General features: G+C 39.4%; 52 protein-coding genes, 5 tRNA genes and 1 riboswitch. Of the genes, 41 read left to right on the top strand and 16 right to left on the bottom strand.

From position 1 onward, the window contains the following. Positions 1–181: 181 nt before the first annotated feature. Positions 182–1,075, bottom strand: a complete 894-nt coding sequence (locus tag DC53_RS03860) for a DUF350 domain-containing protein (protein ID WP_007376516.1) — start codon at positions 1,073–1,075, stop codon at positions 182–184. A gap of 78 nt (positions 1,076–1,153) precedes the next feature. On the opposite strand from DC53_RS03860, the gene glnE reads away from it, so the two are divergent. After that, positions 1,154–3,949: a bifunctional [glutamate--ammonia ligase]-adenylyl-L-tyrosine phosphorylase/[glutamate--ammonia-ligase] adenylyltransferase gene (gene glnE / locus DC53_RS03865; protein WP_033031398.1), complete on the top strand. Its 2,796-nt coding sequence runs from the start codon at positions 1,154–1,156 to the stop codon at positions 3,947–3,949. Positions 3,950–3,992: 43 nt separating this feature from the next. Here the strand turns inward: glnE and DC53_RS03870 are convergent, their stop codons facing one another. The 3 genes from DC53_RS03870 to tolC form a co-directional block, all read right to left on the bottom strand. Next, positions 3,993–4,565, bottom strand: a complete 573-nt coding sequence (locus DC53_RS03870) for a toxin co-regulated pilus biosynthesis Q family protein (RefSeq protein WP_007376514.1) — start codon at positions 4,563–4,565, stop codon at positions 3,993–3,995. A 39-nt stretch (positions 4,566–4,604) separates the two neighbouring features. Further along, entirely contained in the window at positions 4,605–5,534 is a 930-nt protein-coding gene (gene lpxL / locus DC53_RS03875; RefSeq protein WP_033031397.1) for an LpxL/LpxP family Kdo(2)-lipid IV(A) lauroyl/palmitoleoyl acyltransferase, read from the bottom strand. A 108-nt stretch (positions 5,535–5,642) separates the two neighbouring features. Beyond that, the gene (gene tolC, locus DC53_RS03880; protein ID WP_033031395.1) at positions 5,643–6,998 is read right to left on the bottom strand and encodes an outer membrane channel protein TolC; all 1,356 of its coding nucleotides are present in this window, start codon (positions 6,996–6,998) and stop codon (positions 5,643–5,645) included. Between the two features lie 150 nt (positions 6,999–7,148). On the opposite strand from tolC, the gene DC53_RS03885 reads away from it, so the two are divergent. From DC53_RS03885 to DC53_RS03930, 10 genes are all read left to right on the top strand, one after another. Beyond that, positions 7,149–7,775 (top strand): NUDIX domain-containing protein, encoded by a 627-nt coding sequence (locus DC53_RS03885; protein WP_033031393.1) that lies wholly within the window; start codon positions 7,149–7,151, stop codon positions 7,773–7,775. A gap of 26 nt (positions 7,776–7,801) precedes the next feature. Further along, positions 7,802–8,260 carry a DUF1249 domain-containing protein gene (locus DC53_RS03890; RefSeq protein ID WP_033031390.1) on the top strand — a complete coding sequence of 153 codons (459 nt, stop codon included), beginning with the start codon at positions 7,802–7,804 and terminating at the stop codon, positions 8,258–8,260. Next, positions 8,247–9,032, top strand: a complete 786-nt coding sequence (locus DC53_RS03895; RefSeq protein ID WP_008136370.1) for a metallophosphoesterase — start codon at positions 8,247–8,249, stop codon at positions 9,030–9,032. Before DC53_RS03890 ends, DC53_RS03895 begins: the two co-directional genes overlap by 14 nt. Further along, positions 9,017–9,577 carry a YqiA/YcfP family alpha/beta fold hydrolase gene (locus DC53_RS03900; RefSeq protein WP_008136371.1) on the top strand — a complete coding sequence of 187 codons (561 nt, stop codon included), beginning with the start codon at positions 9,017–9,019 and terminating at the stop codon, positions 9,575–9,577. Before DC53_RS03895 ends, DC53_RS03900 begins: the two co-directional genes overlap by 16 nt. Before the next feature lie 42 nt (positions 9,578–9,619). Then, positions 9,620–11,509, top strand: coding sequence for a DNA topoisomerase IV subunit B (gene parE, locus DC53_RS03905; RefSeq protein ID WP_008136372.1), 1,890 nt, complete (start codon positions 9,620–9,622; stop codon positions 11,507–11,509). 29 nt (positions 11,510–11,538) lie between these two features. Then, the gene (locus tag DC53_RS03910; RefSeq protein WP_033031388.1) at positions 11,539–12,633 is read left to right on the top strand and encodes a PQQ-dependent sugar dehydrogenase; all 1,095 of its coding nucleotides are present in this window, start codon (positions 11,539–11,541) and stop codon (positions 12,631–12,633) included. Between the two features lie 10 nt (positions 12,634–12,643). After that, entirely contained in the window at positions 12,644–14,938 is a 2,295-nt protein-coding gene (parC, locus tag DC53_RS03915; protein ID WP_033031387.1) for a DNA topoisomerase IV subunit A, read from the top strand. Between the two features lie 162 nt (positions 14,939–15,100). Next, entirely contained in the window at positions 15,101–15,814 is a 714-nt protein-coding gene (locus tag DC53_RS03920) for a 1-acylglycerol-3-phosphate O-acyltransferase (protein WP_007376504.1), read from the top strand. After that, complete coding sequence (gene rraB / locus DC53_RS03925) at positions 15,814–16,149, top strand: ribonuclease E inhibitor RraB (RefSeq protein ID WP_007376503.1); 336 nt, start codon at positions 15,814–15,816, stop codon at positions 16,147–16,149. The genes DC53_RS03920 and rraB overlap by 1 nt, the downstream gene beginning before the upstream one ends. 1,436 nt (positions 16,150–17,585) lie before the next feature. After that, a complete protein-coding gene (locus DC53_RS03930) occupies positions 17,586–18,770 on the top strand; it encodes a polysaccharide lyase family 7 protein (RefSeq protein WP_033031384.1) in 1,185 nt (394 codons plus the stop codon). A gap of 76 nt (positions 18,771–18,846) precedes the next feature. Here DC53_RS03930 and DC53_RS03935 read toward each other — a convergent pair whose 3' ends face one another. Further along, complete coding sequence (locus tag DC53_RS03935) at positions 18,847–19,818, bottom strand: zinc transporter ZntB (RefSeq protein ID WP_033031382.1); 972 nt, start codon at positions 19,816–19,818, stop codon at positions 18,847–18,849. Between the two features lie 291 nt (positions 19,819–20,109). Here DC53_RS03935 and DC53_RS03940 point away from each other — a divergent pair, with 291 nt between their 5' ends. The 3 genes from DC53_RS03940 to DC53_RS03950 all read left to right on the top strand — a co-directional run bounded on the left by DC53_RS03940 (position 20,110) and on the right by DC53_RS03950 (position 22,554). After that, positions 20,110–20,532 (top strand): ATP-dependent zinc protease family protein, encoded by a 423-nt coding sequence (locus tag DC53_RS03940; RefSeq protein ID WP_007376500.1) that lies wholly within the window; start codon positions 20,110–20,112, stop codon positions 20,530–20,532. Between the two features lie 71 nt (positions 20,533–20,603). Beyond that, positions 20,604–21,509, top strand: coding sequence for a 30S ribosomal protein S6--L-glutamate ligase (gene rimK, locus DC53_RS03945; protein ID WP_007376499.1), 906 nt, complete (start codon positions 20,604–20,606; stop codon positions 21,507–21,509). Next, positions 21,496–22,554: a succinylglutamate desuccinylase/aspartoacylase family protein gene (locus DC53_RS03950; protein WP_007376498.1), complete on the top strand. Its 1,059-nt coding sequence runs from the start codon at positions 21,496–21,498 to the stop codon at positions 22,552–22,554. Before rimK ends, DC53_RS03950 begins: the two co-directional genes overlap by 14 nt. Before the next feature lie 89 nt (positions 22,555–22,643). Here DC53_RS03950 and DC53_RS03955 read toward each other — a convergent pair whose 3' ends face one another. From DC53_RS03955 to recQ, 4 genes are all read right to left on the bottom strand, one after another. Beyond that, positions 22,644–23,216, bottom strand: coding sequence for a mechanosensitive ion channel domain-containing protein (locus DC53_RS03955; protein ID WP_033031380.1), 573 nt, complete (start codon positions 23,214–23,216; stop codon positions 22,644–22,646). 75 nt (positions 23,217–23,291) lie between these two features. Then, on the bottom strand, positions 23,292–24,995 hold the full coding sequence (locus DC53_RS03960; protein ID WP_033031378.1) for a BamA/TamA family outer membrane protein: 1,704 nt from the start codon (positions 24,993–24,995) through the stop codon (positions 23,292–23,294). A 123-nt stretch (positions 24,996–25,118) separates the two neighbouring features. Then, positions 25,119–25,403 carry a DUF3630 family protein gene (locus DC53_RS03965; protein ID WP_033031376.1) on the bottom strand — a complete coding sequence of 95 codons (285 nt, stop codon included), beginning with the start codon at positions 25,401–25,403 and terminating at the stop codon, positions 25,119–25,121. A gap of 7 nt (positions 25,404–25,410) precedes the next feature. Next, positions 25,411–27,234, bottom strand: coding sequence for a DNA helicase RecQ (gene recQ, locus DC53_RS03970; protein ID WP_033031374.1), 1,824 nt, complete (start codon positions 27,232–27,234; stop codon positions 25,411–25,413). A gap of 133 nt (positions 27,235–27,367) precedes the next feature. On the opposite strand from recQ, the gene DC53_RS03975 reads away from it, so the two are divergent. Continuing rightward, positions 27,368–27,823: a thioesterase family protein gene (locus tag DC53_RS03975; RefSeq protein ID WP_007376493.1), complete on the top strand. Its 456-nt coding sequence runs from the start codon at positions 27,368–27,370 to the stop codon at positions 27,821–27,823. Between the two features lie 54 nt (positions 27,824–27,877). After that, positions 27,878–28,801: an EamA family transporter RarD gene (gene rarD, locus DC53_RS03980; protein WP_033031372.1), complete on the top strand. Its 924-nt coding sequence runs from the start codon at positions 27,878–27,880 to the stop codon at positions 28,799–28,801. 5 nt (positions 28,802–28,806) lie between these two features. Here the strand turns inward: rarD and DC53_RS03985 are convergent, their stop codons facing one another. Together DC53_RS03985 and DC53_RS03990 are read right to left on the bottom strand one after the other, a co-directional pair. Beyond that, on the bottom strand, positions 28,807–30,042 hold the full coding sequence (locus DC53_RS03985) for a response regulator (protein WP_033031400.1): 1,236 nt from the start codon (positions 30,040–30,042) through the stop codon (positions 28,807–28,809). A gap of 87 nt (positions 30,043–30,129) precedes the next feature. Continuing rightward, positions 30,130–30,504 (bottom strand): MaoP family protein, encoded by a 375-nt coding sequence (locus tag DC53_RS03990; RefSeq protein ID WP_007376490.1) that lies wholly within the window; start codon positions 30,502–30,504, stop codon positions 30,130–30,132. 91 nt (positions 30,505–30,595) lie between these two features. Between DC53_RS03990 and DC53_RS03995 the strand changes: the two genes are divergently transcribed. The 8 genes from DC53_RS03995 to ung all read left to right on the top strand — a co-directional run bounded on the left by DC53_RS03995 (position 30,596) and on the right by ung (position 38,693). Beyond that, positions 30,596–31,468, top strand: a complete 873-nt coding sequence (locus DC53_RS03995; protein ID WP_033031370.1) for a LysR family transcriptional regulator — start codon at positions 30,596–30,598, stop codon at positions 31,466–31,468. A 166-nt stretch (positions 31,469–31,634) separates the two neighbouring features. Continuing rightward, positions 31,635–32,567 (top strand): porin, encoded by a 933-nt coding sequence (locus tag DC53_RS04000; protein ID WP_033031368.1) that lies wholly within the window; start codon positions 31,635–31,637, stop codon positions 32,565–32,567. A gap of 43 nt (positions 32,568–32,610) precedes the next feature. Continuing rightward, positions 32,611–32,762, top strand: a riboswitch (cobalamin riboswitch). 512 nt (positions 32,763–33,274) lie between these two features. Then, positions 33,275–34,087 carry an ABC transporter ATP-binding protein gene (locus tag DC53_RS04005; protein ID WP_033031366.1) on the top strand — a complete coding sequence of 271 codons (813 nt, stop codon included), beginning with the start codon at positions 33,275–33,277 and terminating at the stop codon, positions 34,085–34,087. A gap of 1 nt (position 34,088) precedes the next feature. Next, on the top strand, positions 34,089–35,093 hold the full coding sequence (locus DC53_RS04010; protein ID WP_033031364.1) for a FecCD family ABC transporter permease: 1,005 nt from the start codon (positions 34,089–34,091) through the stop codon (positions 35,091–35,093). Positions 35,094–35,097: 4 nt separating this feature from the next. Further along, positions 35,098–36,582 (top strand): cobyric acid synthase, encoded by a 1,485-nt coding sequence (locus tag DC53_RS04015; RefSeq protein ID WP_033031362.1) that lies wholly within the window; start codon positions 35,098–35,100, stop codon positions 36,580–36,582. Beyond that, positions 36,575–37,174, top strand: a complete 600-nt coding sequence (cobO, locus tag DC53_RS04020; RefSeq protein WP_007376484.1) for a cob(I)yrinic acid a,c-diamide adenosyltransferase — start codon at positions 36,575–36,577, stop codon at positions 37,172–37,174. Before DC53_RS04015 ends, cobO begins: the two co-directional genes overlap by 8 nt. Next, complete coding sequence (locus tag DC53_RS04025; RefSeq protein WP_007376483.1) at positions 37,174–38,034, top strand: cobalamin-binding protein; 861 nt, start codon at positions 37,174–37,176, stop codon at positions 38,032–38,034. Before cobO ends, DC53_RS04025 begins: the two co-directional genes overlap by 1 nt. Next, on the top strand, positions 38,031–38,693 hold the full coding sequence (gene ung, locus DC53_RS04030; protein WP_007376482.1) for a uracil-DNA glycosylase: 663 nt from the start codon (positions 38,031–38,033) through the stop codon (positions 38,691–38,693). The genes DC53_RS04025 and ung overlap by 4 nt, the downstream gene beginning before the upstream one ends. Before the next feature lie 87 nt (positions 38,694–38,780). On the opposite strand, the gene DC53_RS04035 is transcribed toward ung, so the two are convergent. Beyond that, on the bottom strand, positions 38,781–38,969 hold the full coding sequence (locus tag DC53_RS04035) for a DUF3545 family protein (RefSeq protein WP_002961395.1): 189 nt from the start codon (positions 38,967–38,969) through the stop codon (positions 38,781–38,783). 221 nt (positions 38,970–39,190) lie between these two features. Then, positions 39,191–40,141 carry a transaldolase gene (gene tal, locus DC53_RS04040; RefSeq protein ID WP_007376481.1) on the bottom strand — a complete coding sequence of 317 codons (951 nt, stop codon included), beginning with the start codon at positions 40,139–40,141 and terminating at the stop codon, positions 39,191–39,193. A gap of 225 nt (positions 40,142–40,366) precedes the next feature. Between tal and yaaA the strand changes: the two genes are divergently transcribed. The 3 genes from yaaA to DC53_RS04055 all read left to right on the top strand — a co-directional run bounded on the left by yaaA (position 40,367) and on the right by DC53_RS04055 (position 43,154). Further along, positions 40,367–41,146 carry a peroxide stress protein YaaA gene (yaaA, locus tag DC53_RS04045; RefSeq protein WP_007376480.1) on the top strand — a complete coding sequence of 260 codons (780 nt, stop codon included), beginning with the start codon at positions 40,367–40,369 and terminating at the stop codon, positions 41,144–41,146. A 124-nt stretch (positions 41,147–41,270) separates the two neighbouring features. Then, positions 41,271–42,227: a mechanosensitive ion channel family protein gene (locus DC53_RS04050; protein WP_007376479.1), complete on the top strand. Its 957-nt coding sequence runs from the start codon at positions 41,271–41,273 to the stop codon at positions 42,225–42,227. Positions 42,228–42,422: 195 nt separating this feature from the next. After that, positions 42,423–43,154, top strand: coding sequence for a hypothetical protein (locus DC53_RS04055; protein ID WP_033031360.1), 732 nt, complete (start codon positions 42,423–42,425; stop codon positions 43,152–43,154). A 74-nt stretch (positions 43,155–43,228) separates the two neighbouring features. Here the strand turns inward: DC53_RS04055 and DC53_RS04060 are convergent, their stop codons facing one another. Both DC53_RS04060 and srmB read right to left on the bottom strand, forming a co-directional pair. Further along, positions 43,229–43,549 carry a BON domain-containing protein gene (locus DC53_RS04060; protein ID WP_033031358.1) on the bottom strand — a complete coding sequence of 107 codons (321 nt, stop codon included), beginning with the start codon at positions 43,547–43,549 and terminating at the stop codon, positions 43,229–43,231. A 272-nt stretch (positions 43,550–43,821) separates the two neighbouring features. Further along, positions 43,822–45,048: an ATP-dependent RNA helicase SrmB gene (srmB, locus tag DC53_RS04065; protein WP_007376476.1), complete on the bottom strand. Its 1,227-nt coding sequence runs from the start codon at positions 45,046–45,048 to the stop codon at positions 43,822–43,824. Positions 45,049–45,123: 75 nt separating this feature from the next. Here srmB and DC53_RS04070 point away from each other — a divergent pair, with 75 nt between their 5' ends. The 3 genes from DC53_RS04070 to DC53_RS04080 all read left to right on the top strand — a co-directional run bounded on the left by DC53_RS04070 (position 45,124) and on the right by DC53_RS04080 (position 48,579). Next, entirely contained in the window at positions 45,124–45,822 is a 699-nt protein-coding gene (locus DC53_RS04070; RefSeq protein WP_008136393.1) for a tRNA1(Val) (adenine(37)-N6)-methyltransferase, read from the top strand. Positions 45,823–45,978: 156 nt separating this feature from the next. Further along, complete coding sequence (locus DC53_RS04075; RefSeq protein WP_033031355.1) at positions 45,979–47,988, top strand: alpha-amylase; 2,010 nt, start codon at positions 45,979–45,981, stop codon at positions 47,986–47,988. A 144-nt stretch (positions 47,989–48,132) separates the two neighbouring features. Then, positions 48,133–48,579: a DUF2147 domain-containing protein gene (locus tag DC53_RS04080; protein WP_033031353.1), complete on the top strand. Its 447-nt coding sequence runs from the start codon at positions 48,133–48,135 to the stop codon at positions 48,577–48,579. A gap of 39 nt (positions 48,580–48,618) precedes the next feature. Here DC53_RS04080 and fldB read toward each other — a convergent pair whose 3' ends face one another. After that, positions 48,619–49,140 (bottom strand): flavodoxin FldB, encoded by a 522-nt coding sequence (gene fldB, locus DC53_RS04085; protein WP_008136395.1) that lies wholly within the window; start codon positions 49,138–49,140, stop codon positions 48,619–48,621. Between the two features lie 94 nt (positions 49,141–49,234). Here fldB and xerD point away from each other — a divergent pair, with 94 nt between their 5' ends. The 11 genes from xerD to DC53_RS04140 all read left to right on the top strand — a co-directional run bounded on the left by xerD (position 49,235) and on the right by DC53_RS04140 (position 56,926). Beyond that, positions 49,235–50,161, top strand: a complete 927-nt coding sequence (xerD, locus tag DC53_RS04090) for a site-specific tyrosine recombinase XerD (protein ID WP_008136396.1) — start codon at positions 49,235–49,237, stop codon at positions 50,159–50,161. Positions 50,162–50,221: 60 nt separating this feature from the next. After that, positions 50,222–50,950: a bifunctional protein-disulfide isomerase/oxidoreductase DsbC gene (gene dsbC / locus DC53_RS04095; RefSeq protein ID WP_033031351.1), complete on the top strand. Its 729-nt coding sequence runs from the start codon at positions 50,222–50,224 to the stop codon at positions 50,948–50,950. Between the two features lie 78 nt (positions 50,951–51,028). Beyond that, a complete protein-coding gene (gene recJ / locus DC53_RS04100) occupies positions 51,029–52,750 on the top strand; it encodes a single-stranded-DNA-specific exonuclease RecJ (RefSeq protein ID WP_033031350.1) in 1,722 nt (573 codons plus the stop codon). A gap of 144 nt (positions 52,751–52,894) precedes the next feature. Beyond that, positions 52,895–53,993 (top strand): peptide chain release factor 2 gene (gene prfB / locus DC53_RS04105; RefSeq protein ID WP_096793749.1). Its coding sequence is split into 2 segments (ribosomal slippage): positions 52,895–52,969 and positions 52,971–53,993, totalling 1,098 coding nucleotides; the frame shifts between segments, so codons are not numbered across the junction. 26 nt (positions 53,994–54,019) lie between these two features. Then, positions 54,020–55,555: a lysine--tRNA ligase gene (gene lysS, locus DC53_RS04110; RefSeq protein ID WP_007376466.1), complete on the top strand. Its 1,536-nt coding sequence runs from the start codon at positions 54,020–54,022 to the stop codon at positions 55,553–55,555. Between the two features lie 354 nt (positions 55,556–55,909). Continuing rightward, a complete protein-coding gene (locus DC53_RS04115; RefSeq protein ID WP_007376465.1) occupies positions 55,910–56,092 on the top strand; it encodes a hypothetical protein in 183 nt (60 codons plus the stop codon). A 128-nt stretch (positions 56,093–56,220) separates the two neighbouring features. Next, positions 56,221–56,313: transfer RNA gene (locus DC53_RS04120), tRNA-Ser, on the top strand. A 38-nt stretch (positions 56,314–56,351) separates the two neighbouring features. Continuing rightward, positions 56,352–56,428, top strand: a tRNA-Arg gene (locus DC53_RS04125). 74 nt (positions 56,429–56,502) lie between these two features. Next, positions 56,503–56,579 (top strand) — tRNA-Arg (locus DC53_RS04130). 78 nt (positions 56,580–56,657) lie between these two features. Further along, positions 56,658–56,734 (top strand) — tRNA-Arg (locus tag DC53_RS04135). Between the two features lie 115 nt (positions 56,735–56,849). Beyond that, positions 56,850–56,926, top strand: a tRNA-Arg gene (locus DC53_RS04140). Positions 56,927–57,222: the final 296 nt, after the last annotated feature.

Genomic DNA, 57,222 nt, shown 5'->3' with positions numbered 1-57,222 from the left:
AAAACAGAAAAAAGCTATGCGCAGTACAGCCTACCTTGAAAAGGTACTGAACGCATAGACTTTTTTCATGCTCTTGCCCTGACTATTGATGTGTAAATTCACCTTATTTTTCCAAGCGCTAAATAAATTTTAATATCATAGCAATCTAGTACGCTGGCCAACCTTTTCAGTCAAAGGGAGGCTAAATAGAAAACATGCTAATTAGCAAGTAGCCAATAGCACAAAAAACAGCAAATTCAATACAAGCAATCCCTATGTTATCTTGATGATCAACCTCAAGCGCTGTATCAATATTAGGTAAGGATATAACTTTTATTACAAAAGTAAGCGCATACAGTAATATCCACATTACACCGCAGTGCATGACGAGAGTGAATAAATTTTCTACCATTTTACCATTTTGAAATTCAGCACTGGATAAACCAGCATACACAGCGAGTGCTAAACCAATCGACTTACCAGCATAGCGTATCCCTATCGAGGTGTTCTCTAAATTAAAGTTGCTCTGTAATGAAGCTCCTTGATTCGCTTTTGCAAAGCGGTACTCGCGGATTTTACTATCAAAAGCGAACATACCTTGCAGGACAAAAAAACTAACAAAAGCAATTAGCAAGTTACTTAGACCTTGTGTATGGGTCCATGTATAAAGCCCTAAAGTCATAATGCAGTTAGCGATTAACATACCTGAATCGACTAATGCAGCACATACGTTTTGTTTTAATATAGCGGCTTCTTCATTAAAACGATGGAGAATCCATTTTCGATGAATTAAGTGTCCCGCTTTGATAAAAATAAACAGTAGAATAATTAGTACAATCACTTTTAAAGGGTTGGATTGCGCAGTACTTACGCTAATTTCATCAAACAAAAAAGCCATAGTTGCAATAACAACTGATATTTCAGAGGCAAAACTAATCCCCATTGCAAAGTTATCGTGCTGCGCAAGTTCATCTTTAAGCGCTTGTTTTGCTTTAATTTGAGTTACGACTCGTAGGCAAAATATAGTTATGCAAATAACCGCAAAACTAATAGCAATCGCAACAAAACTAGTGTTAGATAATGACAAATAAGACATGGTATTCCTAAGTAGAGTTAACCTTTCTAGGTTTTAATCATTCTAGTACGGTTACTGATGATATAAAAGAGAGTATTGATGAGTAACGTAAAGCAACTTCCTATTCAATTACAAAAACTTGGCTTAATGCGCTTTGAGCAGTTGTACCCAGAGCAAAATAAAGAGCCCGTTATTGTAAAGTTACTCGGATTAAGTGACTTTGCGTGGCGTAGTTTAAGATCCCAGCCAGACTTAAAAGAGTGGCTAACATGCAAAGACGAAATACAAAGCCGAATTATTAACTCTCCTTTTGAAAATAGAAATTTAGCTGAGATAGATGAAAATGAATGCCATAAGATACTTCGTCAGTTTCGAGAGAAGTACTGGCTTAAGGTCGCATTTTTAGATCTATGCTGTAATCCCCCAATTGCTGATAGCATAAAATACATTAGTCAGCTTGCTGATATATTGATAGAAAGTGCGAATCAATGGGCGCATACGCACGTTGCTAAAATTAATGGCGAACCTTTAGATGAGGGTAACCGAGCAATGCCATTAATGGTACTTGGTATGGGTAAGCTAGGGGGGCAAGAACTTAATTACTCATCAGACATAGATCTTATTTTTGCTTATCCCCGCAGTGTTAAAACACAAGGTGGACGTCGAAACTTAGAGGCGCAAATATTTTATACAAAGGTGGCACAAAAGCTAATTGCAGCGCTAAATCAAACGACCGGTGACGGGCAAGTATTTAGGGTTGACATGCGACTTCGCCCGTTTGGTGAAAGTGGCCCACTTGTTATGAGCTTTAACGCAATTGAAGACTATTACCAAGAGCAAGGACGAGATTGGGAACGTTATGCCATGTTAAAAGGGCGTTTAATTGGTACACCTAATCAGTATTGGGATGAATTTAATCAGCTTTTAAAGCCATTTGTATATCGTCGCTATATTGATTTCTCAGTGATTGAATCACTACGAAAAATGAAGTTAATGATTGCCCAAGAAGTGCGGCGAAAAGGTTTAACTAATAATATCAAACTAGGTGGTGGTGGTATTCGAGAGGTTGAGTTTATTGTTCAAGCGTTGCAAATGGTAAGAGGTGGACGAGAAGCTAACTTACAAACGCAATCATTACTTAAAGCGTTAAAGGAGTTAACGGTTAACCAAGTTATTAATGAGCTTGAAGCGCAAGGTCTTGAGAATAATTATCTTTATTTACGTAAAGTTGAACAGTACTTGCAAATATTCGACGATCAGCAAACACAAACATTGCCGGATGATGAGTTAAACCAGCAACGCCTAAATACTTTATTAGAACAGGATGATTTTGGCGCAACATTGGTTGAAATAGATCACGTCATGCAGCAAATACATAACGAATTTACACAGGTGATTGGTGAAGAAACTGAGCCTTTAGATACAAGTGAAGGGGCATTTGTGAGTGCATGGGATCATGGTGATATTAGTTTTTTAAATGAGCCAAAAGATGATTGGCAATTACCATTAAAAGATTTTAAACAACGTATATCAAAGGCAAAAATAGGTAATCGGGGGCGCGATATTCTCGATAAATTAATGCCAGCTTTACTAAAACAGTTAAATAATTTTAACGCCAGTGGTGCAGCATTTTCTATGGTTTGCCAAATACTAAATAAAATTATTTCGCGTACTGCGTACTTGGAATTATTATACGAAAACCCAGGAACATTAAAGCAGCTGGTACTATTGTGTTGCCATAGCAAATGGATAGGAGAACATATATCTCGCTATCCTATCTTACTTGACGAGCTTATTGATCCTGCAGTTTTGTATAAGCCGACACCTTTAACTGCTTATAAATATGAAATAAGGCAATATTTCTTACGCATTGAACATGATGATTTAGAACTACAAATGGAATCTCTAAGGCAGTTCAAACAAACACATCAATTACGTATCGCAGCAGCTGATGCTACTGGAGTAATTGATGTTATGAAAGTAAGCGATCACTTAACAGCACTGGCCGAAGCGATTGTTGATCAAGCTGTTAATATTGCATGGCATAATACGGTTAAGCGTTTTGGCATGCCGCCGGGCACTGACGATGAAAATAAAGGGTTTGCCGTAATTGCTTACGGTAAAACAGGGGGATTTGAAGTGGGTTACGATTCAGATCTTGATTTAGTTTTTGTACATAACCACGACGGTTCTAGTCAAACTGATGGCGATAAGCCAATTGATTCAAGGCAGTTTTATCTAAAACTCGCACAACGCCTAATGCATTTATTTAATACACGTACCGCATCGGGGATTTTATATGAGCTTGATACACGCTTACGACCTGAAGGTGCATCAGGGTTGCTAGCGATCAACCTTGAAAGCTTTAATCATTATCAGCAAACTCAAGCATGGACGTGGGAACATCAAGCACTTGTTCGTGCTCGCTTAATTTTAGGTCAAGATGAGCTAGTTGAACGCTTTCTAGAAATTAGAAAAAATATACTGAGTCAACAACGCGATGCTACAACACTAAAAGATGATGTTATAAAAATGCGTGAAAAAATGCGTGATCATCTAGCAAAAGGAAATACTGATCAATTTGACTTAAAGCAAGATATTGGTGGTATGGCTGATATTGAATTTATTACGCAATATATAGTGCTCAAATATGCCTATAAATTTGAAAAGCTAATAGTTTATTCTGACAACGTAAGAATTTTAACTGAGGCTGCTAAAATTGGTTGTATTACTGAAGAGCAAAAGCAACAGTTGGTCAAAGCGTATATTGATTATCGTTCTTGCTACCATGTACTGAGCTTAGATCAGCAAGGTAAATTAGTATCACGAGAAGCATTCCAGAATGATATTACTCATGTAACACATATTTGGAATAGCATTTTTGCGTTAAGTTAAATTTAAAAACCCAAGCTAAAGCTTGGGTTTTTATTTTAAGTGGTTAAATGTTTAATTTTAAGCAGTTAGCACGTACAAATTCAGACGGTTTTTCAGTAATTATTGCGGCACGTTGCTTGTGGCAAAAATAAGTGTAGACCTCATATTCAAAGTCATCATTAATAGCTCTGCCTACTTGATATAATGCAGAGGTGAAATTACTGTCGACCCTAAAATGATCTTTTACTACGTAGTCTTTACTTAAATACCAATAAAGCGCAAGACCCTCATTATCAGCATATTGAGAAAGTGCTTTTTTTAACGTTGTTCCACTTTCAAAACGTCTGGGCTCAATTCCGCCCGTCCAGCTAGTTGGCATAGGATCAACCGTTCGGCCTCGCTCCGCTAACACGCGATCAAGAGTCTGATCTGGCTTTTTGAGTTGGAGTACAAATTGATCTCGCTCTTTATTGCTTTGAACTTGATTACGGATGGATGAATAAAAGCGAGATAGCCCTTCAGCTGCCGCATTTTTAGAATCTCTAATATCAAATGTTGGCCCATCACTGAATAAAAAATAGATAGCCAGTATAATTAATACTGCAGCAAATGATAAATGTTTAACCCAAAACCACATAATCTCTACTCACTTTTTGTATTTAGTGTTATTCCACTGCTACTTCTTATAAAAAGAAGGGGTATTTTTGTCTGGTCTCGTTTTAAAACGGCGATGGAGCCACATATATTGCTCAGGCGCCGCGTTAATTGAACGCTCCATACGTTGATTTACACGTATTACATCCGCTTTATCGTCACCACTTGGGAAATTTTCAAGCTCAGGTAATATTTCTAAGTGATACTTACCACTGTCGTCACGACGCGTGATTAAGCTCATTGTCTCGCAGTTTTTACTACCAGCAAACATCAGTGTGCCTGTTGTGGTTGCTGTATCGGGTACTGCGTAAAAAGGAACAAACTCACAACGGTTACGACCGTAATCTTGATCAGGCAAGTAATAACAAACTTTTTTATTTTTTAATGCTTTTAATAGACCTTTTACGTCCTTACGACCAATTAAATATTCGTTAGAGCGGAGGCGTCCATTGGTTGTAAAGTATTCCATCAATGGGTTGTTATGAGGACGATAAAACCCAACTCCTTGGCACGCTAATCCCATTATGCGACTAGCCATTTCAAGATGTAAAACATGAGGAATAAGTAATAATACGCCTTTGCCAGAAGCTTGCACCCGCTCAAAGTGTTCAAGCCCTTTAAAAGACCCTAATGCTTTTTGAGCACGCCATTGCGGCCACCACCAAGCCATACCGGTCTCGACCATCGCAATTCCTGTATTTTCCATATTTTTGAGTACTAGGTCTTTTTGATCTGCTTCGCTCATATCAGGAAAGCATAGTTTAATGTTTACTTGTGCAATATGGCGACGGCGTTTCATGAATTTATAAACTAAACGCCCCAGCTGTTTACCCATGGCTAATTGTAGTTTTTGTGGCAACCAAGAGAGTAAATATAAGAATAAAACGCCAATCCACGTTAGCCAGTATCGAGGACCTAAAAAAGATGCTTTAAAAGGAGATGAGGTGACCACAAAAAACTCTCTATAAATAAAAATGCTAGTTTAACGCTAAGCGCTATAAAATACAAAAAGCCAGCAATGTCGCTGGCTTTTCTAGTTTTACATTACAAAAAGTGTAATTTAAGCGGCTTTTAACCCTTGGTTTATTGCCACTAAATCTTCACTTGTTAATGTTCCTGCTGCTTGTTTTAAGCGAAGGGTAGAGAGTACATACCTATAACGCACATCAGCAAGGTTACGCTTTGCATTGTATAAGTTTTGTGTACTAACCAGTACGTCAACAATAGTTCGTGTGCCTACTTCAAAACCTGCTTCAGTTGCTTTAAGCGCACTTTGGGCCGAAACAACCGCTTGCTCTAGTGCTTTGTAAGTTGCAATGTCCGAAACAACTTGGTTGTAAGATGTAATAACAGTGCGTGTTATAGCACGGTAATTTGTTTCATAATCTTGACTTGCAGCTACGTAAAATGCACGGGCTTGATTAGTTGCAGCAACCGTTGCACCACCCGAGTAGAGTGGGACGCTGAAGTTAATACCGACCGAGGATAAATCTTCACGCGGGCGGTTATTGAAACTCAAATTGTTTGTTGTTGTATCAGTTAGAGTATCACCATAGCTGGCGTTTAGAGTTAGTTTTGGGTAATGCCCCGCTTTAGCTAGCTCAATTTGATCTCTTGCAATATCAACGGTTACTTTGGATACTTGTAAACTAATATTTTTATTTTCAGCGACTTTAACAAAATCTGAAGAAAGTTTAGCTGGCTTAGTTGTAGAGAAAGTATCGGTATTTAAAAAATCTAATTTTGCATGGTACTTACCCGTGATTTCACGAAGTTGCTCACGGGCTGTTTCTACTGCATTGCTTGCAATAATCTCTTGAGCTACTGAATTATCAAACTGTGCTTGTGCTTCGTGTACGTCTGTAATAGCTGTTAAGCCTACCGCATAGCGTTGTTTTGTTTGTTCAAGTTGGCGTTCAATAGCACGTTTTTCGGCTTCTATAAACTCAAGATTGTCAACCGCACTTAATACGTTAAAATAACCTTCAGCAACGCGTACAATTAAGTTTTGCTTAGCTGCATCGTATTGCGCGCTTGCTTGCAGAGCTTGTTTATCTGCAATATCTAATGAGTTCCAAGCGCCTAAATCAAATAAAGTTTGACTTAAACTTAAGCCTCGAGAAAACTCATCGTTATCAGTATTAAACTGATTAATAGCCGACAAATCTTCAGATTGTCTATAAGTGGTTGAATCAGTTTTTTTGTAACCCATGCTTAAACCAATTTGAGGTAATAATGCACTCATAGCACGATCACTTTCGTAAGATTGTGCATCTGCTTGGGCTTTTGCCTTTAAAACGGTAGGATCATTAGCTGTCGCTATTTCAAAAACGTTTAGTAAATCTTCAGCATTAGCTGCTGTTGAGCCTAGTGCACATGATAAACTAATCAGTGCCGCAAGAATGTTCTTTTTCATATGGGTTCAGTCCTTAGACAATTTTTATACTAAAAGCATGTTAACCTGTTTTACTTAATAAAAAAAAAAAAAATTTGTAAAACCGCATGTTCAAATGTAACAGAATATATTAACGCATTTTAATCGTTTAGATATACAGGAAGTCGATGCATGGTAAATAAAAGTTTGGTTAAATTTACACATAAAGATGTGAAAATAAAACCTGTAATAAATCTCTATAAAGGTTTTTTTCAGGTGAACTTATATCAGTTCGAACACGCATTATTTGCAGGTGGAAAATCAAAAACTATTCGTCGCGAAATATTAGAGCGCGGTGATGCTATTGCTGTATTGCCGTACGACCCAGTATCAGACACCATCCTTTTAATTGAGCAAATACGTATTGGCGCTATTAAAAGCAAGGACTCGCCATGGCTGCTAGAATGTATTGCTGGCATGACCGATGGTAGTGATGATTATGAAGCTGTCGTTAAAAAAGAAGCATTTGAAGAGGCTGGACTTGAATTAGATGAGTTGGAGTTTATGCTTTCATACTTATCAAGCCCCGGTGGCACAACTGAACGCCTACATTTGTATTTAGCACGCGCTGATTTAAGCCAAATAGAGTCGGGTGTTTATGGGCTGGAAACGGAAGGTGAAGACATAAAAACCCATATATTAACGGTTGATGATGCCTTAATTCGCCTCAATAACGGTGAAATGGATAATGCAGCAACGGTTATCTGTATGCAATGGCTTGCACTTAATCGCGAAAAGATGGCAAGTAAATGGGCATAAATTCTTACTAATATTATGGTGGTACTTTGACAGCACGATTAGCAACAAAACGATATATTCAAAGCCTCCCAAAGTATTTAACGCTTTGCGAGCATAATTATGTGCGACTATTAAAATTACTGCCTAGCGAGCGCAATATAGGAAGCATTCGTGAAGTAAAACTTGGCAACAGTGAGTTTGCTACAAAAGTTGATGGTAGTGCAAAATACACTATGGATATTTCAATTAAGCAGTTAACAGGAATGGTTAAAGGCATAGCACCGCTTTACTTAACGGTTAGATTGTATCATGACGCTAAAGTAGCTGAGATTATTCATCACGATTATCATCAAAGGATAAAGCCATCTTATGGGTATCCTAACCCTAAAATGCATCAAAAAGATGAAAAATACCAACTTAACGCTTTTTTATATGATTGGCTTGTTGCCTGTGTTGAACACGGACAAGCGACCCTTAATTGGGATGTAAATAATGGCTTGGTTTGATGATAAACATACATTTAATAAATCGGTGCTGCGCATAGCGCATGTAACCGATTGCCATTTATTTGCCGATAAAGACGGTGAGTACTTTGGAGTAAACACTGCATCGCATTTTGAACAAGCACTAGCTCACATGGCTCAAAAACCACTTGATTGTGTGATATTTGGTGGTGATTTAACACAAGATCACAGCTTTGAGTCTTATCTATTGTTTAGTGAACTGATACATAAAAGTGCATTAACATGTCCCGTATTCTGGTTGCCAGGTAATCACGATGAGATAACAATGCTTAACCGTATAAGTGGTGGGCAAATAAATAGTGCCAAACACATAGCGGCAAGCGGCATTGAGTTACTACTTATTAATTCGAAAGGTCCTACACCTGCTGGGTGGGTGACTGGCGCGCATTTAGATGAAACAACGGAGTGTTTGGTTCAATCAAGCAGTAAAAAGATCATATTTTGTCATCATAATCCGTTACCAATAAATGGCTACCTTGATAAGCACATGCTCGAAAATGGGCCTCAATTATTAAATGTACTGGTAAATAGTGGTAATATTATTGGGGTTTTCCATGGTCACGTTCATAATGAATATGAGCAAAGTTATAGAGAGTTAAGCGTGTTTGCAACACCGGCGAGTTCTACGCAGTTTAAAAAATACAGTGCGCAGTGGCAACAGCAAAACTGCGGCCCAGCTTATAGAATGCTTTATATAGATACAGAAAAAGATAAAATAGGCATGAAAACGGAAGTAGTATGGCTAAACGGGTAATTTATATTCATGGTTTTAATAGCTCACATAAGTCATATAAAGCTGTGCGCTTTGGCGAGCTTATGGCACACTATGACGTTGATTATTGTGTACCGTGCCTAAACCATGAGCCTATACAAGCTATCATTAAGCTTGAGCAATTACTAACACCTAATACAGTATTATTAGGGAGCTCGTTAGGTGGTTTTTTTGCCACATATTTATCGCAGCGTTATCAAATTCCTGCAGTGGTTATTAATCCAGCGGTAGCACCATACAATTTATTACAAGCGTTACTTGGGCCAAACTATAATCCTTACCAAGATTATCATTATGATTTAAATAGCAGTCATATAAATGCCTTAAAAATACTGTCTGTAGATAAGCTAAAATACCCTGAGTTGCTGTATTTATTACAGCAAACCGGCGATGAAGTGCTTAATTTTCAACATGCAGTAAACTATTATTCACAATGCAAACAACGGGTAGAGTTTGGTGGCGATCATAGCTATACAGGTTTTGATAACACCTTTACCAGTATTGTAGATTTTCTTAAAATCACGTAAAACTAGCTAAGCATAGCCTTAGCGCATATAAAGATAAAAACTATGAGTGATCAAAATTATAACGCCGAAGCCATTGAAGTACTTAATGGATTAGATCCGGTAAAAAGACGCCCAGGGATGTACACCGATACCGTACGCCCAAATCATTTAGGCCAAGAGGTTATCGATAACAGTGTCGATGAAGCTATGGCTGGTCATGCCACACGTATCGACGTAATACTCCACGAAGATAACTCACTTGAAGTGAGCGATGACGGTCGTGGTATGCCTATTGATATCCACCCTGAGGAAGGTATTCCTGGGGTTGAGTTAATTTTCACTAAATTACACGCAGGTGGTAAGTTTTCTAATAAAAACTACCAATTTTCGGGTGGTTTACATGGTGTGGGTATTTCTGTAGTGAATGCGCTATCTACGCGCGTAGAAGTAACCGTAAGGCGTGACGCCCAGCAATACAGAATGGCATTTGAAAATGGCGATAAAGTAGAAGACTTGAGTGTAATAGGCACCGTCGGTAAACGCAATACGGGTACTACAGTGCGTTTTTGGGCTGATGTTAGCTACTTTGATTCACCAAACTATTCAATTACCAAGCTTAATCATTTATTAAAAGCCAAAGCGGTTTTATGCCCAGGTCTGCGTATTAAGTTTGTTAATAAGCAAACGAAAGAAACTCAAGAGTGGTTTTACGAAACGGGTTTAAAAGATTACCTAATTGAAGCCGTTAAAGGTTTTGAAACATTACCACAAGACCCGTTTGTAGGTGAGTTTAAAAGCTCTATTGAAGGCGCTGATTGGGCTGTTGTATGGCTACCTGAGGGTGGAGAATCAATAGCTGAAAGTTACGTAAATCTTATTCCTACCGCGCAAGGTGGTACACATGTAAATGGTCTGCGCCAAGGTTTACTTGAAGCAATGCGTGAATTTTGTGAGTTTAGAAACTTACTCCCGCGTGGTGTAAAGTTAACGCCTGACGACATTTGGGAACGTTGTAGTTATGTATTGTCAGTTAAAATGCAAGATCCACAATTTGCAGGGCAAACTAAAGAAAAACTTTCATCACGTTCATGTGCCGCATTTGTATCGGGTGTTGTAAAAGATTCGTTTAGTTTATGGCTAAATGAACATACCGATACCGCAGAATTATTAGCTGAACTATGTATTTCAAACGCACAAAGCCGTTTGCGTGCAGCTAAAAAAGTAGTACGTAAACGAGTTACTGCAGGCCCTGCATTACCAGGTAAACTAACCGATTGTAGTGCTGCCGATAACGATCGTACCGAATTGTTTTTAGTGGAAGGTGACTCTGCTGGTGGTTCTGCTAAACAAGCGCGAGACCGTGAGTTTCAGGCAATTATGCCGCTACGTGGTAAAATTTTGAATACGTGGGAAGTCGAATCAGGCCAAATATTAGCATCACAAGAAGTACACGATATTTCAGTGGCACTGGGAATTGATCCAGAATCAACCGATATGTCGGGACTGCGCTACAATAAAATTTGTATATTGGCCGATGCAGACTCGGATGGACTACACATTGCAACATTATTGTGTGCATTGTTTGTTCGCCATTTTCCAGAGTTAGTAAAAACAGGGCATGTGTATGTTGCAATGCCGCCATTATTTAGAATAGATATTGGTAAAGAAGTTTATTACGCACTAGATGAAGGCGAAAAAACCGCTATTTTAGCGCGTATAGAAGCAGAGAAGAAACGCGGAAAAGTAAACGTGCAACGATTCAAAGGTCTGGGTGAAATGAACCCACTGCAATTGCGCGAAACAACCATGGATCCAAATACACGACGTTTAGTACAGCTTACGCTTGATGAAGAAATAGAAACCATGGAAATGATGGATATGCTGCTTGCTAAAAAACGATCGCCGGATCGTCGTCAATGGTTAGAAGATCATGGTAACAAGGCGCAAGTTTGATCGCCTGTGTTTAATACTGGGAGATATGAATGAATAAACTACTAGGAAGTTTGCTATTACTTGGGCTAACTACTGCTCCTGCAATGGCTAAAAATATACTCGATAAGCTCACCGTAGCACCGGGATTTGAAATAAGTTTATTTGCAAATGATGTAGAAAATGCGCGTCAAATAGCTGTTTCAAAAAAAGGTATTGTGTATGTTGGCTCTCGTAAAGCGGGCAATGTATACGCGCTTATTGATCATAATAGCGATGGCGTAGCAGATAAAAAAATTGTTGTTGCTAAAGGCTTAAACATGCCCTCTGGCATAGCGATTAAAGATGGCGATTTATATGTAGGCGAAGTGCATCGTATTATTCGCTTTAAAAATATTGATACCCAATTAAAAGAGCCAAAGTTTGATGTGGTTTATGGCGCATTACCGAGTGAGCGTCATCATGGTTGGAAATTTTTACGTTTTGCACCAACGGGAGAATTAATCATTCCAGTGGGTGTGCCGTGTAATATTTGTGCTGAAGATGAGCGTTTTGGCCGTATTTTTGCGCTTAATGTAGAAACAAAACAAATAAAAACAATAGCCAAGGGCGTTAGAAACACAGTGGGTTTTGATTTTCATCCAGCGACTCAAGCCCTATGGTTTAGTGATAACGGTCGCGACATGATGGGCGATGATATTCCACCTGATGAATTAAACCGCGCAACGCAAGAAGGTGAGCATTTTGGTTTTCCGTATGTTCATGCCGGTGCGATTATTGACCCTGAGTTTGGTGAAGGTAAAAACATTGCCGATTACACGTCGCCAGCACTTGCGCTTCCTGCGCATGTAGCGCCACTAGGTATTCATTTTTATAACGCTAAGCAATTTCCAGCAAGTTATAAGCACCAATTATTTGTTGCTGAACATGGCTCATGGAACCGTTCTAAAAAGGTAGGTTATAAAGTAGGGCTAGCAACAATTGAAGTAGGTCGCGTAACTAAATATACGCCATTTATTACTGGCTTTATGAAAGACGAAACAACATTTGGACGCCCTGTTGCATTTGCAGAATTAGGTGACGGCAGTCTGTTAGTAAGCGATGATTACGCCAATGTAATCTACCGTGTAAGCTATAAGAAAAACTAGGTAAGCTTTAATGAGTGATACAGATACCTTGCTAATGCAAGGAATTGAGCAACAAACAATGGGGCGTTTTACCGAAGACGCCTATTTAAATTATTCCATGTACGTGATCATGGACCGCGCCTTACCGCATGTAGGTGATGGTTTAAAACCAGTACAGCGTCGTATTATTTATGCGATGAGCGAACTGGGTTTGTCGGCTAATGCCAAGTACAAAAAATCAGCTCGTACTGTGGGTGACGTACTCGGTAAGTACCATCCACACGGCGACAGTGCATGTTACGAAGCGATGGTATTAATGGCGCAGCCGTTTTCTTACCGCTACCCTTTGGTAGATGGACAAGGAAACTGGGGCGCGGCAGATGACCCTAAATCGTTTGCAGCAATGCGTTATACCGAAGCGCGTTTATCTAAGTTTTCAGAAGTACTATTAAAAGAGCTTGGCCAAGGCACCGTCGATTGGACACCAAACTTTGATGGCACAATGGATGAACCAGTAGTACTGCCTTCTCGCTTACCGCATATTTTACTCAACGGTATAACGGGTATTGCCGTAGGTATGGCAACCGATATTCCGCCACATAACGTACGTGAAGTGGCTAGTGCATGTTGTTTATTACTTGATAAACCAAAAACAGAGCTTGAAGAATTACTTGAGCTTGTCCATGCACCAGATTACCCAACAGATGCTGAAATAATTACCCCAAAAGCCGATATTCATAAAATATATAAAACCGGTCGTGGGTCTATCAAAATGCGTGCGGTTTACACCGAAGAGCATGGCGATATCGTTATTACAGCGCTGCCGCATCAATGTTCTGGTGGTAAAGTACTTGAGCAAATTGCAGCGCAAATGAACGCTAAAAAATTACCAATGATTGCTGATTTACGTGACGAGTCAGATCACGAAAATCCAACACGCATTGTAATTATTCCACGCTCAAACCGCATTAAAGCTGAGCCATTGATGGCGCATTTATTTGCAACCACCGATCTTGAAAAAAATTACCGCGTAAACTTAAACATGCTAGGCCTAGATGGTCGCCCGCAAGTTAAAGACTTGCGCTGTATTTTAAGTGAGTGGCTAACATTTAGACGCGAAACAGTGCGCCGTCGTTTGCAGTATCGCTTAGATAAAGTATTAGCGCGTTTGCATATTTTAGAAGGTTTATTAGCCGCCTTTTTAAATATTGATGAAGTGATTGAAATCATCCGCAGTGAAGATAAACCAAAGCCTGTACTAATGGAGCGCTTTGATTTAACTGATACACAAGCAGAAGCTATTTTAGAATTAAAACTTCGTCATTTAGCAAAACTTGAAGAGTTTAAAATTCGCGGTGAGCAAGATGAACTAGCCAAAGAGCGTGATAAATTAGCGCAAATACTTGGCTCAGAACGTCGTATGTCGACACTGCTTAAAAAAGAAATTCAAGAAGCCGCTGAAATGTACGGTGACGATCGTCGCTCGCCAGTGATTGAGCGCTCAGAAGCGAAAGCACTTAACGAAAAAGATTTAATTCCATCAGAGTCAGTTACCGTCGTGCTATCAGATAAAGGCTGGGCACGCGTTGGTAAAGGCCATGATTTAGATGTACAAGGCTTAAATTATCGTTCAGGTGATGGCTTTAGAGCCTCGGCTCGGGGTAAGAGCAATCAACCGGCTGTATTTTTAGATTCAGCAGGGCGGGCATTTGCAACCGATGCGCACAGTCTGCCTTCGGCGCGTAGCCAAGGCGAACCAATGACAGGTCGTTTTAACTTAACACCAGGTGCTAATTTTGAGCACGTGGTAATGAGTGAAGACGAGCAAGTCTTACTTATGGCGTCAGATGCAGGTTACGGCTTTATTACCGACTTTAAAGATTTAGTGAGTAAAAATAAAAATGGTAAAGCGCTGGTAAGTGTTCCTAAAGGTGGCATATTACTTTCTCCTATTAGGGTGAACGATGTTGCTAGCGATTACTGTATGGCTATTTCTAACGAAGGTCGAATGCTTTTATTCCCACTGCGAGACTTACCAAAATTAGGTAAGGGTAAAGGTAATAAAATCATTTCTATACCAGGTGCAAAAGTACAAGCCCGTGAAGAGTTTGTAAAAGTGCTAGCTGTTGTGCCATTAGGAAGCAGTGTTACGCTTCATGCTGGTAAGCGTAAACTAACACTTAAACCAAGTGATTTAGAGCATTATTATGGTGAGCGAGGTCGTCGTGGTAATAAGTTACCACGTGGCTTACAGCGTGTTGACGAAGCCGTTGTTGAGCTAACTCCTCAAGATGATGAGCCAATAGAAGCTATTAACGAAGAGTAATCAATTACTTTTTGTATAATTAGAAACGGTCTGCATTTGCAGGCCGTTTTTGTTTTAAAATAAAGCACTTAAAGTTTTTCAGCGTACACTTGTGCGCTATTGTCTCGTTTGTGTCATAAAATAACGCTATAATAGTTGTAACTGATTTTTGGAGAAGCCGATTTGCTCGCTGTTATACGTATTTTTATTATGCTGCTATTTATACTATTGAGTTGTTTTTTTGGCTTACTATTATCATTAGTAAGGCCATTTCATCCCAATAACGTACACATTATAGCGGGCTGGTTTGGCTCAATGGCTAAAATGATTGGTGTTAAATTAGTTTTAACACGTCATAAAGATGCTGTTGATATTGGTCCTGCCGTTTATGTTGCTAATCATCAAAATAGCTACGATTTATTTACAGTGCCAGCAATGGTGCCCAAAAACTGCGTAAGTTTAGGCAAAAAGAGCTTAAAGTGGATTCCATTTTTTGGTCAGCTTTATTGGCTTTCGGGTAATATTTTAATTGATCGGGCAAATCGTTCAAAAGCAGCAGGTACAATCTCGAAAGCTGCTGAAAAAATAAAGAAAGATGGGTTGTCTGTTTGGGTATTTGCCGAAGGCACACGCAGTTATGGACGTGGATTATTACCTTTTAAAACAGGGGCTTTTCATACTGCTATGAGTGCTGAAGTACCAATAGTCCCGGTGTGTATGAATACAACACATAAAACCATTAAGCTAAATCGTTGGGATAATGGTACAATCTATATTGAAATGTTAGCGCCTATATCACTTGATGAAAGTATTAGCGCGCGCGAGCACGCCCAGAATGTACACAATATTATGGCTGCTAAAATAACTGAATTAGATGCTCAAGTGAGAGATAAATAATGGAAAACTGGCGTGAAATAAGTGAAGACATTGTATCTTCATTACTCGAAGACGGATCTGATCCTGAAATACTTTATGAAGTAGAGCACCACTTTGTGTGTGAAGATTTCCCTAAATTGGAACAAGCAGCCCTTGCTGCGTTCAAATTGGGTTACGATGTTGAAGAGCCTGCAGAGCTTGAGCTTGAAGATGGCAGTAAAATTTGGAGTTTTGACATCGTTGTTGAAGCTGAACTTGATGTAGACGTGATAATGGAAGACGTTGATAAATTAGCGCAATTAGCCGTCGAATGTGAAGTAGAATATGACGGTTGGGGCACTTACTTTCAAGAGTAATTAGCTGCATAACCATAAATAAAAGGCGAGCATTATAGATGCTTGCCTTTTTTAATGTCTTTTGAAAGTGAGTATTATCGAGGTGTATGATACCAATCCGCAATAGTGCTTAATCAATTTGAGGGATTAAATCTGAAGCTAATTGTGTTAAAAATATCTGATATACGACTACATGGTTACAGAAGATAGAGTCATGTAAGAACAATTAGTTATAACAACTAAATAACTAATTTTTTGTTTGTTATCGACATGGTTTTTACCTAAAAAACAGGTCACTTAATTAAGTGAATTGGTATAAATTCAATGCAGTTAGCGCTGAAAATAACTGCTTGAGATAGATTTATTATCCAGAGTTCAAGGTGATTTAGTAAAAGCTCCAGCATTACCCTACTGTCTTACATCTACACAAAATGAGTAGAAGCCGAGCAAAGCTTCTGTGTCCAGAACATACACCTTAACTATAGTCATATAGACAAAAAACAAAGAGTCAATCGGCCTAGGGCGAACTCAAAGGGCTGATAATGTGTGGTATTTATGTTGTGTTATCGCCTATTTAGGGGAAATAATCACACACCATAGGCTCTGCCTAAAAAATACATTGCTGTATATTTAACCTCGAAAGATAAATAAGTTTTAATACCTCACTAAAATAGGTGAAATGTATGAAAGTGATAACTGAATTTTTTATTTTCTTAATAAACTTCATGTACAGGTTAAGGCTTGCTTAAGTGTATTAGTATCTATTTTTTAAAGCATTGACCGTTCGAGCCACATGAATAATTCACTTGCTGCGTTAACCCCCCCATTTGAACCTGTATTTTTTACCTTGTTATTAAACCATTTACCCATTGCTTAATTTATTAATGCAACGGGTACGAAGTTTCATGTTTAGAGCATTCTCTATGTTGCCATTGTTAAGTGACTTTTTATCTTATATTTACTTTAAGTAAGTTTAATTGGTCAACCAATATTGGCGTGGTATTTATAAAAAAGACTAGACCAGTATTTTTGTTTATGCAAATTTTTAAATTGTATTTTATTGGTATACCAATTTTTTGTGTTTTTGATACTTATTCATTATTTTAAAAAATTTAAATTCTATCATTTCTATATTTTAATTAATGTTAGTTATTGTTTTAAATCATTTTTAGTATGTGTTTAATCAAAAATAGAAATGGTATTAATACTTATTACCTATTGAATTAATTATTGCAAATTTATTTCAAGAGATATAACTTGTGTCTCGCCACACTGGCAATATCAATTGGTAATTTATTTTTGTAAGTCCAATTATTGTTTTTTATCTAAAATTAAATTACCAGTTACACAAACACAAGTTGAAACCTGTTTACAGGCGGTGATCTAGGTTCGGTGGAAATGCCACTAAACTAGGCTGTTAGATTATTTTCATGTGCAGGTTCGGAGAAATGAAGATAATGATTAATCAAAAATCCCTATTTATTTTTGCAATAATGACTACAAGCTCAAGTTTTTTGCAAGCAGCAACGATTAATAATGCTGGTTTTGAAGACGGCTGGAGTAATTGGAATGAAGTCGAACCAGCAGCTATTTCGGGAAGTGCTTACAAAGGATCCAAATCCTTAAAAATTCAAGGTAGCCCTGGTCGTGTACATCAAGTTGTTGATATAGAAAGAAACACTCAATACACATTAAGTGCGTACGTACTAGGCAAAGGTGAAATTGGAGTCAATGATCTGAATGGTTTGTTTAAAAGCGAGAAGTTTGATGTTTCTTCGTGGACTAAAGTATCTAAAACCTTTACTTCTGCGAATACGGATTCATTACAAGTTTTTGCTAAACATAATAATAGTTCGAATGATGTACGTTTTGATGATTTTACGCTAAGCAGTGGCGGCTCTGGTGGGGGTGACACTGGTGGGGGTGACACTGGCGGCGGTGATACTGGTGGCGGAAGTAATATTCCAAGCAGTATTACAAGTGGTAGTATTTTTGATTTAGAGGGGGATAATCCTAATCCATTGGTTAACGATAGCACATTAGTATTTGTGCCATTAGAAGCGCAACATATTACGCCTAATGGAAATGGTTGGCGTCATGAGTATAAAGTTAAATCTAATTTACGTGTTGCGATGACTGACACTTACGAAGTATTTGAAGCTAATGTTAAAGTTGAAATGTCCGATGGTGGAAAAACTATTGTTGCCCAACACCATGCAAGTGATACAGGCACTATTATGAAAGTGTATGTGTCTGATTCGTCAGAGTCAGGTTTTGATGATAGTACTGCAAATAATGGTGTTTTTGACGTGTATGTACGTTTGCGTAACACCAGTGGTAATGAAGAAAAGTTTGCACTAGGTACTATAACCAGTGGTGGTTCATTTAATTTAAAAGTTGTGAATAATTACGGTGATGTTGATGTAACCGCACTTGGCAGTACTTTTGGTATTCCGGTCGAAGATGATTCCGAATCTTACTTCAAATTTGGTAACTACCTACAATCGCAAGACCCATATACATTAGATAATTGTGGTGAATCGGGTAATTCAAACTCCTTTAAAGAGTGCTTTAAAGATTTAGGTATTACTAAATCTAAAATCACAATGACAAATGTTAGCTATACTCGAGTAACTAAATAATTAAGTATTATTTATAAAGCCACTTTAATTCAAAGTAGAGTGGCTTTTATACTCGTTGATAGTATATGAATTTAATTTATAACCATTTTTTGTTTTTAAAGTAAATGCCAATACTGCCCGTTAATACGATTAAAAAAACCACAAATAACGTAAATGCATATGGACTCTCTGTGCCAGGTATGCCCCCTACGTTCACACCTAATAAGCCAGTTAAAAACCCCAGAGGTAAGAATAAAGCAGCGACAACCGACATGACGTACATGCGCTGATTTAATTGCTCAGACACTTGGTTTGTGATTGTTTGTTGAATAATTTGTGCCCGCTCTATGGAACTATCTAGCTCTTCTAGATAGCGAATAAGCAAATTTGTCGTTTCATTTAACTTTGCTTTATCGTCATCAAATAACCATGGATAGTGGTTGTTCACCATACTGCTTAATGCTTCTTTTTGCGGCCTTAAGTAGCGCTTTAAGGCGATTGTTTGGCGACGCAGTTGCGATAACCCTTGGTTATCAAAAGGTTTACTTGGTTCGTCTATTTCTTCTTCAAAATCATCTAATGTTTCATCAAGCGAATCAATGACGTTTTGCATTCGTGATGTCAATTTTTGTGCTATTGCGCATACTAATTCTGATATGTTGCATGGGCCGGTATTACTACTAAACGATGTTAAAATATCTTGAATTGATAATAATCGACGTTTACGTGTCGTAATTACAATATCTTCATTAATGAAAAAGCGAATTGATACCATATCTTCAGGGCTTTGCGCCGGGTTTAAATTCACCCCGCGTAAAAATAGCATGTGACCATTTGTGGCTGATGTAATACGTGGGCGAGTCTCATCTGCGGTTAACGACTCTAGCTCGTAATCGGTTAAAAAATCACAATTTTTAAGCCATGTAACGACTTCTGTTTGACTGTAATCCATGTGTACCCAGAGCTTACCCTGTCCAGGTTTCCAATTATGTAGCTCATCAGTGTTTGAAATGGGGCGTGCACCACCTCGTTCGTCAAGAACTAGGGCGTGGAGTAAACCATTAATCATATTAGTTTCTCATAATAGTGTATTTTTAATACTGTTAACTATAGTGTATCTACTTAATCAAAATAGACTTATCTTTATTTTTAATAAGTTAGTTTTTAAATTAATAAAGCATAAATTTGGTGTGAATTAAATTGCTAGCAAACCAAGATAGTTAACTGTGCAGTAGAAAAATATAGTGAAGTTTGCGGTCGATATTTATCAATCAAATTCACTTGTCGACGGGATAAATTTATTTTGTTGGTGTTTTTTTACCTGTAGCGTATAAGTCACTTTTTTATTAAGGGCACATTTATGACGACAAAGATCACTATTGGTTGGCGTGAGTGGTTGAGCTTACCTGAACTGGGTATTGAGCGAATAAAAGCTAAAATTGATACAGGCGCTCGTACATCATGTATTCATGCTATTAACATTGAAGAGTACGAAGTTGATGGAGAAAAATGGGTTAAGTTTACAGCCCAGCCATTGCAAGATGATGAACAAACGAAAATCACTTGTAATGCAAAGGTTAAAAAAATAAAAAACGTAACAAGCTCAAGTGGACAAAAAGAATTACGTTATTTTATAGAAACAACATTGCATGCGGGTAAGCATAGCTGGCCTATAGAGATGACTTTAACCAGTCGAGCAACAATGAAGTTTAGAATGTTATTAGGGCGTACAGCCATGGAAAATCGTGTCATTGTTGACACGGCTTTATCTCATTTATTATAAAAGTATTGAATTTTATGTCTGAAAATCAGCCATAAATAATTAATGCATACAATTTAGTTAAGGTTTTAACTATGAAAATCGGTATTTTATCTCGTAACAAAAAATTATATTCAACACGTCGTTTAATCGAAGCGGCAGAAGCGCGTGGCCATGAAGTTAAAGTAATCGACGCACTACGCTGCTATATGAATATAAATTCAGAGCAACCAGAAATTCACTATCGCGGTGAAAATTTAAAAGAATTTGACGCAATCGTCCCGCGTATTGGTGCATCGGTTACATTTTATGGTTGCTCGGTACTTCGTCAGTTTGAAATGATGGGTGTCTACCCTGTAAACGAATCCGTGGCTATTTCTCGTTCGCGCGACAAATTGCGCTCGCTTCAGTTACTTTCGCGCAAAGGCGTTGGTATGCCAGTAACAGGTTTTGCTAGTAAACCAGATGATGTAAAAGACTTACTGGAAATGGTAGGCGGTGCACCGGTAGTTATTAAATTACTTGAAGGTACACAAGGCATTGGTGTGGTACTTGCTGAGACGCGTAAAGCGGCTGAAAGTGTTATTGAAGCATTTATGGGCTTAAAAGCTAATATTATGGTTCAGGAATATATTAAAGAGGCAGGTGGTGCAGATATTCGTTGTTTCGTATTGGGCGATAAAGTAATTGCAGCAATGAAGCGCCAAGCACAAGAAGGTGAGTTCCGTTCTAATCTTCACCGTGGTGGTAGCGCGACATTAGTACGTATTACTCCTGAGGAGCGTAAAACAGCAGTTGCAGCCGCTAAATCAATGGGCTTAAATGTGGCTGGTGTCGATTTACTTCGCTCATCTCGTGGGCCACTTGTGATGGAAGTAAACTCATCACCTGGTCTTGAGGGTATTGAGATCGCAACAGGTAAAGATATTGCAGGTATGGTGATTGACTTCATCGAAAAGAATGCTTCAAGTAAAGGAACAGCGACACGTGGCAAAGGTTAAAATTAACCGTCCTTTTACCTTATTAGGTGAACAGATTGGCGTAGGCGAGCGTAAAACGCTTGCCTTAGAAGCCGCAAAGCTTTACACCCATTCACCACTTAATATTCCTATAGAAGTGGTAAATGGTGTAATGGAAGGACCCGTGCTAATGGTCTGTGCTGCTATTCATGGTGATGAATTAAATGGCGTAGAAGTTGTACGCCAGTTACTTGCTAAAATAGATCCTAGTCAGTTACGTGGCACGTTAATAGCTGTGCCTATTGTGAATGTGTTTGGCTTTATTCATAAATCGCGTTACTTACCAGATCGACGTGATATGAACCGCAGTTTCCCAGGCTCTGAACGTGGCTCGTTAGCAGGACGTATGGCTTATATGTTTTTTAATCAAGTAGCAGTACATTGTACGCATATCATTGATTTACATACGGGGGCTATTCACCGAACTAATTTGCCACAAATTCGTGCTAATTTAGCAGATGAAGCAACAGCTGAAATGGCTAAAGCATTTGGCACGCCAGCGGTTATAGATGCATCACTGCGTAATGGCTCTCTTCGCAGCGAAGCGGCTAACTTAGGCATACCTGTTATAACCTATGAAGCAGGTGAAGCACTACGATTTGATCCTATTGCAATTGCAGCCGGTGTGCAGGGCGTTGATTATGTTATGCGTCACTTAAAAATGATTCGTGGCAAACGCCCGAAAAAATTACCGGATCCGATTATTGCAGGTTCTACAAGTTGGATACGCGCAGAAGTTGATGGCATTGTTCGTGCTCAAGTATCATTGGGCGAACGTGTAATTAAGGGCCAAATACTTGCTTATATTAGTAGTCCGTTGGGTGACTCTGAACTTGAGCTTTTAGCACCTAAAGGTGGGATTGTTATTGGCCAACAAACGATGCCATTAGTAAATGAGGGCGATGCAGTCTTTCATCTAGCTTACTTTGCGAGTGACAATGGTTTAGTTGAGCAGCAGCTAGAGAGCTTTATAGACGAAATAAATGATTTAGATGACGAACTTAAAACTGCGGAACTAAATAATTAATCGTTAACCTAAGTTCTGTTTAGTTAAGCATTAAAAAGCCGCAGAAGGTAATTACCTTCTGCGGCTTTTTTGTGACTATTATTTTTTAACTATGTTTTTTTAGGGCCAATAATACGCTTTATAACAGGCGTTTTTGTTGGTTTTGGTTCTTTATTTAAAACCATGACAGGGCGCGTCACAAATAAATTGTTAGGATAAATAACACGATGGCCATCAATGTGTTCAAGTACTACATTCATCAAACCCATTTCGACAATGCGACCTTCAACATGATTCGCGCCATCAATAATTCGTACCCAATAACCAACGCGGCAGTCGTTTTGAATAAACATTAATAAGAATGCAGTTAAGTTACTTAATAACGACCATGCGGCAAAAAGTGCAACACCTAGCATGGCAAATAATGAGGAGCCAAGTACAAGTAAGCCACGTAATTCAATGCCCCAAAATACCAGTACTAAGCATATCATTACAAAGGCAAGTATTATTTTAAGCAGTAGTTCTGCGCGCGATTTGTGATGTAAATCTACTTTACCCTTAATGGTTTTTTCGAGAAGCTTTTTAGTCAGCTTTAATAGCAACGGATAAAGTAGTAAGGCGATCAGGGTCACAATCAGTTTATATTGTGTACCAAAAAAATCTAAAATCTCTAACGGTTCCAAAATACATTCTCATATGGGGAGTAAGTAATAATTAAGTAATTAGTTTAACGTTTTAAGATGATGCGAAATAGTTATTTAAAAAGATTTTTTCACATTAACTAACCATTGTACTGAGTCTACATCGTCATAACTATCAAGCGGTGCGGCGATGTCAATGTGGATCATAGTACCTGCGTTAGCTCTGCTTGGGGCTAAGCGTAAACCTATGCCAACATTTTTAAGTACGTGATCGTTCTCGCCATTATCTTTGTCGTTAAACCACGCTCGGCCAACGTCAATAAACCCAGCGCCACCTACTTTAAATAGCTGAAGCAAATCGTACTCCCAATAATAGCGTTTTTCTAAACTAACTAAAAAACTGCGATCGCCGTGTTGATAATCCATAGGGTAGCCTCGTAAACCAGTTTCACCACCCAAAGTAAGTTGTTGGTCGGCAGTTAAGTTTTTAGCATATTGCAAACGCCCTTTTACATACCACGATTGATCAACACTGGTGTTTAAGTAGTATTGAATTTGACTAGTGGCCCTAAAGTTTTCTAATTGTTTGTGTTCTTTATTCCAATATCCTTCAATGTCAGTGTTAAAACGCCATAGAGTATTATCGCCAGAAAAATGTGCTTTTTTAAAATTTAATGAATAAATAGCACGACTATCATCATCACTCAAAGATTCATCAGAGTAACCAACAAGGGCTTTAACATTCCAGCCTAGGTTTAAATCTTCAGTGCGGTACATACTGTCGAAATTGCGTACTTTTATAAAGTTATCTTCAAACCAGTGGCCGCTTATAAATGGGTAACTTAAACTTCTGTCATCGGCAAGTGGTGCAAAGGTGGTGTCTATAGCTTCAAAGGTATGCTGCTCGTCGGTATAACCTAAGGTTAAGCGCTGGGTCCAGTTATTATTAAGCGCTTTAGAGTGCCCTATAAATGCACTGTTTAAATCGCTAGTTTGATCAAATTCGCTAAACTCTTCGCCGCGTTTATATAATGACTCTTCGCGCTGTTCTGAATAGCTTAAAATACCGTAACTAAGAGGGGTGTCAATTGCGTAAAATGGATAGGTTAACTCAAGTAAATGGCGCTTGCCATCGCTGTTATCGGCGTACTCTAGACGGCCGCGGTAGCGAGTAGATAAAATATTAGGATCGTCGTAAACAAATAAGTAACCACTGCGGTCGCTATCGGTAGTGCGTGAAAACGATAGGCGTTTACCCCAACCAAAGAGGTTTGATTCTCTAAAGCCAATGCTTGATTTATTTTCACCACCGCTGCGGCTAAAGTTTATTTCAGGTAGAAGCGTCCATAAATCACGAGTCACTACCTTTACATCAATGTCACCATCGCAGTTCTCAGTTGCACTAATTTGGGCGTCATATAAGTAACTTTCTTTGCGTAGGAGGCGTTCTGATTCAGCTAATTTTTTAGCATCATATTTATCGCCGGTGGCAAACAGTAGGAGGTTATTAATTACATCCGGTTCGGTCTGAATATGTGCGCGGTTGGCAAAGCGAAATAATGCATTATTTTCTTCTTCGAGTTCGGTATTAAATACATTGAGTTGCTTAAGTGAAATAGTGGCAATTTTAGCATTGGGTTTAGCGCTTACAATGGAGATATCGTCGTTGAGTTGGCGGCGTAAGTTTTTATTATTAGAGTGGTCTAACTTTTCAACTTGGCAACGAGTATTATCATGAGTTTGTGCTAATGCACTTTGCATGAATAAGGCTAAAATACTTAAGCTAATACAGTACTGTGTGATCCATTTCTTAGTTACCATTCAAACCCTTTACTGCTACGTAGCAAATTACTACCGTAATATCAGCTTACATCATAGTTACTAAAATGTAAGTTAAAAGTATTGAGTTTGAAAATTAAATATAACGACTTTGAACTAAAACCGTTAACTTAAATAAAAGGTGAGTGCAGCAAGTAGATGATCGGCTTCAGTGCCTTCTCCATTTATCCAAATACTTTGGCTGTAGTGCTCATAGTTTAAATTAAAGGTTTGCTGCTGGTAGCTAAAGCGAACTTGATGACGGTCAGCACCAGCAGAATACTCGTTGAGCGATATATCGTCTGAATGTAAAAATAATGTACTCCACAGCTCAAAGTCTTCATCATGCGGAGGCTCGATGGGCGTAATTACAATACATTTATGAGTATGGTCGTATTCTATTTTTGTCATAATGCTCTTAATTTGTAGCTAAGTAATTACGAATTGCAGTTAAAAAGGCGCCGCCATATTTATTTAATTTAGTGAAACCAACTCCCGACACTTTTAAAAACTCACTGTCATTTGTTGGCATAAGCTGCGCCATTTCAGCCAAGGTTTTATCATTAAATACTACATACGGTGGTACATCGTCGGCATCAGCAAGTTCTTTACGCAGTGCTCTTAAGCGGGCAAAGAGCTTTTTATCATAATTAAATTGCGCTAATTTATCTTGGTACACGTGCTTGGCTTGCAGGCGAGGTTCAGCCAATTGCAAAGCATATTCACTTTTTAAAATTGCACGCGCGGCTTCTGTTAATCTAAGTGACGCACCTTGTGTTATATCTTGGTTTAGTAAACCCTGATGAATAAGTTGACGTAAAATACTAAGCCAAAATTCACTGCTTTTATCTTTACCGATACCGTAAGTACTTAACTCATGATGGTTGTTATCGCGTATGCGGCTCGTGTTTGCACCGCGAAGTAATTCTACAATATAACCTAGGCCAAAACGTTGCTCAGCTCTATACACACACGAAAGCGCTTGCTGTGCGACTAACGTACCATCAAAGCTTTTAGGTGGGTTTAAGCAGATATCACAGTTGCCACAAGGTTCGCGCTGGTATTCACTAAAGTAGTTTAGCAATATTTGACGGCGACACGTTTGTGCTTCAGCAAAGCTAGCCATGGCGTTAAAGCGTTGTTCTTCTACACGGCGACGTTGTTCGTCATCAATGTCTTCAAAAAAGCGCCTTACACGACCAATGTCAGCCGGATCAAAATACATGATGGCTTCTGCGGCAAGGCCATCTCGCCCAGCTCGTCCTGTTTCTTGATAGTACGACTCTATACTTTTTGGAATATCGTAATGCAATACAAAGCGTACGTTAGGTTTATTAATCCCCATCCCAAAAGCAACAGTTGCTACTACAATTTGAATGTCGTCGCGGGCAAACCCAGTTTGCACGAATTGTCGTTGTTCGTTACTCATACCCGCATGGTAAGCGGCAGCGTTTAGCCCTGCATCTGCAAGTTTTTCAGCAATGTCGTCTACGCGTTTGCGGCTGGTGCAATAAATAATACCGCTTTGGCTTTTTTGCTCTTTTAAGTAGCGAAGCAATTGCACCATAGGTTTAAATTTTTCTTCTATGGTGTAGCGAATATTGGGGCGATCGAAGCTACCAGTATGAATATAAGGCTGTTGTAGTTTTAATTGCTCAACGATATCAAACCGGGTCGCTTTATCAGCCGTGGCGGTAAGCGCCATCATAGGAACATGTGCAAAACGTTGCTTTAATTCGTTTAAGCGAAAGTAATGAGGTCTAAAATCGTGACCCCAATGCGACACACAGTGCGCTTCGTCAATGGCAAATAAGCTCACATTTAAATGCGATAAACGCTCTAAAAAGTCGCGTTGTAATACTTTTTCAGGCGCTACATATAAAAGCTTAATTTGCCCCTGATGAAGCTGTTGATACACCAATTGCTGTTCTTCTCGCGCTAAGCTGTTATTAACGTAAGCGGCTTTTACGCCAAGTGCTTGGAGTTGCGTTACCTGATCTTGCATTAGCGATATAAGCGGAGATATAACAATGGTTACGCCTTCAAGCACTAAAGCGGGTATTTGATAACACACAGATTTCCCACCACCTGTGGGTAGCAATACAAGCGAGTCATGCCCATTTATAGCTGCATCAATAACTGCTTTTTGACCGTCGCGAAATTCGCTGTAGCCAAACACTTGTTTGAGGACAGTTTCTGGTTTACGCACAAGCGTACTAGAAGGTGGTGTTAATGTATTCATTGGCGGGTATTTTAGTGGTTTTTTAACGAGATGTCTTTAGCTGAGTTACTTGATGAATTATTTAAGTGGAGTCTCGTAGTTTTACACTATGTATGTTTTACTCATCTTACCAGTTTTGGCATAGAGAATAATAATGAATAAAGAAATGTTAATTGAACAAGTCGGGGCGTTGTTTGTAAATGGCATGCCGTTTAATCAGTTTTTACAAATATCGGTAGAATCACTGAGTCCTGAACAAGCAAAAATTACCTTTCCTTGGCAGGATGTATTTATTGGTAATCCAGCGCAAAAAATATTACACGGAGGTGTTATTTCAGCCGTGCTTGATAATGTGGGAGGAATGCTTGCTGCAGCAAGTGTGATTGATAAATTAACAGACTTAGATATTGGTAGTGTGCAAGCGAGGCTAGCTACGCTTGGAACCATCGATTTACGCACCGATTATTTACGCCCAGGCAAAGGCGAAGTGTTCACCGCGAGTGCAACGCTTATTCGTTCAGGCAACAAAGTGTGTGTATGTCGAATGGAGTTACATAATGAAAAAGCTATTCAAATTGCGTTTGGTACTGGTACGTATTTAGTTGGATAAACAATCCATGGAGAGTAAACTAGCGACCTTTTAGTATCACTAAGTGTTTTTATTATGTCGATTGATACAGAGCAGCGTAAAGGCGCTGTTTTTGCTTGCCTAGCATTTGTGATGTGGGGGTTAGCACCTATATACTTTAAATTTATCCAGCATGTGTCAGCTTTTGAAATATTAATGCATCGCGTTGTTTGGTCTGTCGTTTTTTTAGTACTTGTGGTAAGTATTCTTAAATATTGGCACAAAATAAAGCGTATTATTGTTCAGCCCAAACTAGTGTTAATGCTTGTTATTACTTCAGCGTTACTGGGGTTTAATTGGGGACTTTTCATATGGGCGATAAATAATAACCATATGCTGGATGCAAGCTTGGGGTATTACATAAACCCATTGTTAAATGTATTGCTGGGTATGCTTTTTTTAGGCGAGCGTTTACGTAAGTTTCAGGGCGTTGCCGTTGCACTCGCGTTTTCGGGAGTATTATTGCAACTCGTTAGCTTTGGCTCGTTTCCGGTAGTTGCTTTTTCATTGGCAATATCATTTGCACTTTATGGCTTATTACGTAAAAAACTCCCCGTTGAAGCTCTGCCAGGGATATTGCTTGAGGCACTTATATTATTACCTGTAGCGCTTGTTTATTGGTGGTTAATGGCGCCTTCTGACACATCAAGCCTTCCCGCTAACGATTGGCATACTAATGCGTTACTAATTAGCGCGGGCATTATAACTACATTACCGTTATTGTGTTTTACTGGCGCAGCTAAGCGTTTGCAGTACACTACATTGGGCTTTTTTCAGTACATTGGGCCAAGCTTAATGTTTATGCTCGCAGTGGTGTTTTACGGTGAGGTATTTGATGCAGAAAGATTAGTTACATTTGCATGTATTTGGAGTGCGCTTGCTATATTTAGTTGGGATTCTTACTATCAATCACGCAAACGAAAAAAAGCGGCAGTGGCGACAGCACAAGTGGCTAGTTAACTATTCTAGCTAATAATTTTGTTGCGGCCAGTTTCTTTTGCATCATAAAGTTTTAAGTCGGCCTGTTTTAATAGTTCATCAATTTGATAAACAGGCCCTGACGAAAAACCAATAGAAATTGTGAATCTAATGTTGGCTTTACTAAATTGTTGGCTATTAGCTTCTATAAAGTACCTAAATCCTTCAAGTTTTTTGAGTGCTTCTTGTTTATCGGTATCGGCAAAAAAAACAGCAAACTCTTCACCCCCCAAGCGTGCTACTAAATACTTTTTAAAGTATTTGCTAAAACAAATAGATAAACCTTTTAATACTTCGTCGCCTGCATCGTGGCCATAGGTATCATTAATTGCTTTAAAGTGATCGATATCAAGCATAGCTAATGCGCCATTACCGTTATCAAGTTCAATTTTCTTAAGGGATTTTCTAGCCTCTTCAAAAAAGTAACGACGATTGGGGATTTTTGTGAGGTAGTCTGTATTAGCTTGGTTTTTTATGGTTGCTAAAAGCGTTAACATATCGACATTTTGGCTTAATCGACAATAAAACTCCTCACTATTGAAAGGTTTATGTAGGTAATCATTTGCCCCGTTCTTTAAGAATAAGGTAGATAAATCTGAAGAATCAGCGCCTGAAATGCCAATTATTGCTTTTTCATCGTTATCATATAAACGCCTGATTTCTGTGCATAGTTCATCGCCGTTCATATTAGGCATTTCATTATCAGTGATAATAACGGAGATATCAGGTGATGTTTCAAGCATAACAAGTGCTTGTTTACCATCTTCAGCTTGTAAAGTTTGATATTTATGGCGGGTTAACAAGCTACATATGTACTGTCGTGTGGATAAAGAGTCGTCAACAACGAGTACTTTTACATTTTCGTTTCGAGGTAGTCGTAATAGCTGTTTTTCGAGATACTGATACGCTTGTTTATTTTCTTTGATGATGTAGTCAATTATAGGGTATTTTTCTACTGTATCGCGTGTTTTTTTATCAATATTACCCGTCATTACAATCGTTGGGATTTCAGCGTCGATAGTACAAGGAACTGCTTCGCCATTAGGCGCATCAGGTAAAATAAAGTCAACTACAGCACAAAAGTAGCTATTTTTACTGATAAGTTCTTTTGTTTGAGTTAGAGATTCAGCTATATCTACTTCATAACCCGCTTTAAGCGCGATGTGTTTTTGCACCCGCGCTATTGTTGGCGTATCTTCAACTATTAGTATTCTTCGCGTCACGTCACAACCTTGTTTATATTTTTGCAAAAGTATTTGCTTATACAAGTTGTAACTGCTAAAACGCAAAAAAGCAAATAAGTGAAGAGCTTATAGGTTATCTGCTTCAGAATAATACTCTTGGCTTATAGGAGCTGGCCCTGATATTTTTGAGCGGCCAAATAGGGTATGAAACTTACTCTTACATGTTGTAAGTTTAAGGTATTTAACCCAAGCACGCTCAATCGGATTTGTTGGCTCTAAAGTCCCCATTGCTACGGCTAAAAATTGTTCTTGGTGTTCGTTTTGTGGCTCAATAGTTTTGTTGTGTAAGCCTTTTAAAACAACGCCATGTTGGTCTAATATGCTGGCTTCTAATAAGGTGAAGTTTCCACTACGGCTAAAACCGCGTGGGAAGTTGTGATCATCATAAAACTGACGTTGGCTAACAAATGCTTGACGAAGTAGTGAAATATCATTGCTCATAGCTTTATCCTCATGCCTTAGTAATTAGCTGGAGTATGATGCAAGTTTGGCAATTTATTAAACAAGTTATTTTTATCGTGAGGATAAAAAATTGGATATAGATTTATTAAAAACATTTGTTGAAGTTGTGCGTACACGTCACTTTGGTAAAGCGGCCGAAAACCTTTATATCACCCAATCTGCGGTGAGCTTTAGGATTCGTCAGCTAGAGCAGGGACTTGGGGTTAATTTATTTATACGCCAGCGTAATAATATTCAACTTACAGCGCCGGGTGAGCGTTTGTTGCCACATGCTCAAATGATTATTACGGGTATGCAACGCGCCAAAGTAGATGTTGCGCTTGCCGATAATATGCATAAGCAAATTAGCTTAGCAGGAACGCCTAATATTTGGGATGCTTTTTTACAGTTTGGTATAACAAATATTGTATCGGCGATGCCGGGCGTGTCATTAGTCGCAGAAGTTAAAGCACAACAAGAAAGCACTCGGTTGCTATTAGAGCGAACTCTCGATTTAGCCATTTTATTTGATCCGCCTAAAGTAGATGAATTAGTAGTAGAGCGAATTTGTGAACTGCCTATTATTCCAGTGAGTGGCTATGATACTGCAACTAACGAAAACTTTTTTGATAACCAATATGTATATGTTGATTGGGGAACAACTTTTTCACTTTGGCATGCGCGTCAGTTTACAGGTAAAACGCCGCCTTACTTCAGAACAAGTACTGGTCGTATAGCACTTGATTTAATATTACAGTGCGGCGGGAGTGCGTTTATTCCTCAAGTACTTGTAGAGCATCATTTAAATAAAGGTGATTTATTTCATGTTAAAGATGTAAAAAATACGTCACGAGATGTATTTATTGCCTATCATAGAGATAATGAACAGAAAGAATTAATAGAAACGTTGGTAAATTTGTTATCACAAATGACACCTAGCTTGACGCTGGAGCCTAATTTATAGGTACAAATGAGTTGCTGAGTATCGATGTTATTTTGATTTCATATTTAATGCACTTTTATTAATTTAAAATTACAGAAATATTTCGATTGTAATATTTCTGTAATTTTACAGTGACAAACTGCTGCTGTTTTAAAATTAGTCTTTTGTGATTATCCAAGGAAATAACATGAAATTTGTAAAATCGAGCTTATGTTTAGCGCTATTAAGTGGCTTATCTTTTAATGCTCTTGCTGATGTAGACGTGTACGGCAAAGCGAATGTAACTATTCAATCATCTGATGACGGTGAAGGGTCGTTCACTGAAATTAAAAGTAATAATTCTCGCTTTGGTCTTAAAGGTTCTGAAAAGATAACAGAGGGCTTAGAGGCTGTTTATAAATTTGAGTTTCAAGTTGACGTGTCTGATGCGGACTCAAAGGGTGATAATGATGACAATATTTCTGCGCGTAACCAATATATAGGGTTAAAAGGTGTATTTGGCCAAGTTGTTGTTGGTCGACACGATACTGCACTTAAGTTATCTCAAGGTAAAGTTGATTTATTTAGCGACCTTGAAGGCGATATTAAAAGTATATTTAAAGGCGAAAATCGTTTAGGTGATTCTGTTACTTATTCATCAAATACTTACGAAGATTTTAGAGTACTTGCTACTTTTATTGCAGAAGATGATGAAGATGCAAAAAATGGCTATTCACTAGGACTTACTTATGGCGATTCTTCACTTAAAAAGAGTAAAGTATATGCATCAATTGGTGTTGATAGTGAAGTAAATGGCTACGATGTAGTTCGTGCAACTGTTCAAGGTAAAATTAATGATTTTAAAGTAGGCGCAATGTACCAAACACAAGAAAAAGTAGACGGCAGCGCAGAGGCTGACGGGTACTTATTAAGTGCAGCTTACATAATGGGAAACAATACATTTAAAGTGCAATACCAAACTATGGATTTTGACGACAGCGATGATAAGTCAGCAATCTCAGTAGGTGTTGATCACAAGTTAAATAAAAATATTAAAGTATTTGGTTTTTACTCGGGCTTCGACATGGACAACAACGTTGACCAAGATTACTTAGGCTTAGGTATGGAATACAAGTTTTAACTATTCGCTAAATTAGTTAAAACACTCCCTTTTTAACCGCACTCTTTTGAGTGCGGTTTTTTTTGCTTTAAATTATTTACTTAGCCGCCCATAATAGAGCTTAATTTGGAATGAGGTGCGAGTCCTCGACTGTTCCCGCAACTGTAATTAGCGCAAAGCTTTAAGTCAGATACAAATGGTATAGTACCAATTTTATTAAAAACATGATCTTTTTAGTGAATTAAATAACTTACTAACTTCGTTAAAAATTATTCATATAGAACAACTATATGTCATAATTTCCGCCTTGTTATTAAGCTGTTTATTTGTCGCTATAATAAATCACTAATTTAATGCAATTGGTATGAATTCTTTTAACGAGCGGGTTTACTCATTTTTCTTGTAGTGCATTAGTATTTTTATCGCATTTTTGGTGAGTTTAACCTAGGGTCTGTCGAACTTTGCGGATTAAAATTTGTTCAAACTAGGGGCTATTTAATCGCGGCGCGAGGTTTGTAACCTAGTGGGCTAAGTAAAAACCGAGCAACAAAGAGTAAATAGCCCCTAGGAAGAACCCTTTGGGCAGCGCCTGTTTGGCATTAATGCTACGTTATCGCCCATTTATGGGGAATAACCACACTACATAGGCTCTGCCTTGCCTAAATACCAAACAGACTGTTGCAAATTTAACCTTGAAAGATCAACAGACCCTAGCCTAGGACTGACTATTGCACACTCAAACGCCATTAAATACACCATTACTAAACGTTAAAAACGTATCGTGGGGTATTGGCAATAAAACGATTCTCAAAAAAATAGACCTTAAAATAACTACAGGTAAATTTGTTGGCTTGATTGGTCCCAATGGCGCTGGTAAATCGAGCTTATTGCGTTGTTTATATCGTTTTAGTAAACCCAGTGATGGCGTTGTAGAATTTAACAACACCGATATTTGGCAATTAAAAAGCGATGAGTACGCAAAAAAAGTAGCGGTTGTTTTACAAGAAACTCCGTCGCAATTTAACTTAAGTGTATTTGACGTTATTGCGCTTGGGCTAACGCCTCATAAATCGCTATTTAGCTCAATAACTAACATTGATAAACAGAAAATCACCCAAGCTATCAACACTGTAGGGTTGGCAGATCATAGCGATCAAAGCTTTGAGTCACTTTCGGGGGGGGAAAAGCAACGTGCCTTGATAGCCCGTGCGATAGTCCAGCAACCTCAGCTGTTAATAATGGACGAACCAACTAGCCATTTAGATGTTAAATATCAAATACAAGTAATGGAACTTGCTAAATCGTTGGGTGTAACGGTATTTGCATCGTTTCACGATTTAAACTTAGCTTCTGCAATGTGCGATGAACTAGTGGTTATTAAAAACGGTGAAATTACACATACAGGCGCGCCAAGTGAGGTATTAACCGAAAACATGCTAGGCGACGTTTTTGGTGTCTGCGCCCAAGTAAATAACCACCCGCAATTATCGAAATCGGGAAATAGCATCCCTCATATCACTTACTTTTATGGTTACAAATAATATGAGCGCAGTTAATACTCGCCACTCACTTGCGCTATTTGTAAGTGTTGCAGCTGCTTTATTTAGCTTATTTGCAGCACTTAGTTTTGGTGCAGCAGAGACCTCACTTCAAGACGTACTTAATAGTTTTTTGCTCTCAAATGAGGCGTCTTTTAATACGCGTATTATTTTTGAACTAAGAATGCCACGCACATTACTCGCCTTTTTAGCTGGCTCTGGTTTAGCAATTTCGGGGCTTATTTTACAAACGGTAACGCGTAACCCTTTAGCCGATCCTTACTTGTTTGGTATATCGTCGGGTGCCTCATTTGGCGTGGTATTACTTATGGCGCTAGCAGGCGTTAGCGCAGGTTTTATGTTATCGGCAGCAGCATTGCTGGGTAGCTTACTCGCCATGAGTTTATTAATACTTATTGCAGGTAGGCAGCAAAGTGCACAGGTAGAATCAATGTTATTAGCAGGCGTCGCTCTATCGTTTTTATTTAGTGCATTTACCAGCTTGTTGCTTTATTGGAGCGACCCTCAGGCAGTAGCCGCTATTTTATTTTGGACACTGGGCAGCTTTGCGCGTGCGCAGTGGGCTACGCTTTGGTTGCCTTTGTTGGTAATTACATTGTGTACGTTTGTAATGTTGAGCTTTAGAAGGCAACTCAATGCTATGTTACTGGGCGATGAAAGCGCAATTACATTAGGTGTTAGGGTCCAGCGCTTTAGAATACTCATGCTGGTTTTGAGCTCGTTAATTACCGCTGTGCTGGTGGCTATGTGTGGTGGTATTGGGTTTGTAGGATTAATGATACCGCATATTGTGCGCTTTTTTATATCCCAAGGCACCATCGCTGGCTTACTGGTAACCAGCTTGGTGGGCGGTACATTTATGGTGTGGGTTGATGTACTTTCGCGCTCATTGCTTAAAAACCAAGAGCTGCCCGTAGGCGTTATTACTGCAGCTATTGGCAGCGTATTCTTTTTGAGTTTATTGTTTTTTAGAAAGCGAAAGGTGTAATTCCATGAAAACCTTAATGGTGCAAGGCACTACATCAGATGCTGGTAAAAGCACTTTAGTTGCTGCCCTTTGCAGGGTGTTTGCTAAGCGAGGGGTAAAGGTTGCGCCTTTTAAACCACAAAATATGGCACTTAATAGCGCAGTAACAAAAGATGGCGGCGAAATTGGTCGTGCGCAAGCTTTGCAAGCAATAGCAGCTAAAGTAGAGCCCGAAATAGATTTTAACCCTATATTACTTAAGCCTAATAGCGACACGGGCGCACAAGTGATTATTCACGGAAAAGCCATTAGTAATATGGAAGCTGGCAAATATCACGACTATAAAAAAGTGGCGATGGATGCAGTAATTACCTCACATAACCGCTTAGCTAAACGCTTTGAATTACTCCTTGTTGAAGGAGCGGGTAGCCCTGCTGAAATAAACCTGCGTGAAAACGATATTGCCAATATGGGCTACGCCGAAGAGGTAGATTGCCCAGTAATTATAATTGCTGATATTGATAAAGGCGGCGTATTTGCACATTTGGTAGGTACACTTGCGTTGTTAAGCGAGTCAGAACAAGCGCGCGTAAAAGGCTTTGTTATAAACCGCTTTAGAGGCGATATAGGTTTGCTGCAAGGCGGGCTAGATTGGCTTGAAGAATACACAAACAAACCCGTACTTGGCGTATTACCTTATTTGCATGACCTCGCGCTTGATGCTGAGGACGCTGTCGCAATTGATAATAATGTAACCAACGCCACAATTAATATTGCAGTGCTGCTTGTTCCCCACATTAGTAACCACACCGATTTTGATGCACTGCGTTTGCACCCAAACATTAATATAAATTATGTGCGCCATACGCAAACGATCCCAGACGTTGATCTGATAATTCTCCCAGGCAGTAAAAATGTGCTGGGTGATTTAAGTTTTTTGAAAAATGAAGGCTGGGACACTCAAATTAAGCGCCACTTACGCTATGGTGGCAAAGTACTTGGTATTTGTGGCGGCATGCAAATGCTGGGCAATACAATCAACGATCCCGAGGGTATTGAATCGTCATTAAGGCAAGTAAATGGACTTGCCCTGTGCGATTTTAAAACCACGCTGACAGCACAAAAAGTATTAACTAAAATAACCGCTACACTGCTTTTAAATAACCAATCAACACCCTGTAGTGGTTACGAAATACATGCAGGAATTAGCCAAGGTACAGCGCTTGACAAGCCATTTTTAACCTTTGATGAAAACCACCCAAATGGTTTTACGTTTGATGGCTTTATTAGCGATGATAACGCCATTGCGGGTACGTATTTACATGGCTTATTTGATGAAGCCGATGCGACATCGCAAATTTTAAAATGGGTAAAACCAAGCGCCTCAATTAACCCAATTAGTATTGCCACTCATCGCGAGCAGCAGTTAGAACGATTAGCAACCATGTGCGAAACGCATTTAAATATACAGCAAATTATCTCGATTTATGAAGGGCACAATAATGACTGAACAAAATAACGATAAGCACAAGCAGCGCCAACAAAAAGTAAAAGAACAAGTGGATGCACGTGTTGCGGCAGCGCAAGATGTAAAAGGTATTTTTCAGGTAATCACCGGTAACGGTAAAGGTAAATCAACCTCAGGCTTTGGCGTTGTAGCACGCTGCGTAGGGCATGGAAAAAAAGCAGCCGTTTGCCAATATATTAAAGGTACGTGGGAATGTGGCGAGCGTAATTTATTACAAGGTGCAGGCGTTGAGTTTGTTGTAATGAACACCGGTTTTACTTGGGATACGCAAAATAAAGAAGCCGATACCGCAGCCGCGCAGGCAACATGGCAAGAGTCAAAACGTATGCTTGCTGATAGCAGTATTGATTTAGTATTACTCGATGAGCTTACGTATATGGTGACATACGGCTACGTAGATTTAGATGAAGTAGTAACAGCGCTTAATAACCGCCCGCCAATGCAGTCAGTTATTATTACAGGGCGTGCAGCACACCGCACTTTAACCGACCTTGCCGATACAGTAAGTGAAGTGCGTAATGTAAAACATGCATTCGACTCAGGTATAAAAGCGCTAGAAGGGTTTGATTACTAATGCTTAAAGTGTTTTTTATTGGGCTACTGCTTTTTAGTGTATCGGGCAGTGCACTTGCAGAGCAGACCAAGGATTCTAAAAAGCTGCGCATAATTGCGCTTGCACCGCACATTGTCGAAAACCTATTTGCCATAGGGGCGGGCGATAATATTGTGGGCACGGTTGATTACGCCGACTACCCAGGTGAAGCCCAAAGTATTGAGCGCATAGGGGGTTATTACGGCATCTCGCTTGAAAAAGTATTGGCGCTTAAACCCGACTTAGTTATTGCGTGGAAAAGCGGAAATCAAAGCGAAGATTTAGCCCAAATAGAGCGTTTAGGTATAAAAGTATATTTGAGTAATCCCACCACAATCGCTGGTGTAGCCGACGAGTTACTTACTTTTGGTGAATTTACAGGGAATATTGAGCAAAGCCAGCAAGCGGCAAATGCATTTACGCAAAAACTAAACGGTATAGTTAAAAGCCAGCAAGATAAAAAAAATATAACCGGATTTTATCAGTTATGGGCTGAGCCCATGATGACAGTAAGTAAAAATACATGGATAAGCCAACTGATTGAAACATGCCATGTAAGTAATGTATTTGCACAAAGCACCACAGATTACCCGCAAATTAGTATCGAAAATGTTATTGTTACTAAGCCGCAAGTTATTATTATCCCTGATGAAAAATCAAAAACGCCACAGCCGGTTGTTAATTGGCAAAAGTGGCCAGAAGTACCCGCTGTTAAAAATGATCAATTTATTAGCGTAAATGCCGATTTATTACATCGTTTTACTGTGCGCATGCTAGATGGACTTGCGGATATGTGTGATAAAATAGACGTATCACGTAAACAGATTAAGAGTACACAATGAGCAATTGGGCTACATTTTTAGAAAGTGAATTACAGCAACCTTACATGCAGCAAACGTTAGAGTATGTGGCTAATCGCCGCAATGAAGGTATTGCTGTTTACCCGCCTGAAGCTCAAGTTTTTAGTGCTTTTGATGCCACCGCACTTAATGACATACGCGTTGTAATTTTAGGACAAGACCCATACCACGGAGAAGGGCAAGCGCATGGCTTGTGTTTTTCGGTATTGCCTGATGTAAAAAAGCTGCCGCCGTCGCTTAAAAATATGTACAAAGAGTTAGCTACCGATATCAGCGATTTTATTATTCCTGAGCATGGTTACCTGCAAAGCTGGGCAGATCAGGGCGTGTTTTTACTCAATACAGTATTGACCGTTGAACAAGGGCAAGCGCATTCACATAAGCATTTAGGATGGGAGCAATTTACCGATAATGTAATAGCGCATATTAATAAGCACTGCGAAGGTGTGGTATTTATTTTATGGGGTGCACATGCACAAAAAAAAGGGAAAGGCATAGATAGTGCACGCCATCATGTTTTAAAAGGGCCACACCCATCGCCGCTTTCGGCGCATAGAGGCTTTTTTGGCTGTCAGCATTTCTCAAAAACGAATGAGCTATTGCGAGCCCAAAAAGATAAGCCAATTAACTGGCAAATCTAATTTATTCCAAAGAACTCAAATTGTTTAAACCATTAAAAAAGGCTTCCAGATTCTGGAAGCCTTTTTGTTTAGTTGGGGCGTATTGAATTAAAAATCGAGCTCATCAATTGCAATACTGTCTGTAAAATAATCTAGTTCTTGTAGTTCTTTGCGTAGGCGCTGTTTGTCTTTTATTGCTTCTATTTCACGCCACTTCCTTTTTTTATTCTTTTGAGAGGTTTTTCTAGTTGTATCAGGACCTTCTAATATCTCTAATATATCGTTTAGGCTATCCATGAATTTCTCCTATTGATTTATGACCTCAAGAATACCTATACCACAGGCCTAGCTAAAATAGAACAAAAAAGTGACAGTTATGTTACGTAAGTGTGATTAATTGATGAAGGTTTATACGAGGATTATATGAAGTCGATATGAAGATTATATAGAGGGGTAGCGTATTTTAGGCATAAAAAAACGCCGCTATTGCGACGTTTTTAAAACACGATTATAGCAAATTACATTGCTTTAAAGCGCGCCTCTAGTTGTTCTTGTGCATCAGCAAAAGAGCGAATACCTTCAGCTAGTTTTTCAGTAGCCATAGCATCTTGGTTATGTAACCAACGGAACTGTGCTTCTGTTAATGGCTCTGGTTTTGGCTCTTGTGGAACATCGCTTTCAAGCAAATATTCTTGTGCGCCTTCAAGGTTGCCTAAATCTTCTAAAAGATTAGGGCTAATAGTTAGCTTGTCACAACCTGTAAGTGCAATAATTTCGCCTGTGTTACGGAAACTTGCACCCATCACAACTGTTTTGTAGTCATGGCGTTTGTAAAATTCAAAAATGCTGCGTACAGACTGAACACCTGGATCTTGTAGCGGATCGGTTGGTTTTTCCATACCGTTAGCAACGTGCCAATCTAAAATACGGCCAACAAATGGCGAAATTAGAAATACGTTTGCATCGGCACACGCGCGGGCTTGGGCATCGCTAAATAATAAAGTAAGGTTACATTTAGTCCCTTCTTTTTCTAGCTGCTCAGCGGCTTTAATACCTTCCCACGTAGACGCTACTTTAATTAAAATTTTGTCTTTGCTTACACCTTCTTTTTCGTAAAGGCTAAGTAGGGTATGTGCTTTATCAATCGTAGCTTGCGTATTAAACGAAAGGCGTGCATCTACTTCAGTAGAAATATAACCAGGTACAATAGCGCTAATTTCTTTACCTAGTAATACGGCAAAGTAATCGCATGCTAGTTCAAGTTGTTTAGCAGGCTCTTGCTCGGTTTCTTTTGCGTAGCTCCAAGCTTTATCTAGGTAAGGCTTATATGCTTCAATCTCGCTCGCTTTTAATAAAAGCGACGGGTTTGTAGTTGCATCTTCTGGTTGATGCTTTTTAATAGCTTCAATATCACCAGTGTCGGCTACGATAGATGAATGTTGTTTTAGCCTTTGTAGAGCTGAAGTCATTTGCTTTCCTCATTCCAAGCAAGTTAAAAGAAAAATCTAATCACTCTTAATATATACAATCCATACTGCAACAGTGTGACAATGCTTGATAGGTCTTATGTCCTGATCAATAAAAAAACGGTAATGCATGGGTTATTAAGAGAGGATTTATTTAAACAAAACGTGCTTTTCGTTTCATTTAATGTTGAAATTGACACTAAATAAATTACAAGTCAATAGCTAACTATGATCACTGTTATTTCACCTGCAAAAAATCTTGATTACGAAACGCCACCCGCAACAGACAAGTTCACTCAGCCTGAATTACTAGAGCACAGCGAAGAGCTCATGAAAGTATGCCGTGAACTAACACCAGCGCAAATTGGCAGTTTAATGAAAATTAGCGATAAGCTATCTGGGCTTAACGCTGCACGCTTTAGCGAGTGGGCGCAGCCGTTCACACAAAGTAATGCTAAACAAGCCGCACTTGCCTTTAATGGCGATGTATACGGCGGTTTAGATGCAAGCACGCTTAAAGCTAGCGAGCTTGATTACGCACAAAACCATTTACGTATACTTTCTGGCTTATACGGCTTATTAAAACCACTTGATTTAATGCAAGCTTACCGTCTTGAAATGGGCACCAAGCTTGAAAACTCGCGTGGCAAAAACTTATACGAGTTTTGGGGCAGCGTAATAGCGAACAAACTAAACGAAGTATTAAAAGCACAAGACGCGCAATACTTAGTTAACCTTGCTTCAAACGAATACTTTAAAGCGGTAGATAAAAAAGCATTAAATGCACAAATTATTACCCCACACTTTAAAGACTGTAAAAACGGTCAATACAAGGTAATTAGCTTTTACGCTAAAAAAGCACGCGGTATGATGGCGCGCTACATTATCGAAAATAAAGTAACGCAATTAAGCCAACTTAAAGAGTTTACTGTGGCGGGTTATTACTTTAGCCCTGAGGCAACAGTTAAAGAGCTTGAGCCTGTATTTATGCGCGACGAACAAAATTAAACTGAGCGTAAACTTAATTAAATAGTTAAAAAGCCATGCACCGCATGGCTTTTTTGATGTTGGCGTTATATTTGCAACCTCATCTAATATTAATGAGAACACTAACTAAATAGGTGCAAATAAAATGATCAGCATTCCGTCAGTTGGCGAAGCCGAAAAACTAATAGAAGAAAAGCTCGGAGGGTGGTTTGATGTTGTAATAAGCCATATCCCTAATTTTATAGTGGCAATTGTAATTGCCATAGTATTTTCAATATTGGCGCGCTTTGCTGGCAAGCTGATGAAAAACGTGTTGCGCCGCTCTCTCGACTCAACGCAAATTGCCGATTTAATGGCGTCAATATTCAAAGTTATTGTGTTGTGCATAGGTTTATTTATAGCGCTCGATTTTGTTGGCCTAAAAGGCACCGTCACTTCGCTACTTGCTGGTGCGGGTATTGTGGGTTTGGCCATTGGTTTTGCGTTTCAAGACATGACCGAAAACCTAATTGCTGGTATAGCAATGGGTGTACGCAAGCCATTTAAAACAGGTGATGTAATAGAAACCGATGATGTGTTTGGTTCGGTGCATTCTATAAACCTACGTAACACGCTAATAGAGAGCTTTTACGGGCAACTAATACTTGTACCAAACAAAGTCTTATTTAGAAATGTACTAAAAAATTACACCACGCTAGGTATAAGACGTATAGAAGTACCCGTAGGTATTTCGTATGGCGACGACATAGAAAAAGCAAAAGACGTTATAGTCGATAAAATTAACGAATTTGACTTTGTAATACGTAAAGACGAAACCGCTGTATATGCTGAAGGTTTTGGCGACAGCAGCATTAACTTACTGGTGTGGTTTTGGATTAAATACCCAGGCGAGCCTGACTTTATGACGGTACGCCACAAAGGGGTTGTTGCCGTTAAGCAGGCACTCGACGAAGCTGATATTAGTATTCCTTTCCCAATTCGTACGCTCGACTTTGGCATTAAGGGCGGTGAGAAACTCGATGCCATGATAAGCGATAAAATAAGCCCGCAGTCATCAACTAAAAATAGTAGCGACGGTGCTGACTCTAGCCAAAGTGAGTAATTTAGTTAAAACACATTAGCCAAAAGCATTGGGAAATAGTTACTTACCAACAGCGCATTTTTACAGAGTAAAATTGCGCTTTTTAGTACATGCTTTTAATAATTATTAAGCCTGAACAGGGTAAGCCAAATTTAATCGGTTTTTGTTTATTATGATAACCGTGTTATTTGCCATAACTGATAATGTGATTACAATATGACCATTATTAATTTAAATAGTTTATCAATGCGTAAAGTAGCATTACTACAGTTCATAACCCTTACTTTATTAAGCTTCATGCTTGGGTGTACATCAATAAGTAATAAGCAGAGTACGAGTGAAAAACATAATTTTAAGTATGGTTTGAGCTATAAATTAAATGTAGATGACAATACTGCTGAAATACTTTTTCTTAATAAGAACGATACCCCTATAAACGCACTTACCCTACCAAATAAAACGGTATACATTGCAAAAGAGCAGTTACGAGAATTTTGCAGATCGGATGGTATTTTATGCGCTAGGGAAAAGTCTGAAAGTAACTTTGTTAGTTGGTCTCCCGATGGTGAGTTTTTAGCCGTTTTTGCAGGTGACACCCAAGGTTTTTGGTTTTTACCAACAATTGAAATAACCAAGTCTGCATTTAATGAAAGTCATATACTCAAGGTTGGACTTCATCAAACAACTAACCAGTTTAATATCGGTTTGTTTCATCAAACCGGTGGATGGTTGAATAACGAACAATATATTTTTTCAGCTGGTTTGAGTGGCAATAATTTTATTTATAAGTTCAACACAAAAACAAAGGAGCTTAAGGGTTTTCCTTTTGAGCTAAATGAAGATTCTACAGTGAGCAATTTCGAAGAAGTATTTGTTGATAGTTATTCTTCGCAAAAAAGTAGTTTTAAAATAAGTGATGTGACTAAACAATTAAAAATATTAAAATAAAAAAGCGCAGCTTGTGTTGGAGTAACAAGCCGCGCTTACGAATTAGTTATATAAATAGGTTTATGTGGTACGTATTAAATAACGCTAATTTTATTACGAATGATTTTAACCCCATCCATATTTTCTAAAAACTTTTGAGCTAATGCGCGCTGAAAACCAGTTTGTGCTTCACCGTATAAATCTACTTCACCATTTTTTACCTGCACACGAATATCACTTAACGCTAAGTTAGGATTAGTTCGTAGGGTGTTGGTGATAGTTTGTTGTAGGTTAGGTTGAGTGGCTACACTGCTTACTACTGCCATGTTGGTTGCTGCACTTACCTTTGTAGCGCAAACTAATAAAAATAAACAACAAAATGATACTAAAGCGATAGTTAACTTGAAGCGGTTCATAACTTAATCCTTACATTACGGTGAATCGTGCAGCCACAAAATGGAAATTCCATCGGCTAGGTTATCTTTGTAGTTACAATTTCGGTGCCAATATTAACGCTATGAAATATAAGATAATTTTATTAAGTGGGAATTAAGGTGGGCAAAAATTACATTTAAATGGGTATGAGTTACATGCTTGGGTTACATATGTAACGGGTACAAACACCAGAGCCTGTAAGGCTTGCATTAAAAAGCCGGCAAAAGCCGGCTTAGTATAAAAATGTTTTAGGTTACTTCTTCTTTTTAACCTTGGCCTTTTTCTTGGCTTTCATTTTTACTGGATCTTTACGCTTTTTAGCCGGTGGCTTAGCTTCTTTATGCTGTGGCTCAACACCTCTAATTACACGGCGTTTTAACTTTTGCTCAACGTAGCGCTCTACTTTATATAAAATGCCAATGTCATGTGCTTCAACTAACGATATTGCTATGCCTTTTTTACCAGCACGGCCAGTACGACCAATACGGTGTACATATACGTCGGCAGTGCGCGGCATATCAAAGTTAATAACGTGACTGATGTCAGATACGTCAATACCACGTGCAGCTACGTCGGTAGCAACTAATATGCTTGTTTTACCACTGTGGAAGTTTTCCATGGCTTTCATACGTTTGTCTTGTGGCATTTCGCCGCGTAACCACGCTGCTTTTACATCATTAGTTGTAAGTTCACCAATCAATGTTTCTAAGCGTTCGCGAGTTTTAACAAACACAATTGCTTTAGTCACGTCAGGATTTTTTAGCGTGTTAACTAACAATTCAAGCTTATGATGGTAATCGTCGGCTAAATGTACCCACTGATGAATTTTTGCTTTTTCTTTACGTGACGATTCGGCTTCTAATAGAGCTGGGTCGTTTAATGTTTTTTCAGCAAACCTTTCTACGCTGTCACCTTCAAGTGTTGCTGAGAATAAAAAACATTGGCGACGATTTTTAGCTTCGTCACAAATACGGCTCATTTCTTTTTTGAAACCCATATCTAACATGCGATCTGCTTCATCAATAATAAGCATTTCTACATGTTCAGCATGAAAGTTTTCGGTTTCTAGGTATTCCATTAATCGACCTGGTGTGGCGATTAAAATATCGTTATTTTTTTCGAAAATTTCTTTATGCGTGCCGTAGTTAATACCGCCTGTTACTACACCAATTTTTAGGTGTGTGCGTTTAGCTAGCAGTTCACATTGTTCATGAATTTGATAAGCCAACTCACGAGTCGGGGTCATAACGAGGACGCGCGCAAAACCAGGGTCACGACGTGGGAAATCCAGTAAGTACTGAATAGCCGGAATTAAAAATGCCGCTGTTTTACCTGTACCAGTAGGCGCAGATGCTAAAATATCGCGCCCCTGTAGTGCTTCAGGAATAGCTTGTTGTTGAATGCTGGTTGGCGTCTCGTAGCCCATTTTATTAATGGCATCGAGTAGCTTGTTATCAAGATCAAATTCAGAAAATTGCATAGAGTGTCTAAAATAAGGGACAATTACCCTGATTATACGCGCTATGCTGCGCTTGGTGAATGAAAAGGTGAAAAAATGTCTGGTTTTGTATTTAAACAATTTAAAGTTGAACACGACCACTGTGCAATGAAAGTTTCTACCGATGGCATTTTGCTTGGTGCATGGGCTAATTTAAGCGGTGCAAGGTCGCTACTTGATATAGGCACAGGTACCGGCTTATTAGCGTTAATGTGTAAGCAACGTGGTCATGAGCTTGATATAACTGCGGTAGAAATTGACGAAAGCGCCCATAACCAAGCATTAAAAAATATAGCTAATAGCCCGTGGCCAACAATAAGTATTAAGCACCAAACTATTCAAAGCTTTAGTAGTGAAATTAAATTTGACGTGGTTATCTCTAATCCGCCGTATTTTAATCACAGTTTAAAAGGCGAGAATGCTGCGCGTAATACCGCGCGCCATACCGACGGCTTAAGTTTTGAAGAGTTAATAAATGCGTTTAAACGTTTAAGCCATAGTCGCTCTCGCTTTAACTTAATACTCCCAAGCGTTGAAGGCGCATTATTTATTGAGCTTGCTACTCAAAATGGGCTTTATTTAAACACTCACTGCCAAGTAAAAGCCACGCCCAATAAAGATATTAGCCGCAGTTTAATGACATTTAGCTACGTAAAAAGCGATTTAGAATCATCAACCCTGTGTATTAGAAACTTAGATAATACCTACACTGCTGATTATATAGCTTTGTGCAAAACATTTTATTTAAAAATGTAAGTTACTTAGTAATGAAGGTTATTTAGTAATAAAGGATAGTTTACCCGTTATGCATACGTATTCAGTTTTTATTTCATCGACTATAAGCCTAGTGTTAACCACTTGTAAATAACATCGAGTAGTTGTTTTGCTCGCTCAACAATTGGATCACACACTATGAAACTCAATAAAATAATCACCACCGCAGGTTTAAGTCTAGGGTTGCTCTTACCTAGTATTGCCACAGCTACGCCCACCACATTTGTGCATTTGTTTGAATGGAATTGGCAAGATGTAGCGCAAGAATGTGAACAGTATTTAGGACCAAAAGGCTATGCTGCAGTGCAGGTATCGCCACCTAATGAACACATTACAGGAGGCCAATGGTGGACACGCTATCAGCCTGTAAGTTATGAACTGCAAAGTCGTGGCGGTAACCGTGCACAGTTTATTGATATGGTAAATCGCTGTAGTGCAGCTGGGGTTGATATTTATGTTGATACGCTTATTAACCATATGGCAGCAGGAAGTGGCACAGGCACAGCGGGTAATAGTTTTGGTAATAAAAGCTTTCCTATTTATAGCCCACAAGATTTTCATGAAAGTTGTACCATTAATAGCTCTGATTATGGCAACGATCGCTACCGAGTACAAAATTGTGAACTCGTTGGACTTGCCGATTTAGATACCGCTTCAAACTATGTGCAAAATACCATTGCAGCATATATTAACGACTTACAAGCTATTGGCGTAAAAGGCTTTCGGTTTGATGCTTCTAAACATGTTGCCGCAAGCGATATCCAAAGTTTAATGGCCAAAGTAAATGGCTCGCCAGTGGTTTTTCAAGAAGTGATTGATCAAGGTGGAGAGGCTGTTGGCGCCTCTGAATATTTAAGCACTGGTTTAGTAACTGAATTTAAATATAGCACTGAGCTTGGTAATACTTTTAGAAACGGCTCGCTTGCATGGCTAAGTAATTTTGGCGAAGGGTGGGGCTTTATGCCTAGCTCTTCTGCGGTGGTTTTTGTAGATAATCACGATAATCAACGTGGTCATGGCGGCGCTGGTAATGTAATTACCTTTGAGGATGGCCGCTTATATGACTTAGCTAATGTATTTATGTTGGCTTATCCGTACGGTTATCCAAAAGTAATGTCGAGTTATGATTTTCATGGTGATACAGATGCTGGTGGGCCAAACGTACCGGTACATAATAATGGTAACTTAGAGTGTTTTGCTAGTAATTGGAAGTGTGAGCATCGCTGGTCATATATTTCAGGCGGGGTCGATTTTAGAAATAACACCGCCGACAATTGGGCAGTAACAAATTGGTGGGATAACACGAATAATCAAATATCATTTGGTCGAGGTAGCTCGGGTCATATGGCTATTAACAAAGAAGACTCAACACTCATTGCAACGGTGCAAACAGACATGGCGCCTGGGCAATACTGTAATGTGCTAAAAGGCGAGTTGTCGGCTGATGCTAAAAGTTGTAGTGGCGAGGTTATAACGGTTAATTCCGACGGTACTATTAATCTCAATATTGGTGCTTGGGATGCAATGGCAATTCATAAAAATGCCAAGTTAAATACAAGCTCTGTGCCAAATACAGGGAGTGACTGGCAACGCACGGTTATTTTTATTAATGCACAAACGCAAAGTGGACAAGATATGTTTTTGCGCGGTGGTGTAGATCACGCTTATGCAAACGCAAATCTGGGTCGAAATTGCCAAACAAGTAATTTTGAGTGTGCAATGCCTATTCGTCATAATAATTTAAAAAACGTGACAACAAGCCCTTGGAAAGCAAATGATAACTACCTTGATTGGTATGGCATAGAAAATGGGCAAAGTAGCGAAGCAGAAGGTTCTGCGACCGACTGGACAGCGAATGTTTGGCCAGCAGGTTGGGGCGCTGAAAAAACGGTAAACACAGATGGTTTTGGTGTGACATCTTTAAATATATGGGGCGAACACTATTGGATGCTTGATGTAGATATGGATTGCAGTAAAGCGGTTAATGGATGGTTTGAACTAAAAGCATTCATTAAAAACGGCCAAGGATGGGAGACTGCTATTGCTCAAAACAATACACCTTATACAAGCACTAATCATATGGCGCAATGCGGAAAAATTAATAAATTTGAGTTTAATAACTCAAGTGTAGCCATTCGTAGTTTTTAAAAAATAAATAAAAAGCCTATATTTGAACCTAAGCCTAAGCTAATGATTATTAGTTTAGGTTTTTTAGGTACTGTTCTTTCATAGTGTGTTTATAAATCACCTGTTATGATTCACTCATTAGTTACATTGAATTAAGACAACACAATGAAAAAATTAAATAAAATAATACTACTAAGTACATTCTCTGCGGTTGTTTTGGCAAGCCAAAGTGCACTGGCAGCCATGACCCCAGTTGGGCTTTGGAAAACGATTGACGAGGATACAAACCAAGCTAAGTCGTATGTACGTATTACCCAAACCAACGGTACTTTAAGCGGTAAAGTTGAAACTATTCTAGACCCTACAAAACAAAATGATACATGCAATAAATGTGATGATGAGCTAAAAGATCAGCCTATTTTAGGAATGACTATTATTACTGATGTAAAAGCTGAGGATGATGACGTTTGGGGAGATGGCGAAATACTTGACCCAACAAATGGTAAAACCTACACCTTACAGCTCACAGTGCAAGATGAAGGTCAGAAACTTGAAGTTCGTGGTTACATTGGCTTTTTTTTCCGTAACCAATATTGGCTAAGGGTTGAGTAATTACTTTGTAGCGTAGCAATAATGGCTACGCAATTTTAGTTAAAGCGTTTCGCCGTATTCAGTCATTACTTGTTCAACCCAAGTCGCAATACGGTCATCACTCAGCTCGTATTGGCTGTCTTCGTCCAGTGCGAGCCCTACAAATTGTTTGCCATCGGGAGTTAGCGCTTTTGAAGCTTCAAACTCGTAACTACTGTCGTTGGACCAAAAACCAAGTTGGGTAAATGTTTGCGTATTTATTTCGTCGTGCAGCATCCCTAGCGCATCTTGAAACCACTGCCCGTAACCTTGCTGATCGCCCATGCCAAATAAAGCAATGGTTTTACCGCTTAGGTTTACGTCGGCTATGTCGTCCCATTTTGACTCCCAGTCTTCTTGTATTTCACCAAAATCCCATGTTGAAATACCAAAGATGATAAAGTCGTACTGCTGCGCATTTTTTAGTGGCTCGTCTTTAATATTGTGCAGGGTAACTATATCGGCACCAATAATGTCGCGAATCTTTTCTGCTGCCATTTCGGTGTAGCACGTAGTAGAACCAAAAAATAAACCAATTTGCATCGTATTTATCACTGTGTAATTGCCTGATATGATAGGCTCAAGTTTACCGTAAGGTATTTTTAATTGATACCTTAGCAAAGCATGAGAGCATAATGTGACAACGCTATCTGACGATTCTTTTGAAAATGACAGCAGTATGAGCAGTAATAGCGACTACCTAGAAACCTTTTTAGATAGCCTGTACTTAGAGCAAGGCGTAAGCGAAAACACATTAAGTGCTTATCGCAGCGATTTAGATAAGTTTTGCCTATTTTTAAAGGGCGAAAACTTAATGACGGTAACCGGGCTTGATATAGAGGGTTACTTAGCTCACAGAGTTGATTTAGGATTAAAACCACGTAGTACGGCACGCAGTATTAGTGCGCTAAAGCGTTTTTATCAGTACTTTGTACGCGAAAAAATAATTAGTGATTCGCCCATGCTAAATATTGCTCAACCAAAAGCAGGGCAGTCGTTACCTAAAACACTCTCAGAAGCTGAAGTTGAGGCATTGTTAAATGCGCCCAATACAGAAGAAGCGATGGGACTGCGCGATAAAGCGATGCTTGAACTACTTTATGCAACGGGTTTGCGTGTAAGTGAGCTTGTTGGGTTGCGTATGGAGCAAATTAATTTGCGTCAAGCTGTGGTGTTTGTAAAAGGTAAAGGTAATAAAGAGCGCTTAGTGCCACTTGGCGAGGAAGCCATGTACTGGCTTGAGCAATTTTTAAAGGTCGGGCGTGCGCAAATGATAAAACACGCCACCGATTTTGTGTTTCCGTCTAAGCGCGGTGTTGGCATGACGCGACAAACCTTTTGGCATAGAATTAAACACTATGCTATTTTGGCAGCAGTTGAGTCTCCAATATCGCCCCATACAATGCGCCATGCTTTTGCTACGCATTTATTAAACCATGGGGCAGATTTACGTGTGGTACAAATGATGTTGGGCCACAGTGATTTATCAACCACACAAATTTATACCCATGTTGCTAATGAACGTTTAAAATCGGTGCATGCGCAGCATCACCCGCGTGCTTAATTTGAAATTAAATAGCACTAAGCCGGTCAATTTATAAGTACTTTTGGAATAGAGAAAATTATGAAAAAATTAATGTTAGCAGGTGCCATGTTGTGCACAAGTATTAGTGTATTTGCAAATAGCGTTGCTGTAGCTCCTGATGCTAATGATCCTATAGTTACTAAATTTGCGACTTTAGGCGTAACGGTTAAGCAAATTAACCCAAGTCCAGTTGCAGGGTTAAAAGAGCTCATTACCAACAAAGGCGTGCTTTACGCAAGTCCAGATGGTCAATTTTTAATGCAAGGTACGTTAATCGATTTGAATAATCGTAATAACCTAACTGAGCAAGCATTAAACGGCGTGCGCGTTGAAGGCATTAAAGAATACGAAGATTCGATGATTGTGTATAAAGCACCAAACGAAAAGCACAGCATTACCGTATTTACTGATATTAGCTGTGGCTACTGTCGTAAGTTGCACCGTGAGCTAGATGATTTACTCGATGAAGGTATTACCGTTAAGTATCTTGCATTTCCGCGTGGTGGGCTACAAGGTTCTGGTTATGCTGATTTAATGAATGTGTGGTGTGCTAAAGATCAGCAAGAAGCACTGACTGAGGCTAAATCGGGCGCAGACACTAAAGTAATTGCAGGGTGTAATGCACCCGTTGCTGAGCATTACCAGCTAGGTCAAAGCTTTGGTATTAGCGGCACGCCGGCTATTGTTTTAGAAGATGGTACGATGATCCCAGGTTACCAGCCTGCAGCAGCATTAAAAGCAGCATTAGATGCTAACAAAGCGTCGTAATACGTTTTATAGTTAATAAAAAGGCCTTAATGGCCTTTTTTTGTCTTTTTAGTACGACTCAATAAGTTAAAACTCTGCATGAAAAAACTAATCATTGCGCGTGAAAACGTTGACGACTCGCATTTACCGAGTAATTTACACCCTGTAATTAAACAAATTTATGCTAACCGCAATGTATTCAATGCCGAAGAGCTAAATAACAGCGTAGCTACGCTTCACGACTTTAAATTGTTCAAAGACATCGACAAAGCCAGCGATTTATTAATTGAAGCATTAAAAGCGCAAAGCCAAATATTAATAGTCGGCGATTTTGATGCTGATGGCGCAACGAGTACGGCCACTTTAATGCAAGGCCTTGAGATGTTTGGTTTTAAGCATTTAGATTACTTAATTCCGGACCGGTTTAGCTTAGGTTATGGCTTGAGCCCCGCACTTGCAGAGCAAATAGTACAAATTAAGCCTGATTTAGTGATCACCGTAGATAACGGCATATCGTGTATTGTCGGTATTAATATTTTAAAAGCGGTTGGCATAAAAGTGCTGGTAACAGATCACCATTTACAAGGTGAGCAGCTGCCAAATGCCGATGCAATAGTAAATCCAAATAGGCACGAATGTAACTTCCCGTCTAAATCTATAGCAGGCGTTGGCGTTGCTTTTTACTTACTGATAGCACTGAGAAGCGTAATGCGAGACCTTGGTTATTTTGAGCAGCAACCGCCGCCTAATTTAGCTAACTTGCTCGACATTGTAGCGCTTGGAACGGTTGCCGATGTGGTCGCGCTTGATGCAAATAACCGCACCTTAGTACATCAAGGTTTAGCACGGATTCGCAGTGGTAAAACACGCCCAGGCATTACCGCGCTTATTGAAGTGGCTAACCGCAATGCTGCGCGCTTAAGCGCAAGCGACTTTGGCTTTTCACTTGCGCCGCGTTTAAATGCAGCAGGGCGATTAGACGACATGAGTTTGGGTATAGCGTGCTTGCTCAGCACCGACATAAACCAAGCGCGCAGTATAGCGAGTGAACTCGATAGCTTAAACTTTGCAAGGCGCGAAATAGAACAAGGCATGCAAGTGGAGGCACAAGCTGTGCTTGATAGGCTCGCATTTAGCGACGATAGCATCCCTGATGCTATTTGTTTGTTTCAAGATGATTGGCATCAAGGTGTTATTGGTATTTTGGCTGGTCGCTTGAAAGAAAAATACCACCGTCCAACCGTTATATTTGCTGGTGGCGAAAACGGTGAAATTAAAGGCTCGTGCCGCTCTATTGAAGGGCTACACATGCGCGATTTACTCGAAGGACTCAATACAGCCGACCCACACTTAATTAATAAATTTGGTGGCCACGCAATGGCCGCTGGTTTAAGTATTAACGAGCAGCACTTTAACGACTTTAAAAAAGCGTTTGATGCCGCAGTTAGCGCGCAACTGAGTGAAGAAAGTAAGCGCTGCATTGTATTTACTGACGGTGAGCTGCCAAACGACTGCTTTACTATGGAGTTTGCTCAACTATTAAAGCAATCGGGCCCGTGGGGGCAGCAATTTCCTGAGCCAGTGTTTGAGCACACCTTTGAAGTAATACAGCAGCGCATAGTCGGCGAAAAGCATTTAAAGCTCGTTTTAAAGCATCAATCAGGGCGATTAGTAGACGCCATTGCCTTTGGTATTGATGTAAAAGAATGGCCAGACACAGAAGCGAAGTTTGTAAAAGTAGCGTACCAACTCGATATAAATGAGTTTAGAGGTAAATTTACACTGCAATTAATAGCCAGAGAACTTGAAAAAGTGTACTAAAAAATATGCACAAAGCATGCATAAAAGGCTAATAAAGCGCGCGGTTTTTTGTTAAAATCGGGCGTTTTTATCATTTGACGATAATTTATTGCGAAAATCCCATGTAAAGGGGCGCAATTACCTAGCCATTTTGGAGTAATGACCATGTTTGAAGTGAATCCTGTGATTAACCAAATCAAGGAAATTCGCGAACGTACTGAATTGCTTCGGGGGTACCTTTGACTACGCTCTTAAACAAGAACGCTTAGAAGAAGTTAACGCCGAACTTGAAGATTCAGCCGTATGGAATGAGCCTGAACGCGCACAAGCGCTTGGCCGTGAAAAATCAGCATTAGAAGCCGTTGTTGAAACAATCGACAACCTTGTAGCCGGTACTGATGACGTTGAAGGTTTACTTGAACTTGCAGTAGAAGCTGAAGATCAAGACACCTTTGATGAAGCACAAAGCGAACTCGCTGATTTGAATGCGCAGTTAGAAGGCTTAGAGTTTCGTCGTATGTTTTCAGGTCCTCATGACTCAAACGATGCGTACCTTGATTTACAATCGGGTTCTGGCGGTACTGAAGCACAAGACTGGTGTAACATTCTACTTCGTATGTACTTACGTTGGGGCGAGGCTAAAGGCTTTAAAGTTGAGCTAGTTGAAGCAACCGACGGTGATGTTGCTGGTATTAAAGGTGCAACAGTTCGCTTTGTTGGCGAATACGCTTACGGTTGGTTACGTACAGAAACAGGCGTTCACCGTTTAGTACGTAAAAGCCCATTTGACTCAAGTGGTCGTCGTCATACTTCGTTTGCTTCTGCGTTTGTATACCCAGAGATTGACGATAATATTGAAATTGATATTAATCCTTCAGATCTACGTATAGATGTTTACCGTGCATCGGGCGCGGGTGGTCAGCATGTTAACACCACCGAATCGGCAGTTCGTATTACTCACGTACCAACAAACACCGTAGTGCAGTGTCAAAACGAGCGTTCACAGCATAAAAATAAAGCCCAAGCGATGAAGCAATTAAAAGCTAAATTATTTGAGCTTGAGCTACAGCAGCAAAATGCTGAAAAACAAACGCAAGAAGATGCTAAATCTGATATAGGTTGGGGTAGCCAAATACGTTCATACGTACTTGATGACGCACGCATTAAAGATTTACGTACCGGCGTTGAAAACCGCAATACCCAATCGGTACTTGACGGTAACTTAGATAAATTTATTGAAGCCAGCCTTAAATCTGGCCTATAACCACCAAGCTAATAAAGAGCTAAAAAATGACTGATAAAATCCAAGACGAAAACAAGTTAATCGCTGAGCGTCGCGGCAAGTTAGACGCGATACGCGAAAATTGCCCAGCCAACGGTCATCCAAACCAATTCCGTCGTGAGCATTACACGGCTGATTTGCAAGCCCAGTTTGGTGATAAGAGCAAAGAAGAATTAGTTGAACTACAAGAAGTTGTGTCTATTGCTGGACGTATTTTAGCAAAGCGTGGACCGTTTTTTGTAATTCAAGACATGAAAGGTCGCGTACAAGCGTATGCATCTAAAGATGTTCAAAAAGATCTTAAAGAAAAATATGGTCAGCTAGACACTGGCGATATTATTGGTGTTAAAGGCGCGTTAAATAAATCGGGTAAAGGCGATTTATACGTAGAAATGACTGAGTATCAATTACTAACTAAGTCACTTCGTCCGTTACCTGAAAAATTCCATGGCTTATCAGATCAAGAAACAAAGTACCGCCAACGTTACGTTGATTTAATTACTAACGAAGCAACGCGCGAAACATTCCGCATTCGTTCACAAGTAGTTGAAGGCATTCGTCGCTTTTTAGCAGAGCGTGACTTTATGGAAGTAGAAACACCAATGCTACAGGTTATACCTGGCGGTGCATCTGCGCGTCCGTTTGTAACTCACCATAACGCGCTTGATATCGACATGTACTTGCGTATAGCGCCAGAGCTTTACTTAAAGCGCTTAGTGGTAGGTGGTTTTGACCGTGTATTCGAAATTAACCGTAACTTCCGTAACGAAGGGTTATCTACGCGTCACAATCCAGAATTCACAATGATTGAATTTTACCAAGCATACGCTGATTACATCGATCTGATGAACATCACCGAAGATATGCTACGTACAGTTGCAACTAACGTATTGGGTAGCCCAATCGTTATAAATACAACCAAAGATGAAAACGGTGAAGTAACTGACTCGGTTGAGTATGACTTTGGCCAACCGTTTACACGTTTAAGCATGGCGGACGCCATCTTAAAATATAACCCTGAGTTTGATGCTGCGGTATTTAACGACCCAGAAAACCACTTTGACGAATTAAAAGCGTACGCTAAACAAGTGCATGTTAAAATTCCTGAAAACTGTGTTTGGGGCCCTGGTAAGTTCTTATGTGAAATATTTGAAGAAACAGCAGAGCACATGCTTATTCAACCTACGTTTATTACTGGCTACCCGTGGGAAGTATCTCCACTTGCACGCCGTAACGACGAAAACTCATTTGTGACAGATCGCTTTGAGTTTTTTGTTGGCGGCCGTGAACTTGCAAATGGTTTCTCTGAGCTTAATGATGCACAAGACCAAGCTGAGCGCTTTACTCGCCAAGTTGAAGAGAAAGACGCAGGCGATGATGAAGCAATGCATTACGATGAAGACTATATACGCGCACTAGAGTACGGCTTACCGCCAACGGCTGGTGAAGGTATTGGTATTGACCGTTTAGTAATGTTATTTACTGACTCATCTACAATTAAAGACGTTATTTTGTTCCCGCATATGCGTCCACAAGCTGACTAAGCTTTGAGTAAAACAAAGTAAGTTAATAAACGCCGCCTAATCGCGGCGTTTTTGTGTTTAAAGCCTAGACAATAAAGGTATGCTTTTAACAAGGTACTTCGTAAATAAAAAGATGTAATTTGTTAATTGTTTTTGATTAGGGTGGCGCTGTTTTTATAAGCTTAAGTATTTGATATTGTTTATTTTGATTCTTTTAAACAAATTTGATTAGTAATATAACTTTTTATTATGACTGTTTTTTAAACATTTCGTTGTATTTATGTAACTTTTTTAGCTACACTATGGCGAAAATTTAAGCGGCCTAGGTTGTACGCTTTAACTAAGAATAATCAAACGGACTTATAGAATAATAAAATGAAAAATAAACGCGTTGAAGAGTCGTCAGAACTCTGTACGACAGAGCAAGAACGACAAGCTTACTATAGAGCCTGTATTGCTGAGTTTCAGCAGTTGGGGTATCAAGAGCAGTACCTTGCAAACCTAACAGATGAGTTAGTACCAGTTGAAGGTATTAATCCTCACTCTGAAGACTCATAAGCCGCTTAATTTTCAAACTAATTACACTTTAAAACCAAGCATATGTGCAATCTATAACCATATAGTCGTTTTTGGTAGAAAAGTGTTTGACATATTTTCTGAAATCTTTATTATACGCCCCACAAGACGGAGAGGTGTCCGAGTGGCCGAAGGAGCTCCCCTGCTAAGGGAGTATAGAGTTTGTAGCTCTATCGAGGGTTCGAATCCCTCCCTCTCCACCATTTCTTTTAATGGCGTGTTTTGTAAAGTTTTAAAGTATGGGTGCATAGCTCAGCTGGATAGAGTACTCGGCTACGAACCGAGCGGTCGGAGGTTCGAATCCTCCTGCGCCCACCATACTTTAATAACTCTGCTTAGAGTCTAAATAAGCGAAAGCTCTACTTAGAGTTAAAATAAGTAAACTATAAAGTGGGTGCATAGCTCAGCTGGATAGAGTACTCGGCTACGAACCGAGCGGTCGGAGGTTCGAATCCTCCTGCGCCCACCACTTTATAGACTCTGCTTAGAGTATAAATAAGCTAAACTCTCACTTAGAGTCAAAATAAGTAATAGTAAAAATGAAAGTGGGTGCATAGCTCAGCTGGATAGAGTACTCGGCTACGAACCGAGCGGTCGGAGGTTCGAATCCTCCTGCGCCCACCAATTTCATGTTTTCATACGCTTTTAAGTGTAAGAAAAATAAACCGATGGAAATCGGTTTTTTTATGCCTGAATTTATACGCTCTGCTTAGAGTTTAAATAAGCAATCTATGAAAGTGGGTGCATAGCTCAGCTGGATAGAGTACTCGGCTACGAACCGAGCGGTCGGAGGTTCGAATCCTCCTGCGCCCACCACTTTCATAACAAGCCGACATTAAGTCGGTTTTTTTGTGCCTAAAATAAAGTGAAGTGTAAGCTACCACTCCTGTAGCCGCAGAGCTTGCTCGCGTGAGAAGCGACAGCTTCTAATTACTTACCACCGATATAACTGATGCTTTATTTACGAGCTTTGCTCGTCGCGTCAGCAAGCTGCACGCCTACAAGTAAAACCAACCCAATCTTTAAATCTAAACTCCGAGCTTATTCATCCGTTGTAGACGCAGAGCTTGCTCGCGTGAGAAGCGCCAGCTTCTAATTACTTACCACCGATA

This window comes from Pseudoalteromonas fuliginea, assembly GCF_000690055.1.
GTDB classification, from domain to species: domain Bacteria; phylum Pseudomonadota; class Gammaproteobacteria; order Enterobacterales; family Alteromonadaceae; genus Pseudoalteromonas; species Pseudoalteromonas fuliginea.
This window is presented reverse-complemented; position numbering and strand designations above follow the sequence as displayed.

Excerpts from the sequence above, each read along its gene's own strand:
- DC53_RS03940 (WP_007376500.1), top strand. The coding sequence starts at position 20,110 with ATGACGACAAAGATCACTATTGGTTGGCGTGAGTGGTTGAGCTTACCT.
- fldB (WP_008136395.1), bottom strand. The coding sequence starts at position 49,140 with ATGCAAATTGGTTTATTTTTTGGTTCTACTACGTGCTACACCGAAATG.
- DC53_RS03935 (WP_033031382.1), bottom strand. The coding sequence starts at position 19,818 with ATGATTAATGGTTTACTCCACGCCCTAGTTCTTGACGAACGAGGTGGT.
- rarD (WP_033031372.1), top strand. The coding sequence starts at position 27,878 with ATGTCGATTGATACAGAGCAGCGTAAAGGCGCTGTTTTTGCTTGCCTA.
- DC53_RS03975 (WP_007376493.1), top strand. The coding sequence starts at position 27,368 with ATGAATAAAGAAATGTTAATTGAACAAGTCGGGGCGTTGTTTGTAAAT.
- DC53_RS04055 (WP_033031360.1), top strand. The coding sequence starts at position 42,423 with ATGACCATTATTAATTTAAATAGTTTATCAATGCGTAAAGTAGCATTA.
- recJ (WP_033031350.1), top strand. The coding sequence starts at position 51,029 with ATGAAAAAACTAATCATTGCGCGTGAAAACGTTGACGACTCGCATTTA.
- DC53_RS03860 (WP_007376516.1), bottom strand. The coding sequence starts at position 1,075 with ATGTCTTATTTGTCATTATCTAACACTAGTTTTGTTGCGATTGCTATT.
- DC53_RS03930 (WP_033031384.1), top strand. The coding sequence starts at position 17,586 with ATGATTAATCAAAAATCCCTATTTATTTTTGCAATAATGACTACAAGC.
- glnE (WP_033031398.1), top strand. The coding sequence starts at position 1,154 with ATGAGTAACGTAAAGCAACTTCCTATTCAATTACAAAAACTTGGCTTA.
- yaaA (WP_007376480.1), top strand. The coding sequence starts at position 40,367 with ATGATCACTGTTATTTCACCTGCAAAAAATCTTGATTACGAAACGCCA.
- DC53_RS04115 (WP_007376465.1), top strand. The coding sequence starts at position 55,910 with ATGAAAAATAAACGCGTTGAAGAGTCGTCAGAACTCTGTACGACAGAG.
- DC53_RS03910 (WP_033031388.1), top strand. The coding sequence starts at position 11,539 with ATGAATAAACTACTAGGAAGTTTGCTATTACTTGGGCTAACTACTGCT.
- DC53_RS03900 (WP_008136371.1), top strand. The coding sequence starts at position 9,017 with ATGGCTAAACGGGTAATTTATATTCATGGTTTTAATAGCTCACATAAG.
- dsbC (WP_033031351.1), top strand. The coding sequence starts at position 50,222 with ATGAAAAAATTAATGTTAGCAGGTGCCATGTTGTGCACAAGTATTAGT.
- DC53_RS04035 (WP_002961395.1), bottom strand. The coding sequence starts at position 38,969 with ATGGATAGCCTAAACGATATATTAGAGATATTAGAAGGTCCTGATACA.
- DC53_RS04075 (WP_033031355.1), top strand. The coding sequence starts at position 45,979 with ATGAAACTCAATAAAATAATCACCACCGCAGGTTTAAGTCTAGGGTTG.
- tolC (WP_033031395.1), bottom strand. The coding sequence starts at position 6,998 with ATGAAAAAGAACATTCTTGCGGCACTGATTAGTTTATCATGTGCACTA.
- tal (WP_007376481.1), bottom strand. The coding sequence starts at position 40,141 with ATGACTTCAGCTCTACAAAGGCTAAAACAACATTCATCTATCGTAGCC.
- lysS (WP_007376466.1), top strand. The coding sequence starts at position 54,020 with ATGACTGATAAAATCCAAGACGAAAACAAGTTAATCGCTGAGCGTCGC.
- DC53_RS03895 (WP_008136370.1), top strand. The coding sequence starts at position 8,247 with ATGGCTTGGTTTGATGATAAACATACATTTAATAAATCGGTGCTGCGC.
- DC53_RS03990 (WP_007376490.1), bottom strand. The coding sequence starts at position 30,504 with ATGAGCAATGATATTTCACTACTTCGTCAAGCATTTGTTAGCCAACGT.
- DC53_RS04050 (WP_007376479.1), top strand. The coding sequence starts at position 41,271 with ATGATCAGCATTCCGTCAGTTGGCGAAGCCGAAAAACTAATAGAAGAA.
- ung (WP_007376482.1), top strand. The coding sequence starts at position 38,031 with ATGAGCAATTGGGCTACATTTTTAGAAAGTGAATTACAGCAACCTTAC.
- DC53_RS03885 (WP_033031393.1), top strand. The coding sequence starts at position 7,149 with ATGGTAAATAAAAGTTTGGTTAAATTTACACATAAAGATGTGAAAATA.
- DC53_RS04015 (WP_033031362.1), top strand. The coding sequence starts at position 35,098 with ATGAAAACCTTAATGGTGCAAGGCACTACATCAGATGCTGGTAAAAGC.
- srmB (WP_007376476.1), bottom strand. The coding sequence starts at position 45,048 with ATGCAATTTTCTGAATTTGATCTTGATAACAAGCTACTCGATGCCATT.
- DC53_RS03870 (WP_007376514.1), bottom strand. The coding sequence starts at position 4,565 with ATGTGGTTTTGGGTTAAACATTTATCATTTGCTGCAGTATTAATTATA.
- DC53_RS04025 (WP_007376483.1), top strand. The coding sequence starts at position 37,174 with ATGCTTAAAGTGTTTTTTATTGGGCTACTGCTTTTTAGTGTATCGGGC.
- cobO (WP_007376484.1), top strand. The coding sequence starts at position 36,575 with ATGACTGAACAAAATAACGATAAGCACAAGCAGCGCCAACAAAAAGTA.
- DC53_RS04070 (WP_008136393.1), top strand. The coding sequence starts at position 45,124 with ATGTCTGGTTTTGTATTTAAACAATTTAAAGTTGAACACGACCACTGT.
- DC53_RS04010 (WP_033031364.1), top strand. The coding sequence starts at position 34,089 with ATGAGCGCAGTTAATACTCGCCACTCACTTGCGCTATTTGTAAGTGTT.
- parE (WP_008136372.1), top strand. The coding sequence starts at position 9,620 with ATGAGTGATCAAAATTATAACGCCGAAGCCATTGAAGTACTTAATGGA.
- parC (WP_033031387.1), top strand. The coding sequence starts at position 12,644 with ATGAGTGATACAGATACCTTGCTAATGCAAGGAATTGAGCAACAAACA.
- DC53_RS04000 (WP_033031368.1), top strand. The coding sequence starts at position 31,635 with ATGAAATTTGTAAAATCGAGCTTATGTTTAGCGCTATTAAGTGGCTTA.
- rimK (WP_007376499.1), top strand. The coding sequence starts at position 20,604 with ATGAAAATCGGTATTTTATCTCGTAACAAAAAATTATATTCAACACGT.
- DC53_RS04060 (WP_033031358.1), bottom strand. The coding sequence starts at position 43,549 with ATGAACCGCTTCAAGTTAACTATCGCTTTAGTATCATTTTGTTGTTTA.
- rraB (WP_007376503.1), top strand. The coding sequence starts at position 15,814 with ATGGAAAACTGGCGTGAAATAAGTGAAGACATTGTATCTTCATTACTC.
- recQ (WP_033031374.1), bottom strand. The coding sequence starts at position 27,234 with ATGAATACATTAACACCACCTTCTAGTACGCTTGTGCGTAAACCAGAA.
- DC53_RS03965 (WP_033031376.1), bottom strand. The coding sequence starts at position 25,403 with ATGACAAAAATAGAATACGACCATACTCATAAATGTATTGTAATTACG.
- DC53_RS04080 (WP_033031353.1), top strand. The coding sequence starts at position 48,133 with ATGAAAAAATTAAATAAAATAATACTACTAAGTACATTCTCTGCGGTT.
- DC53_RS03960 (WP_033031378.1), bottom strand. The coding sequence starts at position 24,995 with ATGGTAACTAAGAAATGGATCACACAGTACTGTATTAGCTTAAGTATT.